The sequence below is a fragment of the Streptomyces sp. MI02-7b genome (assembly GCF_033793585.1).
Lineage (GTDB): Bacteria > Actinomycetota > Actinomycetes > Streptomycetales > Streptomycetaceae > Actinacidiphila.
This window is the reverse complement of the sequence record NZ_JARAWX010000006.1, coordinates 288,358-344,734: the sequence shown is the minus strand read 5'-3', so window position 1 is coordinate 344,734 and position 56,377 is coordinate 288,358. Positions and strand designations below refer to the sequence as shown.

The window sequence follows — 56,377 nt, the reverse complement described above, 5'->3', positions numbered from 1 at the left end:
GTTGACCTGCTCCTGGTCGCCGCCTGGCGCCGCATGCGCATCCTGCGCGCTGCTGACCGTCCGGCCCGCGCCGCCTGGACCTGGTTCGTCATCGCCCTGACAGCATCCCTCGGCGCGAACATCTCCACCGCGGGGCTTCTCGACATGAACGCCGTCCCGGCCTGGCTGCGCATCCTCGTCGCAGGCTGGCCCGCCCTGGCCTTCCTCGGCGGCACCCTCCTCGCCCACACCCCCACACCGGCACCCGAACCCGCCACCGACCCCGCCCCGGCGCCCGAAGCGGCCTCGGCCCCGATTGCGGAACCGGCCCCACAGGTCACGGTCGAACGCGCCCCCGACCCGGTGCCGGAACTCCCCGCGCCTACGCCGCCCGAGATTGCGCCGGCTGTCTCACCTTCGGTTCCGCCGGCGTTGCTGGCGCACGCCCGGAAGATCGCCGACACCCACCACGCCACCACCGGCCAACCGATCGACACCGCCACCCTGCGCACCCGCCTCGGCATCCCGCCGGCCCTGGCCGACGTCATCGCCGCCCAACTCACCTGACAGGAGGACACGCCCCGATGCGACCGCACATCCGCGCCGCCCTGGAACGCTCCGCCGAACTCACCCGCAGCAACCGCCTGGTCGACGGCATGCGCATGGGGGAGGCCGCGATCAACCAGGCCACCGACGACGAACACCCCGAGATCCAGCAGTGGCTCACCGACCACGCCGCCGACTTCACCGGACAGGGGGACTGACGATGCCGCGCCCGAACCGCTTCTACGACGTGATCCGTATCGGCCCCGTGAGGGTCGGCAGCTACCACGACGGCCGTGGACGCACCCGCCACTCCGCCGCCTGCACCGCACCCGGCTGCGGCTTCTCCACCGACTACCGCGACCGCTCCGGCGCCGAACTCGCCGCCCGCACCCACCGCTGCCAGCCCTGACCACCAGAGAGGAGAGGAACCGTCATGCGCTACCCCGACGCGCAACTGCGGGCCAACCATCGCCCGTCCGAGCTGATCCCGCCCGGCGTCCACCCCGGACAGGTCGTCGTCATCCAGGCCGCGCCGCCGTCCTACGCCGGGAAGATCCTGCTCACCCTCACGGTCAGCGCCGGTACCGCCCTGGTGATCGTTGTCCTGGCCTTCGCATTCCAGACGATCGCCGCCGCCGCTGCTGCGGCCATCCCCACCGTGGGCGGGGCTTCCGTCTCGCTCCACCTCGCGCGCAAGCGCTGAACGGCCCCCGGGGCGGCTTCCGTCGCCAAACATCCGCCGTCCCGGGGACCACTGCCCCTTCCTGATCCAACAGACCCGAAAGGGACCCTCATCATGCCCCAGCACGCTCTGAGCCGGCCGGTCTGCCGCGACTGCGACGGCTTCCCCGTCGTCGCCATCACCACCGGCACCCGCCTGACTGATGGTTCCCGCGCCACGCTCCGTGTCGCCTGCCCGTCTTGCCACGGCACCGGCCACACCCTCTCCGCCCGCGTTCTCGCCCGGGTGGGGAGGTGATCGTCTTGACCGACTCCGCCACCGTGGCGGGTCTGGACCCGGCTACCCTCGCAGACCTCCTGCGGGTGGCCGGGTCGGACGGCTTCGACCGCTGGCAGGACCAGATCCGCCGCACTGGCGGCTGCTCCGACCCGATCCACCTGACCGGCTACACCAAGACCCTCGACCGGGCCACCGGCACCGTTCTCCACTCGTATTCGACGGACACCGAGCCCGGTGGATGGCTCCGCGTCGCGTGTGGCAACCGTCGCGCCTCCCGCTGCCCGGCCTGTGCCTGGACCTACGCGGGCGACACCTACCACCTGATCCGGGCCGGCCTCGTCGGCGACCCGACCAAGGGCACCCCCGAGACTGTGCGGGTGCACCCGAAGGTGTTCGCCACCCTCACCGCCCCCTCCTTCGGCCCCGTCCACAACCGCCCTGGCACGGGCGCCTGCCGCTGCGGCACAGCTCACTGCGAGGACGACTACGCGTTAGGCACGCCCCTGGACCCCGAGTCCTACGACTATGCGGGGGCGGTGCTGTGGAACAACCACGCCTCCGACCTATGGCGGTACTTCACCATCTACCTCCGCCGCGAGATCGCCGCCCGCGCCGGCCTCACCCAACAAGCCGCCCGCGAACAATGCCGGGTGTCCTTCGGCAAGGTTGCCGAGTATCAGCGCCGGGGCGCCGTCCACTTCCATGCCGTTGTCCGCTTCGACGGCCCGGACGGACCCGACTCCCTGCCCCCGCCGTGGGCGACCCTCGACCTGCTCACCGACGCCATCCACGCCGCCGCACGCCGCGTCGCCGTCCCCGTCCCCGCGGCCGGCGACCAGCCTGCGCGCACCCTCGGCTGGGGCACCCAACTCGACGTCCAGCCCATCCGCTCTGCCGACGCCGGCACGGACGGGGAGCTGACCGAGCAGGCCGTGGCCTCCTACGTGTCCAAGTACGCCACCAAAGCCGCCGAGACGACCGGCACCGTGGACCGCCGGGTGGGCAACCGCGAAGCCCTTGAACTCCTCGGCGTCCCCCCGCACCCGCGGCGGCTGATCGAAGCCTGCTTCGACCTCCACCGCCTCTACCCCGACCGCAAGCTCCTCGACTGGGCACACATGCTCGGCTTCCGCGGCCACTTCTCCACCAAATCCCGCCGCTACTCCACCACCCTCGGCGCCCTGCGCCAGGTCCGCGCCGACTACCGCGCCGCCCAACAACGCCAATCCCTCGGCCTCCCCGACCCCGACGACTCCCCGGAAGCCACCACGCTCGTCCTCGCCCACTGGGCCTACGCCGGCCACGGCCACACCCCCGGCGAATCCTGGCTTGCCGCCACCATCCACCGCGACATCCAAACCAACCGAGAAACCGCCCGCGAAGCCCTGCAAGACCTCCGCGCACAGGAAGGAGACGCAGCGTGAAGGACGAACTGATGACCGTTCCGCAGATCCTTGCCGAGTTGGGAGGCGTCTCACGCCGCACCTTCTATCGCTGGCGCGAACTGGGGCAGGGGCCCGACGCCTTCAAGCTGCCCAATGGGGAGCTGCGGGTCTGGCGAAGTGACTTCATGGCGTGGCTGCGCCGGCTGGAGGGGACCGCCGCGTGAAGTCTCTCGACGTGAAGGTGTGGGCCGTTCGCAAGCGGAACACCAAGACGCCTTCCTACAACGTGCGCTGGTCAGTGGGTGGCCAGGTCTTCTCCGATACGTTTCGGACCAAAGGGCTCGCCGAGAATTTCCGCTCCAAGATCCTGCGGGCGGCCCACGATGGGGAAGAGTTCGACTCTGGCAGCGGTCTTCCCGAGTCCATGGCTGAGAAGAAGTCCACGCTGACCTGGTACGACTTCGCGCTCAGGTATCTGGCTATGAAGTGGCCTCACGCCGCGCCGAATACGCGGGTTGGGATCAATGAATCGCTGGCAGCGGTAACCGTGACTCTTCTGGACGATCGTCTCGGCCGGCCGCCGGAGGAACTGCTCCGGAAGGCTCTACGGAACTGGGCATTCGTTCTGCCGGGGCCGAATGATCGGGAACTGCCTGCGGAGATCGCCAATGCGCTGCACTGGGTGTCAAAGGCATCACGCCCGCTGGCCGATCTCGGGGACCCGGTGATCGGCCGCGCCGTACTCGACTCCCTCAAGCTCAAATTGGATGGCACTGCCGCGGCGGCCGAGACCGTGCGCCGGAAGCGACGGACGCTCGTCAACGCCATGCATTACGCGGTCGACCTGGGCGCGTTTCCGGAGAATCCGCTCTCGGGCGTCCGGTGGCAAAAGCCCAAGGTTTCCAGCGAGGTAGATCCCCGGGTCGTCGCCAACCCTCATCAGGCCCGCGCCCTGCTGTGTGCCGTGTCGTACCTCGGCGGCTACCGACGCGCCCGCGGCCGGCGCCTGGTCGGCCTGTTCGCCGCGATGTACTTCGGAGGTCTGCGTCCGGCCGAAGCGGTCGGCCTCGCCGATACGGACCTCACCCTGCCCGCGACCGGATGGGGCTCTGCCCTGCTCCACCGCACTCGTCCCAGCGTCGGCAAGCAATGGACGGATTCGGGCGAGAGCCACGACGACCGCGGGCTGAAGAACCGGCCGGCTGAGGACGTACGGCGGGTGCCGATTCCTCCGCAGCTCGTGGCCATCTTCCGGGAACACCTCGACACCTTCGGGACGGCCAGCGACGGGCGCCTGTTCTTCAGCGAGGGCGGGGGAGTGGTCTCCTCGTCCTCCTACTACCGGGCCTGGCAGGAAGCTCGGCTGCTGGCGCTGCCGCCGGCCGTGGCCGCATCGCCGCTCGCCCGGCGGCCGTACGACCTACGGCACTCGGCGCTGTCGACCTGGCTGAACGCCGGCGTGGACGCCACCGAAGTTGCTGAACGGGCGGGCAACAGTGTGGAGGTGCTGCTGAGCCGGTACGTCAAGTGCATCGACGGCCGGCAGGAGGTGGCGAACCGCCGGATTGAGGACCTGCTGCGCGAGTACGAGTGACGATCCGCGGACTTCTGCGATCCTGGCCCCTGGACCTTTCCGGGGGCCTTCGCCGTTTTCGGGGGCTGACCTGGGCTGATGGCCCAAGATCCTGTCCACGTACTGTCCACAGACCCCGTCCTACGGCCACTTTTGGCGGCACACGCCTGCGCATACGCAAAGACCCCGCACTCAGCGTCTTGGCTGGTGGCGGGGTCTTTTGGCACCTCGTGCGAGGTGCCCCCGGCAGGATTCGAACCTGCGCACACGGCTCCGGAGGCCGTTGCTCTATCCCCTGAGCTACGGGGGCGTGTCGTCCGCCGTGGCGGTGACGGGTGAAACCTTACCAGTACGCAGGGGGTGACCGTGTACAGGGTTTCCCGGGGCGTCGGGCACGCGTCGGGCCCGACGCCCCGCCCGCGTCGCACCCGCGTCCGGCCCCCGCCGAGGGGCCGTCAGGAGGACGCCGAGAGGACCCCGCCCCCGCCCGCCCCACGTCCCCCGGTCGGGGAAGAAGTGGGGAAAACGCGGACGCATCCCATGTCGCGCGCCTAGGCTTCGCAGTGTGCCGGGCGCGTCCGGCCGGGTGCTTGTGGTCGACGACAACAAGGTCATCCGGCAGTTGATCAGGGTCAATCTCGAGCTGGAGGGCTTCGAGGTCGTGACCGCGGCCGATGGTGTCGAGTGCCTGGACGTCGTGCAGCGCGTGCGGCCGGATGTGGTCACCCTGGACGTCGTCATGCCGCGCCTGGACGGGATACGGACGGCAGCCCGCCTGCGCGCCGATCCCCGTACCCGCGACGTCCGCATCGTCGTGATCAGTGCCTGCACCCAGGCGGAGGTCGAGAGCGGTGTCGCCGCCGGCGTGGACGCCTTCCTCAGCAAGCCCTTCGAGCCCGGTGACCTTGTCCGTGTCGTCCGCGCGCTCGCCGACGTACCGGACAGACACGGAACCGGGGATGAGGAAGGCGCTCCCGCCGCCAGTCCCGGCAGTGCGTGACCGGCAGTGCGTGACCGGCAGTGCGTGACCGGCAGTGCGTGACCGGCGGCGCCTCACCAACAGCAGCTGACCGCCGCGCGTGACCGCCCGTGCCCGAGGGGTGAAACCGGTTCGCGTGGCCACCCCCCTCCTCGCCTAGGCTTGACAGCGTGACCCCCGCCGAGCTCTCCCGCACCGTGCTGAGCGCGGTGCGCCGTGCCGTCGAGGCCGGCGAGCTCCAGCTGGCGGGGCCCGTCCCGGACCGGGTCGTCGTGCGCCGGCCGCCCCGCCCCGGCTGCGGGGACTACGCCACCAACGTGGCACTGCAACTGGCCCCCCTCACCGGCGCCCCGCCCCCCGCCGTCGCCGACGTCATCCGGGGCCACCTCACCGCCCTCCCCGGCATCGCACGCGTCGACGTCGCCCACCCCGGGTTCCTCAACATCACCCTTGCGAGCGAGTCGTACGGCGCCCTCGTCGACCTCGTCCGCGCGCAGGGCCCCCGTTACGGCATCGGCCGCCACACCGCGCCCGCCCCGACCGCCCCCACCGGCGACGCCCGCGCCGACACCCTCGCCGCCGCCCTCCACCGGCTCCGCACCGCCACCGGCCTCACCCCGCCCGCCCGCCGGCCGCACCCCGTCCGGGAGACCGCGGACGAACTGCTCCGCACCCTCGGCCCCGACGCCACCGCCTGGGCGCTGCTGCGCCCGCCCGCCGAGGACGCCCCCCGCACCGACCCCGCCGAGCACCTCGCGCAGCGCGAGAGCAACCCCCTGTTCCGGGTCCGGTACGCTCACGCCCGGGCCCGGGCCCTGCTGCGCAACGCCCATGATCTGGGCATCGGCCCCGGTGCGGCCGAGGACCTCCGCCACCCCGCGGAGGCCGAACTGCTCGGCCTGATCGCCGACTTCCCCCGCACCGTGGAGGCCGCCGCCCGGCACGGCGCGCCGGACCGGCTGGCCCGGCACCTGGAGCACACCGCGGACGCCTTCCTCCGCTTCCACGACACGTGCCCGGCGCTGCCCAAGGGCGACGAGAAACCCTCGGCCGTTCACGGGAACCGGCTGGCCCTCGCCGACGCCGCCGGGACCGTGCTCGCCAACGGCCTGACCCTGCTCGGCATCAGCGCCCCCCGACACCTGTGAGAGCGAAGAGCACCAGACGATGAGCCGATCCGCACACCCCGCCGGTCCCCGTTACGCCGACGTCCTCCCCGAGGGCCACTACGCCGCGCCGCCCGCCGACCTCAACGTCCTCGACCCCCGCGTGTGGGCCCGGACCGTCACCCGGGACGCCGACGGCGTCGCCACCGTGGGCGGTCTGGACGTCCGGCACCTCGCCGAGGAGTTCGGCACCCCCGCCTACATCCTGGACGAGTCCGACTTCCGGGCCCGCTGCCGTGCCTGGCGCGAGGCCTTCGGCGACGGCGCCGACGTCTTCTACGCCGGCAAGGCGTTCCTGTCCCGCGCCGTGGTGCGCTGGCTGCACGAGGAGGGCCTGAACCTCGACGTCTGCTCGGGCGGCGAACTGGCGGTGGCGCTCTCCGCGGGGATGCCCGCCGGGCGCATCGCGCTGCACGGCAACAACAAGAGCGGCGAGGAGATCCACCAGGCCGTCGAGGCCGGGGTGGGGCGCATCGTGCTGGACTCGTTCCAGGAGATCGTCCGGGTCGCGGACGCCGCGCAGCGCCTGGGCAGGCGGCAGCCGGTGCAGATCCGGGTGACCGTGGGCGTGGAGGCGCACACCCACGAGTTCATCGCCACCGCCCACGAGGACCAGAAGTTCGGCTTCTCCCTCACCGGCGGCGACGCCGCCGAGGCGGTGCGCCGCGTGCTGCGCCTGGAGTCGCTGGAACTGGTCGGCATCCACTCCCACATCGGTTCGCAGATCTTCGACACCTCGGGCTTCGAGGTGGCCGCGCACCGCGTCATCGGCCTGCTGAAGCAGATCCGCGACGAGCACGGCGTGGAGCTGCCCGAGATCGACCTCGGCGGCGGCCTGGGCATCGCGTACACCGCGGACGACGACCCGCGCGAGCCGCACGAGATCGCCAAGTCGCTGGGTGAGATCGTCGCCCGCGAGTGCCGGGCGGCGGACCTGGCCGCGCCGCGGCTGTCGGTCGAGCCGGGCCGGGCGATCGTCGGCCCGACCGCGTTCACCCTCTACGAGGTGGGAACGATCAAGCCGCTGGAAGGGCTGCGCACCTACGTCAGCGTGGACGGCGGCATGTCGGACAACATCCGCACGGCGCTGTACGACGCCGAGTACAGCGTCGCGCTCGTGTCGCGCAGCAGCGACGCGGAACCGATGCTCGCGCGCGTGGTCGGCAAGCACTGCGAGTCGGGCGACATCGTCGTGCGCGACGCCTTCCTCCCGGCCGACCTGGCGCCCGGCGACCTGCTGGCGGTGCCCGCGACGGGGGCGTACTGCCGCTCGATGGCGAGCAACTACAACCACGCGCTGCGGCCGCCGGTCGTCGCGGTCGGGGACGGCGCGGCGCGGGTGATCGTCCGGCGTGAGACGGAGGAGGATCTCCTCCGTCTCGACGTCGGCTGACGTGGAATCTCACGGAGAAGGGGACTGGTCTCGCGATCCGGACACGGCGTGGAATCTCCCGTCCGGTGCGTGAGACTGGGACCGTCCAAAGAGCTCGAAAGAGCCGAAAACGCGAAGCGAGGTCGGATGATGCGAACGCGTCCGCTGAAGGTGGCGCTGCTGGGCTGTGGTGTGGTCGGCTCAGAGGTGGCGCGCATCATGACGACGCACGCGGACGACCTCGCCGCGCGCATCGGGGCGCCCGTGGAGCTCGCGGGCATCGCGGTGCGCCGCCCGAACCGGGTGCGCGCGGGGGTGGCGCCGGAACTGCTGACCACGGACGCGACGGCCCTGGTCAAACGCGGGGACATCGACGTCGTCATCGAGGTCATCGGCGGCATCGAGCCCGCCCGCTCGCTGATCACCACCGCCTTCGAGCACGGCGCGAGCGTGGTCTCCGCCAACAAGGCGCTGCTGGCCGCCGACGGCACCGCGCTGCACGCGGCGGCCGTCGAGGCGGGCGTCGACCTCTATTACGAGGCCGCGGTCGCCGGCGCGATCCCGCTGATCCGCCCGCTGCGCGAGTCGCTGGCCGGCGACCGGGTCGACCGGGTGCTCGGCATCGTCAACGGCACGACCAACTTCATCCTCGACAAGATGGACTCCACGGGCGCCGGCTACTCCGAGGCGCTGGACGAGGCCACCGCGCTGGGTTACGCCGAGGCCGACCCGACCGCCGACGTCGAGGGCTTCGACGCGGCCGCCAAGGCCGCGATCCTGGCCGGTATCGCCTTCCACACCCGGGTGACCATCGGCGACGTGCACCGCGAGGGCATCACCGAGGTCACCGCGGGCGACATCGCCTCGGCCAAGGAGATGGGCTGCACGGTCAAGCTGCTGGCGATCTGCGAGCGCAGCGCCGACGGCAGCTCGGTGACCGCCCGCGTGCACCCGGCGATGATCCCGCTGACGCACCCGCTGGCGAATGTGCGCGGGGCCTACAACGCGGTCTTCGTCGAGGCCGCCGCCGCCGGCCGGCTGATGTTCTACGGTCCCGGCGCGGGCGGCTCGCCGACCGCCTCCGCGGTGCTGGGCGACCTGGTGGCCACCTGCCGCAACAGGCTGGCGAACACCACGGGACCGGGGGAGTCGGCCTACGCGCGGCTCACCGTGCGCCCGATGGACGACGTGGTCACCCGGTACCACATCAGCCTGGACGTGGCCGACAAACCGGGTGTTCTGGCCCAGGTGGCCACGGTCTTCGCCGAGCATCAGGTGTCCATCGACACGGTCCGCCAGCAGGGCCGGGAGCAGAGCGGCGGCGCCGACGACGGACGCCTGGCCGTCGACGGCGGCGAGGCGTCCCTCGTCGTCGTCACCCATCGCGCACCGGACGCCGCACTCGCGGCCACCGTCGAGGCCCTGCGCAAACTCGACACCGTACGGGGCGTCGCCAGCATCATGCGCGTCGAAGGGGAGTGATCCAGCGATGAACACAGTCTCCGCCGTCCGCGGCCCGGCCACCCACCAGTGGCGCGGCCTCATCGAGGAGTACCGGGAGCGGCTGCCGGTCACCTCGCGGACCCCGGTGGTCACGTTGCTGGAGGGCGGCACACCGCTGGTCCCCGCCCCGGTGCTGTCCGAGCGCACGGGCTGCGACGTGTACCTGAAGGTCGAGGGCGCCAACCCCACCGGTTCCTTCAAGGACCGCGGCATGACGATGGCGATCTCCAAGGCCAAGGAGGAGGGCGCGCAGGCCGTCATCTGCGCCTCCACGGGCAACACCTCCGCCTCGGCGGCCGCCTACGCGGTGCGCGCCGGCATGGTGTGCGCGGTGCTGGTGCCGCAGGGCAAGATCGCGCTCGGCAAGATGGGCCAGGCGCTGGTGCACGGCGCCCGCATCCTGCAGGTGGACGGCAACTTCGACGACTGCCTGGACCTCGCGCGCGGACTGTCGGACAAGTACCCGGTGGCGCTGGTCAATTCGGTGAACCCGGTGCGCATCGAGGGGCAGAAGACCGCCGCGTTCGAGATCGTCGACGCGCTCGGCGACGCCCCCGACATCCATGTGCTGCCGGTCGGCAACGCGGGCAACATCACGGCCTATTGGAAGGGGTACCGCGAGTACTCCGCGGACGGCGTCTCCACCCGCAACCCGCGTATGTGGGGCTTCCAGGCGCTGGGCGCGGCCCCGATCGTGCTCGGTCACCCGGTTCTGAAGCCGCAGACCATCGCCACCGCGATCCGGATCGGCAACCCGGCGTCGTGGCGGTACGCGGAGGAGGCGCGGGACGAATCCGGCGGCCTCATCGACTCGGTGACGGATCGTCAGATTCTCTCCGCCTACCGGCTGTTGGCCGCCCAGGAGGGCGTCTTCGTCGAGCCAGCCTCCGCCGCGAGCGTCGCGGGGCTGCTCAAGGCGGCCGAGGAGGGCAAGGTCGACCCGGGCCAGCGCATCGTCTGCACCGTCACCGGCAACGGCCTGAAGGACCCGGGCTGGGCGGTGGAGGGCGCCCCGCAGCCGATCGTCGTCCCCGTCGACGCCGACGCGGCGGCCGACCGGCTCGGGCTGCACTGACACGTCCGGCAGCAGGGGCGCACGGACCCGCTCGCGACACGCATCACGCGCTGTCCGTGCGCCCTATGTCGCGGCAGAACCTTCCTTCGATAGGCTGGCTTCACACCGGCGTCACCGAACGCCGTTCCGGCCCATGCCAATGGCACCGTCCCCCGCGGGGGACGGTCCTGGTACGGTCCCCCAAGTCCCCGCCCCCGTACGGCAACGATGCCCTCGTGCCGCGGGGCGGAACGCACTTGAAGCAAGGAGAGTCATCGAACGATGGCCGGACCCGCCTTCCGCGCCGCCGCCGTCCGAGTGCGCGTCCCCGCGACCAGCGCCAACCTCGGACCGGGCTTCGACGCCTTCGGCCTGGCCCTCGGGCTCTACGACGACGTCGTGGTCCGGGTGGCCGACTCCGGTCTGCACGTCGACATCGCCGGCGAGGGCGCGCAGACGCTCTCCCGCGACGAGAACCACCTGGTCGTACGGTCCCTGCGGACCGCCTTCGACCTGCTGGGCGGCCAGCCGCGCGGCCTGGAGGTCGTCTGCGCCAACCGCATCCCGCACGGCCGCGGCCTCGGCTCCTCCTCCGCCGCCATCTGCGCGGGCATCATGGCCGCCCGCGCGGTGACGATAGGCGGCCAGGACCGGCTCGACGAGGCCGCCGTACTGGAGCTGGCCAACGAGATCGAGGGCCACCCCGACAACGTCGCCGCCTGCCTGCTCGGCGGCTTCACCCTCGCCTGGACCGAGTCCGGCTCCGCGCACGCCGTGCGGATGGACCCGGTCGAGTCGGTCGTCCCTGTGGTCTTCGTGCCGTCGAGGCCGCTGCTGACCGAGACCGCCAGGGGACTGCTGCCGCGCACCGTTCCGCACGTGGACGCCGCGGCCAACGCGGGACGTGCCGCACTGCTCGTCGAGGCCCTGACCAGGCGCCCCGAGCTGCTGCTCCCCGCCACCGAGGACCGGCTGCACCAGGAGTACCGGGCTCCGGCCATGCCCGAGAGCGTGGCCCTGGTGAACCTGCTGCGCGCCGAGGGCGTCCCCGCCGTCATCTCCGGTGCGGGACCGACGGTGCTGGCGCTGGCGGCGGAGGACACCGCCGACAAGGTCTCCCTGCTCGCGGGGGAGGGGTGGGCGGCCAATCGCCTGACCCTCGACGCGGCAGGGGCGAGTGTGCTGCCACTTGCCGTGGGGCAGTGACACGATTGCCGGTCGAAGAGAGGGGGAATGTTTGGTGGATCGGGTAGTGTTAATCTCATTGCTGCACTCGCGGACTCAGGTACTCAACCACTGTTCCTGTTGTCCGGGTGCTCTGTGTCCCGCATCGGGACCGCCATTCTTCCGGGAGCCTCCCACACCGCATAGGCAGCCTGCCTGAGCAGTGCCGAGCACGCTCCGGAGTCGGCGCGGGTGACATTTCACCCGAGAGTGAACTCTCACCTCGCCGGAACTGTGTATTGAACTCGTTCCATCTCATTTCTCCGCCATCAGGCGGACCACCGCCCCGAATCCGGCAGTCATATGGACCGGATCCGGACAGCACAACCGGTCGCCGAGCCAGACAGGCCGACGTCCGCTCCAGGGAAGGACCCTTCGTGAGCGACACCACCGATCTGATGGGCGTACGCGCAGACAGCCCTGTCGCCGCGTCCGATGCTGCCGCGCCTGCCACCGGTGCTGCCACTGCCCCCGCCGCGCGGCGTCGCCGCGCGGGTACCGGTCTGGAGGGCATGGTTCTCGCCGAGCTGCAGCAGCTCGCCTCCGGTCTGGGCATCAAGGGCACCGCGCGGATGCGCAAGAGCCAGCTCATCGAGACCATCAAGGCCGCGCAGTCCGGCGGCGCCAAGGCCACTGCCGGCGAGAGCGCCGAGCCCGCCGCCGACAAGCCGAAGCGCCGCGCCACCTCGCGCACCCGTACGGGTGAATCCGGCGAGGCCCCGGCCGCCACGGGCGCCGAGCAGCAGCCGAAGCAGATCGAGATCCCCGGCCAGCCGGCCGGCGAGAAGGCCGCTCCGGCGGTCAAGGCGGAGCAGTCCGCCGACGGCCGGGGCGAGGGCCGGGCCGACGCCCGGGCCGAGGCCGCGGCCGACACGGCCGAGGGCCGTTCGGGCGGCGACGCCAGGGGCGGCGAGGACCGCCGCGAGAGCCGCCGCGACCGCCAGCGCGACCGTCAGCGCGACCGCCGCAAGGGCGGCGAGGACGGTGGCCCGCAGCGTCAGCAGCAGGGCGGCGGCGGCCAGCAGGGCCAGCAGCAGCACCAGCAGCAGGGGGGCGGCGGCCCGCAGGGCGGACCGCAGGACGACGACGAGTTCGACGGCAGCGGCCGTCGGCGCCGGGGCCGTTACCGCGACCGCCGCGGGCGCGGCAGCAACCGCCGCGAGGACTTCGCGAGCGAGCCGCAGGTCGCCGACGACGACGTCCTGATCCCGGTCGCGGGCATCCTGGACATCCTCGACAACTACGCGTTCATCCGGACCTCCGGCTACCTGCCCGGCCCGAACGACGTGTACGTCTCGCTCGCCCAGGTCCGCAAGAACGGACTGCGCAAGGGCGACCACGTCACCGGTGCCGTCCGGCAGCCGAAGGACGGCGAGCGCCGCGAGAAGTTCAACGCGCTGGTCCGCCTGGACTCGACCAACGGCATGGCCCCCGACTCCGGCCGCGGGCGGCCGGAGTTCAACAAGCTGACGCCGCTCTACCCCCAGGACCGGCTCCGCCTGGAGACCGACCCGGGCGTGCTGACGACCCGGATCATCGACCTCGTCGCGCCGATCGGCAAGGGCCAGCGCGGTCTGATCGTGGCCCCGCCGAAGACCGGCAAGACCATGATCATGCAGGCGATCGCCAACGCGATCACCCGCAACAACCCCGAGTGCCACCTGATGGTCGTCCTCGTCGACGAGCGTCCGGAAGAGGTCACCGACATGCAGCGGTCGGTGAAGGGCGAGGTCATCTCCTCGACCTTCGACCGTCCCGCCGAGGACCACACCACCGTCGCCGAGCTCGCCATCGAGCGCGCCAAGCGACTGGTGGAGCTGGGCCACGACGTCGTCGTCCTGCTGGACTCCATCACCCGTCTGGGCCGCGCGTACAACCTCGCGGCGCCCGCCTCCGGCCGCATCCTGTCCGGTGGTGTCGACTCGACCGCGCTGTACCCGCCGAAGCGCTTCTTCGGTGCCGCGCGCAACATCGAGGACGGCGGCTCGCTGACCATCCTGGCCACCGCGCTGGTCGAGACCGGCTCGCGCATGGACGAGGTGATCTTCGAGGAGTTCAAGGGCACCGGCAACATGGAGCTCAAGCTCGACCGGAAGCTCGCCGACAAGCGGATCTTCCCGGCGGTCGACGTCGACCCGTCCGGTACCCGCAAGGAGGAGATCCTGCTCGCTCCCGACGAACTGAGCATCGTCTGGAAGCTGCGCCGGGTGCTGCACGCGCTCGACTCGCAGCAGGCGATCGAGCTGCTGCTGGACAAGATGAAGCAGACCAAGTCCAACGCCGAGTTCCTGATGCAGATCGCGAAGACGACCCCGGGCACGAACAACGACTGACGCCCGGACGCAACGAAGGGGCGGGTCCCGGCACTTGGGTGCCGGGACCCGCCTCTTTTCCGGTGGCCGCCGGCGAGGCCGCACACGGCGCCCCGGGGCCCCGGCGGGGCCGGCCCGGCCGCCCGGTGGGGGCCGACCGTGTGGCTCTTGGACCACGGGTCCCGGCGCGTCCTGGGACAGGGCGCACCGGGACCCGCTGTCATGGCTGGTGTGCACGATCGCGAGGAACCCCGAGGCGTCCCCGGACGTCTCCCAAGAGGGGACATTTCGTCCCATGCCCGATGACCACGACCACGGGGGGCACCCGAAGCCACGACGAGCCGACGAGAACTGAGGACCTCATGGCCCACGAGGCGGACCACGGACGCAGGACGTCATCGCGGCGGCGCAGAAGCGCCCGCGGCCGCGCCCTGCGCATCACGGCCTGGGGCGTGGCGACCGTCCTGCTGCTCGCCACGGCGGCGGTGGGCTGCCTGTACCTCAAGCTCAACGGGAACATCCGCGGCATCGACATCAACGCCCTGCTGGGCCGGGACCGGCCCCGCGACGTCGACAACGGCTCGATGGACATCCTCGTCCTCGGCTCGGACTCCCGGTCCGGGGCGAACGCGAAGGCCGGCGGCGGCCAGGACGACGGCACGGCCCGTTCCGACACCGCGATGATCGTCCACGTCTACCCCGGCCACCGCAGGGCCTCGGTGGTCAGCATCCCCCGTGACACCCTCGTGGACCGGCCCTCCTGCGCCAAGCCCGGCGGTGGCACCGCGCCCGCCGTGTCGAACGAGATGTTCAACGAGGCGTACGCGGTCGGCGGCCCGGCATGCACGGTCAAGACCGTCGAGACGATGACCGGCATCCGCATGGACCACTACATCGAGATCGACTTCACCGGCTTCCAGCGGCTCATCGACGCCCTCGGCGGGGTCAGCGTCACCACCAGCCGCGCGATCAGCGACAACGAGAGCCATCTGCACCTGCCGGCCGGCACCCACCATCTGAACGGGAAGCAGGCCCTCGGCCTGGTCAGGACCCGGCACGGGGTCGGCGACGGCAGCGACCTGGGCCGGATAAGGCTGCAGCAGGCCTTCCTGAAGGCCCTGGTCGACCGGGTCGACAGCATCGGGGTGCTGGGCTCCCCGGCCCGGCTGTACAAGATCGCCAGCACCGCCACCGGCGCCATCACCACCGACTCCGAGCTGGCCTCGGTCAAGAAGCTGGTCAACCTGGGGGAGAGCCTGAAGGACCTGGGCTCCCGGCACATCTCCATGGTCACCATGCCCGTGCGCTACGACCCCGCCGACCCCAACCGGGTCGTGCCGCTGACCGCCCAGACCGAGCGGGTGTGGGCCGCGCTGCGGGCCGACCGCCCCATCCCGCGCTCGGCCACCAAGGGATCGGCCGGTGACGAGGTGGACACCGGCGGTGTCGTCCGCAGCACCCCGCAGGCCCGGGACGGCGGCGCGGAATAGTTCCGGGCCGTCCCCGGTTTGGGGAGATGCGGCCAGTCCTGGCAGACTGGTACGTCGGCCCCGGTTCACGTGACGCAAGCCCGTGCCACGACCCGGGACCCTCCCGATCACTAGGAGTTTCCCTTGAAGCGCGACATCCACCCGGAGTACGTCGAGACCCAGGTCAGCTGCACCTGTGGCAACTCGTTCACCACTCGTAGCACCGTGGGCGGCGGCGTCATCCGTGCCGACGTCTGCTCTGCGTGCCACCCGTTCTACACGGGCAAGCAGAAGATCCTCGACACCGGTGGCCGCGTGGCCCGCTTCGAGGCCCGCTTCGGCAAGGCGGCCGGGTCCGCCAAGAAGTAGCGACCCGAAAGCGCCGGTCCACGGCTGCCCGGATACCCTCCGGCGGCCGGACCGGCGCTTTGTCGTCCCAGGCTGGTTCACCGGCGTCCACCCATTCGCAGAGCAGGGATCCTGATGTTCGAGGCGGTCGAGGAACTGATCGGCGAGTACGCCGACCTCGAGAAGAAGCTTGCCGACCCCGGGGTCTTCTCGGACCAGGCCAACGCGCGCAGGCTCAACAAGCGCTACGCCGAGCTGACCCCCATCATCGGCACGTACCGGGGCTGGAAGCAGACCGGCGAGGACATCGAGACGGCCCGCGAACTCAGCGCCGACGACCCGGACTTCATCGCCGAGGTCAAGGAGCTGGAGAAGCAGCGCGAGGAGCAGACCGACCGGCTGCGCCTGCTGCTCGTGCCGCGCGACCCCAGTGACGACAAGGACGTGATCCTGGAGGTCAAGGCGGGCGAGGGCGGCGAGGAGTCCGCGCTGTTCGCCGGCGACCTGCTGCGCATGTACCTGCGCTACGCCGAGCGCGTCGGGTGGAAGACCGAGATCATCGACGCCAACGAGTCCGACCTCGGCGGCTACAAGGACGTCCAGGTCGCGGTGAAGACCAAGGGCGGCAACGGCGCCACCGAGCCCGGACAGGGCGTCTGGGCCCGGCTGAAGTACGAGGGCGGGGTGCACCGCGTGCAGCGGGTGCCCGCGACCGAGTCGCAGGGCCGCATCCACACCTCCGCCGCCGGCGTGCTGGTCACCCCGGAGGCCGAGGAGGTCGAGGTCGAGGTCAACGCGGGCGACCTGCGGATCGACGTCTACCGCTCCTCGGGACCCGGCGGCCAGTCGGTCAACACCACCGACTCCGCGGTGCGCATCACGCACCTGCCGACCGGCATCGTCGTCTCCTGCCAGAACGAGAAGAGCCAGCTCCAGAACAAGGAGCAGGCGATGCGCATCCTGCGCTCCCGGCTGCTGGCCGCCGCGCAGGAGGAGGCCGAGCGCGAGGCCTCCGACGCCCGCCGCAGCCAGGTGCGCACGGTCGACCGCAGCGAGCGCATCCGCACCTACAACTTCCCGGAGAACCGCATCTCCGACCACCGCGTCGGGTTCAAGGCGTACAACTTGGACCAGGTCCTCGACGGTGACCTCGACGCGGTCATCCAGGCGTGCGTCGACGCCGACTCGGCTGCCAAGCTGGCCGCCGCGGGCGACGGAAGCTGAACCGGAGGCGACAAGTGAACCTGCTGCTCGCCGAGGTCGCGCAGGCGACCCAGCGGCTGGCCGATGCCGGCGTGCCCTCGCCGCGCTTCGACGCCGAGGAACTGGCGTCGTACGTGCACGGCGTCAAGCGCGGCGCCCTGCACACGGTCGCCGACGGGGACTTCGACGCCCGCTACTGGGAGGCCGTCGCCCGCCGCGAGGCCCGCGAGCCGCTGCAGCACATCACCGGCCGGGCGTTCTTCCGCTACCTGGAACTCCAGGTGGGGCCGGGCGTCTTCGTCCCGCGCCCGGAGACCGAGTCCGTGGTGGGGTGGGCCATAGACGCCGTGCGCGCCATGGACGTCGCCGAGCCGCTCATCGTCGACCTGTGCACCGGATCGGGCGCCATCGCGCTCGCCCTGGCACAGGAGGTGCCGCGCAGCCGGGTGCACGCCGTGGAGCTGTCCGACGAGGCCCTGGTGTGGGCCCGCAAGAACGTCCAGGGCAGCAAGGTCGACCTGCGGCAGGGCAACGCCCTGGATGCCTTCCCCGACCTCAACGGCCAGGTGGACCTGGTGATCTCCAACCCGCCGTACATCCCGCTCACCGAGTGGGAGCACGTGGCGCCCGAGGCCCGTGACCACGATCCGGAGATGGCGTTGTTCTCCGGCGAGGACGGCCTCGACACCATCCGCGGCATCGAGCGCACCGCGCACCGGCTGCTGCGGCCCGGTGGCGTCGTCGTCATCGAGCATGCGGACACCCAGGGCGGCCAGGTGCCCTGGATCTTCACGGAGGAGGCCGGCTGGGCGGATGCCGCCGACCACCCCGACCTGAACAACCGCCCCAGGTTCACCACTGCCCGAAAGGCGACGCCGTGAGCACGGCGCCGCACGTCATGGAGGTCTGCTGATGGCACGGCGTTACGACTGCTCGGACGCGACGGACCGGGTGGCCGGACTGCGCGAGGCCGCGTCCGCCGTTCGTCGCGGCGAGCTCGTGGTGCTGCCCACGGACACCGTCTACGGCATCGGCGCGGACGCCTTCAACGCCGAGGCCGTCGGCGACCTGCTGGAGGCCAAGGGCCGGGGCCGCAACATGCCCTCGCCCGTCCTCGTCGGCTCCCCGAACACCCTGCACGGCCTGGTCACGGACTTCTCCGAGCAGGCCTGGGACCTCGTCGACGCGTTCTGGCCCGGCGCGCTGACCCTGGTCACCCGCCACCAGCCGTCCCTGCAGTGGGACCTGGGGGACACCCGTGGCACCGTGGCGGTGCGCATGCCGCTGCACCCCGTCGCGATCGAGCTGCTGAACGTGACCGGCCCGATGGCCGTCTCCAGCGCGAACCTCACCGGGCACCCCTCGCCGCAGGACTGCGACGCCGCCCAGGAGATGCTCGGCGACTCCGTGGCCATCTACCTCGACGGCGGGCCCACGCCGGCGGCCGTCCCGTCCTCCATCGTCGACGTCACCGGCAAGGTGCCGGTACTGCTGCGGGCCGGGGCCCTCAGCGCCGAGCAGCTGCGCGAGGTCGTACCCGACCTGGAGGTAGGCAATTGACGCCGCCCATACCCGGGCAGCGCGATGACTACTTCCGCATCCTTCACGTCTGCACCGGCAATGTCTGCCGCTCGCCGATGGCCGAGCGGCTGACCCGCCACGAGCTGACCCTGCGGCTCGGCGACGGGGCCTCCGGGATCATCGTGGAGAGCGCGGGCACCTGGGGCCACGAGGGGGCGCCGATGGAGGCGCACGCGGCCACGGTGCTGGCCGAGTACGCCGCCGACCCGAGCGGTTTCCTCGGGCGGGAACTCCTCGACGACCACGTCATCGACGCGGACCTGGTGCTCACCGCCACCCGCGACCACCGCGCCCAGGTCATCTCGATGGGGCACGCGGCGGGCCTGCGGACGTTCACGCTCAAGGAGTTCACCCGGCTCGTGAAGGCGATAGACCCCACGACGCTGCCGGAGGGCAGCGTGACCGAGCGCGCCCGCTCGCTGGTCCGTGCCGCGGCGGCGCTGCGCGGCTGGCTCCTGGCGCCGACGCCGGACGCGGACGAGGTCTACGACCCGTACGGGGCGCCGCTGACCTTCTTCCGGTCCATCGGCGAGGAGATCCACGGGGCGCTGGACCCGGTGCTGACCGCGCTGACGGGGGTGGCGGCACCCACCCGGTGAGGGTCTGCCGGAAGGTTTCCGCACTTTTCCGCACCCGCCGTCCCCCGGCGGAGCACAAGACGGCGCGAAACGGCCGGAACGGTGCAAGAGTGGCAGGTGAGTCCCTTCCAGCCGCCCGGAGCGCCCCATGCCTACCGCGGAAGCGTCGTCAGCCCACATAGCCGCCACCACCACGCTCCCGGCCGGGGACACCGGCTTCTCCCGGCTGCGCGACCAGGACCCCGAGCTGGCGGACATCCTGCTCGGGGAGACCCAGCGGCAGGCCTCCTGCCTCCAGCTGATCGCGGGGGAGAACTTCACCTCGCCGGCGGTGCTGGCCGCGCTCGGCTCCCCGCTGGCCAACAAGTATGCCGAGGGCTACCCCGGGCACCGCCACCACGCGGGCTGCGAGCTGGTCGACCTCGCCGAGCGGCTGGCCGTCGAAAGGGCCACACGGCTCTTCGGAGCCGCGCACGCGAACGTGCAGCCCTACTCCGGCTCCTCGGCCGTCCTGGCCGCCTACGCGGCCCTCCTGGTCCCCGGAGACACCATCCTGGCGATGTCCCTGGCGCACGGCGGGCACCTCACGCACGGATCGCAGTCCAACTTCTCGGGCCGCTGGTTCCGCTTCGCCGGGTACGGCGTGACCGAGGGCGCCACGTTCGAGGAGGGCGGCCGGATCGACTACGAGCGGCTGCGCGTCCTCGCCCACCAGCACCGCCCCAAGGCGATCGTGTGCGGCGGCATCGCCTACCCGCGCACCATCGACTACGCCGCGTTCCGCGAGATCGCCGACGACGTCGGCGCGTACCTGATCGTGGACGCCGCGCACACGCTGGGCCTGGTGGCCGGCGGCGCCTCGCCCAACCCCGTGCCGTACGCGGACGTGGTGTGCGCGACCACCCACAAGACGCTGCGCGGCCCGCGCGGCGGGTTGATCCTGTGCGGGGCCGACCTCGCCCAGCGGATCGACCGGGCGGTCTTCCCGTTCTCGCAGGGCGGCCCGCACATGCACGCGATCGCGGCCAAGGCGGCGGCCTTCGCGGAGGCGGCGCGGCCGGAGTTCGCGCTCTACGCGCACCAGGTGATCGCCAACGCCCGCGCGCTCGCCGACGCCATGGCAGGCCAGGGCATGCGGATCGCCACCGGCGGCACCGACACCCATCTGATCGCCGCCGACGTGTCGGCCTTCGGCGTCACGGGGATGCGGGCCCGCGGGCTGTGCGCGGGCGCCGGGATCGTGCTGGACAAGTACACGCTGCCCTACGACAAGGAGCCCTGCGCGGCCGGCTCCGGTATCCGCCTCGGCACCGCGGCGGTGACCACGCAGGGCATGGGCGAGCAGCAGATGCCGCAGGTCGCGGACGTGATCGCGCGGGCGCTGCGGGAGGAGCGCGGACTGGCGAACCGGGTCGCGGAGCTGGTGGGCGACTTCCCCCCGTACCCGGTCTGATCGGGGTACGCACGGGCGCCGGCCCCTACCCCGGGGGTGACATGTGCAACCCTGGGTACCCGCTGTGAGTCTCTGTCTGTGTTTACAGTCGGCACCCGGACGCGAATAGGGTGTGCCCGTGCGCGAGTACCTGTTGACCCTGTGCGTGGCCGCTGCCGTCACCTACCTCCTGACGGGGCCGGTGCGGAAGTTCGCCATCGCGGCAGGTGCCATGCCCGAGATCCGCGATCGTGACGTCCACCGAGAACCGACGCCGCGACTCGGCGGCATCGCCATGTTCGGCGGTCTGTGCGCCGGCCTGCTGGTGGCCGCGCACCTGACCAACCTCAAGAGCGTCTTCGAGCTCTCCAACGAGCCACGCGCGCTGCTGTCCGGCGCGGGACTGATCTGGCTGCTGGGCGTGCTCGACGACAAGTGGGGCGTGGACGCGCTGATCAAGCTGGGCGCGCAGATGATCGCGGCCGGCGTCATGGTCCTGCAGGGCCTGACCGTGCTGTGGCTGCCCATCCCGGGCAAGGGCATCGTCGCGCTCAGCCCCGTGCAGTCGACGCTGCTGACCGTGGCCCTGGTGGTGATCACCATCAACGCGGTGAACTTCGTCGACGGCCTGGACGGGCTCGCGTCCGGCATGGTGTGCATCGCCGCCGTCGCGTTCTTCATGTACGCCTACCGGATCTGGTACGGCTACGGCATCGAGGCCGCGGCGCCCGCGACGCTGTTCAGCGCGATCCTGATCGGCATGTGCCTGGGCTTCCTGCCGCACAACCTGCACCCCGCGCGGATCTTCATGGGCGACTCCGGCTCGATGCTGATCGGCCTGGTGCTGGCCTCCGGTGCGATCTCCATCACGGGCCAGACCGACCCCGACGCGATCACCAACCTCACCGGCTCCACCCGGGACACCACGCACTTCATGGTGCCGGTCTACATGCCGCTGCTGCTGCCGCTGACGTTGATCGCGATCCCCGCCGCGGACCTGGTGCTGGCCATCGTGCGCCGCACGTGGAACGGCCAGTCGCCGTTCGCCGCCGACCGCGGGCACCTGCACCACCGGCTGCTGGACATCGGGCACTCGCACAGCCGGGCCGTGCTCATCATGTACTTCTGGTCGGCGCTGATCGCCTTCGGCGCGGTGGCGTTCTCGGTGAACTCCTCCAGCCTGTGGATCGTGCTGGGCATCGTGATGCTGAGCGCGATCGGCCTGATCGCGCTGCTCATGCCCCGCTTCAACCCCAAGGCCCCGCGCTGGGCCGAGTCGTTCGTGCCGCCCCGCTACCGCCGTACCCGGATCGAGGCGCACGCCGCCGCGCACGCCGCCATCGCCGCCGGCGAGGCACCGGGCGTCAACGGGGCCACCGCGCTGAGCGAGATCGACCGGCAGCTGGTGGAGGCCGGCCGCACGGCCGGCAGCGGCAGCCGGTGACCCGATGACGCGATAGCACACAGACGCCCCGGCGTCAGCAGGACGCCGCGGGTTGTACTCCGGCCGTGTGACAGGTCACACACGAACCGGGTAAAGACCTCATCAAATAGTTTGTGATACCGTTCACGAAAGCCCGGAAGCAAGCCGAAAGACCGTAGTGCGATGGTCTTCCGGCGTGAGGCATGTCCCCGCCGCCGGGCTACGCTCGTCCTCGACGACCCCTGTACTCCCAACCTCGCCGGAGGAGCTGCCGCCATGCAGTCCAACGACGCCCGAACGCTCCTGAATTGCGCCGTACCCGCCGTAGCCGCGGGAGTGATCGCGGTCGCTGTCGCCGCCGTGCTCGCCGGCGGCAAGGGTGCGATCGGTGCCGGATTCGGCGCGGTGGTGGTGATCACTTTCATGGGAATCGGTCTGACGGTGCTTCAGCGCACCGCCCGTTCCTACCCCACGCTGTTCCAGGCGATGGGGCTGATGCTCTACACGGTGCAGCTGCTGCTCCTGGCCATCGTGCTGGCGGTGTTCAAGCACACATCGCTGTTCGACACCCAGGTGTTCGCGTTCACCCTGCTCGGCACGACCCTGGTGTGGATCGCCGCCCAGGCCCGTGCGCACATGAAGACCAAGATGCTGTACGTCGAGCCCGGATCCGCCGGAACGTCGTGATGAACCACAGGGCCGGTGCAAGAGGGCTGCCGCTCGTTTGCTATCGTCCGGTCTCAACTGCGGCAGAGCTGGCGCGGGCGGCAGTCATGCCTTCGCAACAGTCGTCCGGCTCAGCGCCCGACCGCCGCCCCCACATCTGCAAGACCAGTCCAGTGCCGTTCCGCGGGCTTACGCCGCGCCGACACAACGAGGTTGCCGTACCCATGCGCCACGCTGAAGGAGCTCGCGGTGAGTGATGTAAAGACGCTCGCCTTCGAGACGAACTGCCACATCTTCGACGGGTGCGGCTTCCCGGCCCCCGGCCTGCACTCCTTCCTCTTCAAGCCGTTGATCGGCGACGGGGACAGCAGCGTCTACTTCAACAAGACGATGCTGCTCGCGCTGCTCGGCAGCATCGTCATCGTCGGCTTCTTCTGGGCCGCCTTCGCCAAGCCGAAGGTCGTCCCCGGCAAGCTGCAGATGGTGGCCGAGGCGGGCTACGACTTCGTGCGCCGCGGCATCGTCTACGAGACGATCGGCAAGCGGGACGGCGAGAAGTACGTGCCGTTCATGGTCTCGCTGTTCTTCTTCGTGTGGATCCTGAACCTGTGGTCGATCATCCCGATCGCGCAGTTCCCGGTCACGGCGATCATCAGCTACCCGGCCGCGCTCGCCGCGGTGGTGTACATCACCTGGATGTCGCTGACCTTCAAGAAGCACGGCTTCGTGGGCGGCTGGAAGAACATCACCGGCTACGACAAGAACCTCGGCCCGGTCCTGCCGATGGTCGTCGGCCTGGAGTTCCTCTCCAACGTGATCGTCCGCCCGTTCACGCACGCGGTGCGACTGTTCGCCAACATGTTCGCCGGGCACGTCCTGCTGCTGCTGTTCACCATCGCCAGCTGGTACCTGCTCAACGGCATCGGCATCGCCTACGCGAGCGTCTCGTTCGTGATGGTCATCGTGATGACGGCCTTCGAGCTGTTCATCCAGGCCGTCCAGGCCTACGTCTTCGTCCTCCTGGCCTGCTCCTACATCCAGGGCGCGCTGGCCGAGCACCACTGAGCACCCGCCTACCGCTCAGTACTCCCCCCGATTGTCCGGTGGCCAACCCCCACCGGTCCGTGAAAGAGAAGGAAGAAACAGCATGTCCGCTGTGAACCTCGCCGCCACTCAGATCCTGGGCAACCTGGGCTCCATCGGCTACGGCCTCGCGGCCATCGGCCCCGGCGTCGGCATCGGCATCATCTTCGGCAACGGCACCCAGGCCCTCGCCCGCCAGCCCGAGGCGGCCGGCCTCATCCGTGCCAACCAGATCCTCGGCTTCGCCTTCTGTGAGGCGCTCGCCCTGATCGGTCTGGTCATGCCGTTCGTCTACCCGACCTCCTGATCCGGGCTGACGAGCCCAACCCCTTTCGACGGAAGGCACTGATGTGAACGCCCTGGCACAGCTGGCGGCCGAGGAGGCGGAGAACCCCCTCATCCCGCCGATCCCAGAGCTCGTCATCGGTCTCATCGCCTTCGCCATCGTCTTCTTCTTCCTCGCCAAGAAGCTCATCCCGAACATCAACAAGGTTCTGGACGAGCGGCGCGAGGCCATCGAGGGCGGCATGGAGAAGGCCGAGGCCACCCAGGCCGAGGCTCAGCGGACCCTCGAGGAGTACAAGCAGTCGCTCGCCGAGGCTCGTCACGAGGCCGCGCGTCTGCGCCAGGAGGCGCAGGAGCAGGGCGCCGCGCTCATCGCCGAGATGCGTGCGGAAGGCCAGCGGCAGCGCGAGGAGATCATCGCCGCGGGGCACGCGCAGATCGAGGCGGACCGCAAGTCCGCCGCGCACGCGCTGCGCCAGGACGTGGGCAGGATCGCCACCGACCTGGCCGGCAAGATCGTCGGTGAGTCCCTGGAGGACACCACCCGGCAGAGCCGTGTGATCGACCGCTTCCTCGACGAGCTCGAGGAGAAGGCCGAGGCCGCGCGATGAACGGAGCGAGCCGCGAGGCACTGGCCGCCGCACGCGAGCGTCTCGACGCGCTGGCGGACAACACGTCCGTCGACGCGGCGAAGCTCGCCGAGGAGCTGGCCGCCGTCACGGGGCTGCTCGACCGCGAGGGCGCCCTGCGCCGGGCGCTGACCGACCCGGCTCAGTCCGGCGAGGCCAAGGCCGGCCTGGCGCAGACGGTGCTCCGCGGTCAGGTCGGCGGGGAGGCCCTCGACCTGGTCTCGGGCATGATCCGCAGCCGGTGGTCGCAGTCGCGGGATCTCACCGACGCGCTGGAGGAACTCTCCTTCAGTGCCGACCTGATCGCCGCGGAGCGCTCCGGCCACCTCGACGACGTCGAGGACGAGCTGTTCCGCTTCGGCCGGATCGTCTCCGGCAGCAGCGATCTGCGGGCGGCGCTGACCGACCGCGCCGCGGGCGCCCAGGCCAAGGCCGGGCTGCTCCGTTCGCTGCTGGGAGGCCGGGCCAACCCGGTCACCGAGCGGCTCGTGGTCCGTCTTGTGACCCACCCGCGAGGCCGTAGCCTGGAGGCAGGGCTCGACGCCCTGTCCAAGCTGGCGGCGGCGCGCCGGGGCCGTACGGTCGCGGTCGTCGTCTCGGCGGTACCGCTGAGCGACCGGCAGAAGCAGCGCCTCGGCGCCGCGCTGGCCACGATCTACGGCCGGCAGGTGCACCTGAACCTCGACGTGGACCCCGAGGTCCTCGGCGGAATCCAGGTGCGGGTGGGCGACGAGGCCATCAACGGGACCATCGCGGAGCGCCTCGAAGAGGCGGCCCGGCGGATGGCCGGCTGAACCAGCCACCAACTCAAAGAGCAGTACCAGCGGCCCGAGTTGGGCCGTAGCGAATACTTCGGGCCCAACAAGGAGAGCAGGGAACCCAGATGGCGGAGCTCACGATCCGGCCGGAGGAGATCCGGGACGCGCTGGAGACCTTTGTCCAGTCGTACAAGCCGGACGCGGCCTCGCGCGAGGAGGTCGGCACGGTCAGCATGGCCGGCGACGGCATTGCCAAGGTCGAGGGTCTGCCCTCGGCCATGGCGAACGAGCTGCTGCGCTTCGAGGACGGCACCCTCGGTCTCGCCCTCAACCTCGAGGAGCGCGAGATCGGTGCGATCGTCCTCGGCGAGTTCAGCGGCATCGAGGAGGGCCAGCCGGTGCACCGCACCGGTGAGGTGCTCTCCGTCGCTGTCGGCGAGGGATACCTGGGTCGCGTCGTCGACCCGCTCGGCACCCCGATCGACGGCCTCGGCGAGATCGAGACCGACGGCCGCCGCGCGCTGGAGCTGCAGGCTCCCGGCGTCATGGCCCGCAAGTCCGTCCACGAGCCGATGCAGACCGGCCTCAAGGCCGTCGACGCGATGACCCCGATCGGCCGCGGTCAGCGTCAGCTGATCATCGGTGACCGCCAGACCGGCAAGACCGCCCTGGCGATCGACACGATCATCAACCAGCGCGACAACTGGCGTTCCGGCGACCCGAAGAAGCAGGTCCGCTGCATCTACGTCGCCATCGGCCAGAAGGGCTCCACCATCGCGGGCGTGCGCGCCTCGCTGGAGGAGGCCGGCGCCCTGGAGTACACGACCATCGTCGCGGCTCCGGCGTCCGACCCGGCCGGCTTCAAGTACCTCGCCCCGTACACCGGCTCGGCCATCGGCCAGCACTGGATGTACCAGGGCAAGCACGTCCTGATCGTCTTCGACGACCTGAGCAAGCAGGCCGACGCCTACCGCGCCGTCTCCCTGCTGCTGCGCCGCCCGCCGGGCCGTGAGGCCTACCCGGGTGACGTCTTCTACCTGCACTCCCGCCTGCTGGAGCGCTGCGCCAAGCTCTCCGACGAGCTGGGCGCCGGCTCGATGACCGGTCTGCCGATCGTCGAGACCAAGGCCAACGACGTCTCGGCGTTCATCCCGACCAACGTCATCTCGATCACCGACGGCCAGTGCTTCCTGGAGTCGGACCTGTTCAACGCGGGCCAGCGCCCGGCGCTGAACGTCGGTATCTCGGTCTCCCGAGTCGGTGGCTCGGCGCAGATCAAGGCCATGAAGTCGGTCGCCGGCCGCCTGCGTGTGGACCTCGCCCAGTACCGCGAGCTGGAGGCCTTCGCCGCCTTCGGTTCCGACCTGGACGCGGCCTCCAAGGCGCAGCTGGAGCGCGGCAAGCGCATGGTCGAGCTGCTGAAGCAGGGCCAGTACGCGCCCTTCCCGATCGAGGACCAGGTCGTCTCCATCTGGGCCGGCACCACCGGCAAGCTGGACGACGTACCGGTCGAGGACATCCGCCGCTTCGAGCGCGAGCTGCTGGACTACCTCCGCCGCGAGAAGAAGGACCTCCTGCAGGGCATCGTCGAGACCGGCAAGCTGGGCGACGACACCATCGAGGCCCTGACGGACGCGGTCGCGGAGTTCAAGAAGCAGTTCGAGACCTCGGACGGCAAGCTCCTGGGTGAGGGCTGAGCATGGGCGCCCAGCTTCGGGTATACAAGCGCCGCATCAAGACCGTCACCGCCACCAAGAAGATCACGAAGGCGATGGAGATGATCTCCGCGTCCCGGATCGTCAAGGCCCAGCGCCAGGTGGCGGCCTCGTCCCCGTACGCCGATGAGCTCACCCGCGCGGTGGCCGCGGTCGCGACCGGTTCCAACACGAACCACCCGCTGACCACGGAGGCCGAGAACCCGACCCGCGCCGCGGTGCTGCTCGTCACGAGCGACCGCGGTCTGGCCGGCGGCTACTCGTCCAACGCGATCAAGGCTGCCGACCGGCTCACCGAGCGGCTGCGCGCGGAGGGCAAGGAAGTCGAGCACTACATCGTCGGCCGCAAGGGTGTCGCGTACTACGGCTTCCGTGAGCGTCCCATCGCCGCCTCGTGGACGGGATTCACCGACAAGCCGGCCTACGCGGACGCCAAGGCGGTGGCCGACCCGCTGATCGACCAGGTCCTCAAGGACACGGCCGAGGGCGGCGTCGACGAGCTGCACATCGTCTTCACGGAGTTCGTGTCGATGCTGACGCAGTCCCCCGTCGAGCGGCGGCTGCTGCCGCTCTCCCTCGACGAGGCCACCGGCGGCCAGGCCCGCAAGGAGGGGGAGATCCTCCCCCTGTACGACTTCGAGCCGTCGGCCGAGGGCGTCCTCGACGCCCTGCTGCCGCGGTACGTCGAGAGCCGGATCTACAACGCGCTGCTGCAGGGTGCCGCTTCCGAGCACGCCGCCCGCCGCCGCGCGATGAAGGCCGCGACCGACAACGCCGAGGAGCTCATCAAGACGCTCACGCGGCTTGCCAACCAGGCCCGCCAGGCCGAAATCACCCAGGAAATCAGCGAGATCGTCGGTGGCTCCAGCGCCCTGGCCGACGCCTCTGCGGGGAGTGACTAAACATGACCACCACTGTTGAGACGGCCGCTGCCACGGGCCGCGTCGCCCGGGTCATCGGCCCGGTCGTCGACGTGGAGTTCCCCGTCGACGGCATGCCCGAGATCTACAACGCCCTCACCGTCCAGGTCGCCGACCCGGCCGAGGACGGCAAGCTGAAGACGCTGACCCTCGAGGTCGCCCAGCACCTGGGCGACGGCCTGGTCCGCGCCATCTCCATGCAGCCCACCGACGGTCTGGTCCGCCAGGCCGCCGTGACCGACACGGGCGCCGGCATCACGGTCCCGGTCGGCGACTTCACCAAGGGCAAGGTGTTCAACACCCTCGGTGAGGTGCTGAACCTCCCCGAGGAGAACGCCAACGTCGGTGAGCGCTGGACGATCCACCGCAAGGCGCCGAGGTTCGAGGACCTCGAGTCCAAGACCGAGATGTTCGAGACCGGCCTGAAGGTCGTCGACCTGCTGACCCCGTACGTCAAGGGCGGCAAGATCGGTCTGTTCGGCGGCGCCGGTGTCGGCAAGACCGTCCTCATCCAGGAAATGATCATGCGTGTGGCGAAGCTGCACGAGGGCGTTTCCGTGTTCGCCGGCGTCGGCGAGCGCACCCGTGAGGGCAACGACCTCATCCAGGAGATGGAGGAGTCCGGCGTCCTCGACAAGACCGCGCTGGTCTTCGGCCAGATGGACGAGCCCCCGGGCACCCGTCTGCGCGTCGCCCTGGCCGGTCTGACCATGGCGGAGTACTTCCGCGATGTGCAGAAGCAGGACGTGCTGTTCTTCATCGACAACATCTTCCGCTTCACCCAGGCCGGTTCCGAGGTCTCCACGCTGCTCGGCCGCATGCCGTCCGCGGTGGGTTACCAGCCGAACCTCGCCGACGAGATGGGCCTCCTCCAGGAGCGCATCACCTCGACCCGTGGTCACTCGATCACCTCCATGCAGGCGATCTACGTCCCCGCGGACGACCTGACCGACCCGGCGCCGGCGACGACCTTCGCGCACCTGGACGCGACGACCGTTCTGTCGCGCCCGATCTCGGAGAAGGGCATCTACCCGGCGGTGGACCCGCTGGACTCGACGTCCCGCATCCTGGACCCGCGCTACATCGCGCAGGACCACTACGAGTGCGCCATGCGTGTCAAGGGGATCCTGCAGAAGTACAAGGACCTCCAGGACATCATCGCCATCCTCGGTATCGACGAGCTGGGCGAGGAGGACAAGCTCACCGTCCACCGCGCCCGTCGCATCGAGCGATTCCTGTCGCAGAACACCCACGCGGCGAAGCAGTTCACCGGTGTGGACGGTTCCGACGTCCCGCTGGAGGAGTCGATCCACGCGTTCAACGCCATCGCCGACGGTAAGTACGACCACTTCCCTGAGCAGGCGTTCTTCATGTGCGGTGGCATCGAGGACCTCGAGCGCAACGCCAAGGAGCTCGGCGTCGGCTGACGCCCGTCACCCGACGCTCACCCGGCAGGGGGCGGACCCTGTGTCCGCCCCCTTGCCGCACCCCCGTTATCCTGTGTTTTATGCACCCGCCGGACGGCGGCGGGTGCCGACCCGAGGAGCCATCTTGGCTGAGCTGCACGTCGAGCTGGTCGCCGCGGACCGCAATGTCTGGTCCGGCGAGGCCACTCTTGTCGTCGCACGTACCGAGTCGGGCGACATCGGCGTCATGCCGAACCACGAGCCGCTGCTCGGTGTGCTGCAGTCCGGCCCGGTGACCATCCGCACCACCGACGGCGGCACCGTCGTCGCGGCGGTGCACGGCGGCTTCATCTCCTTCGCGGACAACAAGCTGTCGGTCCTCGCGGAGATCGCGGAGCTGGCCGACGAGATCGACGTCCAGCGCGCGGAGCGGGCCCTGGAGCGTGCCAAGGCCGACGCCGACGCGGTCGGCGAGCGGCGTGCCGAGGTCCGTCTCATCGCGGCGACCGGTTCACGCTGAGCATCCGGCCCGGTGGGGCCATGAGCCGCGGGAGGCCCAGGAGGGCTTCCCGCGGTTGCAGTATCCCTGTACGTGACGTTGAGCGAGGAGGTCGATGGGCGTGATCCTCGCTTTTCAGGTGTGCGGGGCCCTTGTCGCGGTGGCGTTGCTGGGGCTGTTCGTCTTCGGTCTGCGGCGGCGGCTGATCCAGCGTCCCGGCGGCACCTTCGACTGCAGCCTGCGCATGGCGCCCGGCGGCGTCGACGCGCCCTCGGGCAAGGGATGGGCGTACGGGGTCGCCCGCTACAGCGGCGACCGGATCGAGTGGTTCCGGGTCTTCTCCTACGCCCCCCGGCCGCGACGGTCGCTGGAACGCTCGGCCATCGAAGTGCTGCACCGGCGGCTGCCGCAGGGCCAAGAGGAGCTGGCGCTGCTCTCCGACGCCGTCGTCCTGGTCTGCGAGCACCGGGGCACCCGGCTCGAACTCGCGATGAGCGACGACGCCCTCACCGGCTTCCTCGCCTGGCTGGAGGCGGCACCGCCCGGCCAGCGGGTGAATGTGGCCTGAGCAGTGAGTGCCCCGCTGGTGGGGGTCCCCCCGGACGGAGTCCGGGGGAGGGTCAATGTGGCCTGAGCAGTGAGTGCCCCGCTGGTGGGGGTCCCCCCGGACGGAGTCCGGGGGAGGGTGAATGTGGCCTGAACAGTGAGTGCCCCGCTGGTGGGGGGAGGGTCCATGTGGCCTGAGCGGCCCGCGCCCCCGGCACCCTAGGGTTTCGCCGACAGCCCCAATTCCTGCGCCAGGACGGCCGCCTGCACGCGGCTGCGCAGTTCGAGCTTGGCGAGGCATCCGGCTGACGTGGGTCTTGGCCGTCGCCTCCGCCATGGCGAGACGGGCCGCGATCTCGGCGTTCGACAGTCCCTGGCCGACGCAGGCCAGCACTTCCCGCTCACGCCTGGTGAGGCCGTCGAGCACGCCGCGGTCCGCCGCCGGCGCCACCCGTGCCGGCCGGGCGAACTCCCCGATCAGGCGGCGGGTCACCGCCGGGGCGATCATTCCCTCGCCGGCCGCGACCAGGCGCACCCCCTCGATCAGCCGGTCGGCCTCGGTGTCCTTCAGCAGGAAGCCCGCGGCGCCCGCGCGCAGCGCCCCGAAGACGTACTCGTCCAGGTCGAAGGTGGTCAGCACCAGCACGTCCGCCAGGCCCTCGGCGACGATCTCGCGGGTGGCGGAGACACCGTCGAGGCGGGGCATCTGCACGTCCATCAGGATCACGTCGGGCCGCAGCTCACGTGCCGCGCGGACCGCGGCCTCACCGTCGGCGGCCTCGCCGACCACCTCGATGTCGGGCACCGAACCCAGGATCAGCACCAGTCCCGCGCGGACCGCCGACTGGTCCTCGGCGACGACGACCCGGATCACGCCTCCCCCTTCACGGGCAGCGCGGCCCGTACACGCCAGACGTCCCCGTCGTGGCCGGCCTCGAAGGTGCCGCCGAGCAGTTCGGTGCGCTCGCGCATGCCGACCAGGCCGCTGCCCGAGCCGGGGGCCCGCGGCCCCGGCCGGCCCTCCGCGCCCACCGGGGCCCAGGGGCTGGCCACGGTGACGGTGAGCACCCCGGCGTCCTGCTCCAGCACCACGGGCACCTCCCCGGGCGCGGCGTGCTTGAGGGCGTTGGTGAGCGACTCCTGCACGATCCGGTAGGCGGCCAGTTCCACCGGCGCCGGAGGCGGGGGAGCGCCGGCCGGCCGCTCGTCGCGCAGGACGAACCGCGCGTGCGGGGCCGCCGCCGCCATCTGAGCGAGCAGGACGTCCAGGCCGTGCAGCCGGGGCACCGCGGCGGGCCCCGAGTCCTCGCCGGACGCGTCGCGCAGCAGGCCGATGAGCCGTCGCATCTCCGACAGGCCCTGGACGCTGTTCTCCCGGATCACCGACAGCGCCTCCCGGGCCGGCCCCTCCCGCCGGTCCAGCGACAGCGCGGCGGTGGAGTGGATGGCGATCGCCGACAGATGGCCCGCGACCATGTCGTGCAGTTCCCGGGCCATGCGGGCGCGCTCGATGCCGACCGCCTCGCGGCGGTCCATCTCGGCCAGCAGCGCGGTCTGCTCGGCGCGCAGCCGTTCGGCCGCGGCCTCGTCGCGGTGCTGCCGCACGACGACGCCGGTGAAGGCCGGGGCGACAAAGACCAGGGCGCCCACGATGCCGATCAGCAGCGAGTCGGCGACCGGGCGCAGGGCGAGAGCGGTGGCGGTCACGGCCGCGGTGAACAGGACGCTCGCCACCGGCACGACGCGGATCAGCCGCTTCGGCCCGTACACGACGGCGGCGTAGACCAGGTCCGTGAACATCAGCACGGTCACCAGGAGCGAGCCGATCACGAAGTCCGCCGCCAGGACCAGCGTGCCGGCCACCACCGCGAACCGCGGCGCGGTGCGCCGCAGCGACGCGCAGCCGGCCATCGCGGTCAGCGGCAGCAGCGAGAGCCAGGCGTCCCCGCCGCGCGGCTGGTTGCCGGAGTAGGTGCACAGCCCGAGTGCCCACATCAGCAGGCCGCCGGCGAGGCCCGCGGCGCCGATCAGCACGTCGTCGCGGTGCGGACGCAGGGCGGCGGTGGTCGGCATTCCCCCATGACAGCACGCCGTGCGCCGCCGGCGCCTCGGCCCGTGGGTGGAACGTGCCCTGCACCGAAGGATGCAGACGCGGCTCATCAGCGGCGACGATGCGCCGCGGGCGACCGGTGGCGGAGGATCGAGGGCCGCTCGTCGCCTCGGCCGCCGGTGGTGGGACGGCCTTCAGGGTCCCGCCGGGCGCCGGACCGGGCGTGCATCACCCGCCGCGCGGGCCGCGCGCGGGGGCCGTGGTCCTGCTGTGCCTGCCGCCGGTGGACGGCGTACTGCTCGCGGCCGCCGTCGCCTACGGCCACTACGGCCGTGTGGCGTACCGCTTCGCCGGCAGCCGCGGAGGGCGTGGGTCACCGGGCTCAACGCCCTCGTCGCGGCGTCCTGTACGTCGTGGCCGCGGCGCGAGCCCGGCTCGGGCCCGCGCCGGTGACCGGTCGTCAGCCGTCCGGGCGCGCGGCCGCCGCGCCGTTCAGCGGTTCTCGCCGGGCACCCACAGCACGTCGCCGACCTCCTTGTTCGCCGTGCGGGCCAGGATGAACAGCAGGTCCGAGAGCCGGTTGAGGTAGGTCGCGGTGAGCGGGTTCATCGTCTCGCCGTGCTCGTCCAGCGCCGCCCACGTGGAGCGCTCCGCCCGGCGCACCACCGTGCAGGCCTGGTGGAGCAGCGCGGCACCCGGGGTGCCGCCGGGGAGGATGAAGCTGCGCAGCTTGTCCAGCTCCTCCAGGAAGCGGTCGCACTCCGCCTCCAGCCGGTCCACGTAGCCCTGTTCGACGCGCAGCGGTGGGTACTTGGGGTCGGGCACGACCGGGGTCGCGAGGTCCGCGCCGACGTCGAAGAGGTCGTTCTGGACCCGCACCAGCACGGTCGCGACCTCCGGCGGCAGCCCGCCGAGCGCGAGGGCGACACCGATCGCGGCGTTGGCCTCGTTCGCGTCCGCGTAGGCCGAGATGCGGCTGTCGGTCTTGGCGGTGCGGCTCATGTCGCCGAGGGCGGTGGTGCCGTCGTCCCCGGTCCGCGTGTAGATGCGCGTCAGATTGACCATGGGGCCGAGCGTAGTCCCCGGTCGTGCCCGGGGTCGCCGGCCGTGGTCGCTCCCCGATTGCGACGAAGGACACACGGTGACCCGGGTCTCCAACTGCTGCGCGGGGCTGCGGAGCACCGTTAAGGTCCCGGCAACAGCATCGAGAAGATAGGTGTGTGCCGTGGCGAAGAAGCTCGCCGTCGTCGGAGCCGGCCTGATGGGCTCCGGAATCGCGCAGGTGTCGGCCCAGGCGGGCTACGAGGTCGTGCTGCGCGACATCACCGACGAGGCGCTGGCCCGCGGCCTGAGCGGTATCGAGGCGTCGTACGAGCGGTTCGTCGCCAAGGGCAAGCTGTCCGCCGAGGACGCTGCCGCCTCGCTGGGCCGCATCACCACCACCACCGACCTCGACGCGGCAGCCGAGGCGGACATCGTCGTCGAGGCGGTCTTCGAGAAGATCGAGGTCAAGCAGGAGATCTTCCGGGCCCTGGACAAGATCGCGCACCAGGACGCGGTGCTGGCCTCCAACACCTCCGCCATCCCGATCACGAAGATCGCGGCCGTGACGGAGCGTCCGGAGCGCGTGGTCGGCACGCACTTCTTCTCCCCGGTCCCGATGATGCAGCTGTGCGAGCTCGTCCGCGGCTACAAGACCAGCGACGAGACCCTGGAGCGGGCCAAGGCCTTCGCCGAGGAGGTCGGCAAGACCACCATCGTGGTCAACCGCGACGTCGCCGGCTTTGTCACCACCCGCCTGATCTCCGCGCTGGTCGTCGAGGCCGCCAAGCTCTTCGAGTCCGGCGTCGCCTCCGCCGAGGACATCGACACCGCCTGCCGGCTCGGCTTCGGCCACGCCATGGGCCCGCTGGCCACCGCCGACCTGACGGGCGTCGACATCCTGCTGCACGCCACCGGCAACATCTACACCGAGTCGCAGGACGAGAAGTTCGCGCCGCCGGAGCTCATGCGGCGCATGGTCGACGCGGGGGCGCTCGGCCGCAAGAGCGGCGAGGGCTTCTACCGCTACTGACGGGCGGTCAGCCGGCGGGCGGGCACAGGGGTCCCGCCCGCGCCCCCACCATGGGGAGGCTGGGCCCGGCGGGCGCATCCCGTCACTCTCCAGAGTGAATTCGGTATCGGTTCGCTCACAGACGGCAACCTCTTCGTACGACGGACCGTCAGTTACGTAGAACCAACGCACTTTCCACCCATTCACTCCACGGGGAGGCTTCATGCACATCAGGGGCGACCACGCCGAGCTGGTCGTCGGGGGCCGCCTCGACGTCCGTACCGCGGCGGACGCCCGCAAGGTCCTGCACTCCGCGGTGGACGGGGGCCAGGGCGACCTGGTGCTCGACCTGACCGAGCTCGACTCGTGGGACGCCACCGGGCTGGGCGTGATCATGGGGGCGCACCGCCGCTGCGGACGGGCCGACCGCAGGCTCGTGCTGCGGGGCGTCCCGGCGCAGATGCAGCGGCTGCTGGTCGCCACGCGACTGCACCGCATTCTGGTCATCGAGGGGGGCATCGCGGCAGAAGCACTGCCGCGTACCTAGCGGGGCGTGCCGCAACGGAACTGGCAAGCCCGGACAGATTCGGACGCAAGGGCGGCATGGCGGCCCTGAGGTTCGCACATACTGTGGGAAGGTTTAAGGTTCGGTTCCGGCGTGCCACACCCCGTACGCCGAGGAGGGGAGCCGGACCGGTCCAGCTGCGGACGTGCGGGCCCGGGTACGGCCCCGCTGCGACGCGAATGGGGGGCGGAGACTAATGGACCCACACATCGGACCCGACATGTCAGGCGACGAGTACGGCGCCGGGCAGGACTCCACGAGCTTTCCCGACCGCCCGGCCCCGGCCGGACCGGAGGACGGCACACAGCCCGTGCCGCGCGTGACGCGGCCCGTGCGCGACCCGCTGACCCCCGAGGTCGGCTCGGGCACGGCGGACGGCGACGCACCTCGCGTCGTCCAGCTCGTCGTGGGCGACTGCCTGCTGACCCTCAATCCCGTCGACGGCAGCGAGGTGAGCTCCCTGCCGGCCGCGGGGCTGCCCACCCCGGTGCGCCGCGACGCGGAGGCGCGGGCCGCGCGCACCGCCGGCACGCACCCTGCCGTGCCGCCGGGCCCCCGCGGGCCCGAACTGCCCCTGCTGGAGCGGGAGGAGGAGCGCGAACGGCTCTCCCGGCTGCTGTCCCGCGGACGTTCGGTCCGGGTCACCGGCCCGTCCGGCGCCGGCCGCAGCGCGCTGCTCGACGCCGTGGCCGCGGCGTCCGCGGATCTCGCCCCCGACGGCGTGATCCGGCTCTCCGGCTACCGCCGCACGCCCAGCGACCTGCTGCAGGAGATCTTCAGCACGGTCTACGACGCCGAGGGCGAACCGTCGCCGGGGGGCGCGGCCACGGCCTACCGCCCCGACCGCGGCCGGCTCACGGAACTGCTGCGCGACGTCGGCGCGGTCGTCGTCCTGGACGACCTGGAGTTCGGCGGCGCGGCCCTGGAGGAACTGCTCGCGGCCGCGCCCGAGTGCGCCTTCGTGATGGCCGCGACGCCCGACATCGCCGCCCCCTCCTCCGACTCCGCGGTCGAGGAGGTCTTCCTCCCCGGGCTGACCCGGGTCGCCTGCCTCGAACTGCTGGAACTGGCCGCGGGGCGGCCGTTGCAGGAGGAGGAGACCGCCTGGGCGGCGGACCTGTGGTTCGAGTCCGAGGGGCTGCCGCTGCGCTTCGTCCAGGCCGGCGCGCTGCTGCGGCAGCGCGACGCGCTCGCGGCCGAGATCCTCGCCGCCGACGAGTCCGTCTGGGGCGACGCGGAGCCGGACGACGAACTGCCGGTGGACGCGCCCTTCGACGCGAGCGAGGCGTCGGCAGTGGCTCCGGGGTCCTCCTCGCACGTGCCGCTGCCCTCGCTCGCCGAGAGCGCCGCCCCGGCCGCGCTGCTGGCCTCCCGGCTGACCGGGTCGGCCCAGGAGACACTGCGCTTCGCGGTGGCCCTGGACGGCGAGTGCCCGCACCAGTCGCACTTGCCCGCCCTCGTCGGCGAGACGCACGGGGACGCCGCGCTCGGTGAACTGGTCGCCGTGGGGCTCGTCGCGCCCGTCGACCGGCACCACCGCCTCGCGGCGGGCGTGCGCACGCAGCTCGCGGCCCCCGGCGAACTCGCCGAGGAGGCCGCCGCGGAGGGCGCGCCGCAGGCCCTCACGGCCGCCCAGCACTACACCTGGTGGGTCGGTCACCCCTCCGTCACGCCCGAGCGCGTCGCCGCCGAGGCGGAGGCGATTCTCGCCGCCCTGGGCGCCTGCCGGGACGGCGGCCATGCCAGCGCGGCGGTCCTCCTCGCGCGCACGGCGGCGCCGGTGTTCGCGGCGTCGCTCCACTGGAGCGCGTGGGAACGCGCCCTGCGTTCCGGCCAGGAGGCCGCGCGGCAGTCCGGTGAGGTCGCGGAGGAGGCGTACTTCCTGCACGAACTCGGCGTCCTCGCGCTCTGCCTGGGCAGCTACGACCGCGCGCGCAGCGAGCTGGAGGCCTCCATAGCCCTGCGCGGTGCCCTCGCGGACCGCCACGGCACGACGGTCGGCCGCCGTACCCTCGCCCTGGTCCTCGACCGCGTGGGCGTCACCGCGCCGCTCACCACCCCGGAGGGCGCCGGGACGACCACCACGGCCCTGGAACTCCCCGATTCCCCCGCGACCGTCATCAGCAAGCGCCTGGCCGTCTCCACGCCGCCCCGCCGCGGTCTCACCCGCTCCCGCCGCAACCTCGTCGCCGCCGGCGCGGGAGCGCTGCTCGCGGCCGTCCTCGGCACCATCGTCACGCTCGGCACGACGGCCTCCGGCGGTGACCAGAACACCCCGATGAACGTCAAGCCCCTGGAGACCGCCCAGCCCGACGAGGCCGACGACGGCCTCCCGGCGGACGGTACGTCGCCGACCCCGGGCTCCACGCAGCACGCGCCCGCGCCCTCGGCCAGCGGCAGCGGTGCCGTCGCGAATCCCAGCGCGTCCGGTGCCGCGGGTGGCGGTGGTGGCGGCGGCGCCGACCCGGGCACGGGCGGTGGGAGCACGACGGGGGAGCAGGGCGGCACAACGCCGTCGAGCACCACGACGCCGCCGAAGGGCGGTTCCAAGCCGCCGACCCTGAAGCCCCCGACACAGTCGACGTCGCCGTCGACGTCGAAGCCGCCGAACTCGCCGCCGCCGAGCGAGACGCCGACTGATCCGGCCACGTCCCCCACCACGAGTGAGCCGCCGACGGATCCGGAGGGCAGCATGAGCGCCAGCGGACCGTCCACCGACACCCCGGTGACGGCGACGGAGAGCGTCACCGGCAGCAGCACCGAGGCGCCCGTCGTCTGACGCCGGCCCGAACGGCAGCGTGGCCCCGTAGTCAGCCGACCACGGGGCCACGACGCTGTGGGGCCGGCGCACGGCCCCCGGGCTCAGAAGAGGCGCAGCTTGTCGTCCTCGATGCCGCGCAGCGCGTCGTAGTCGAGCACGACGCAGCCGATGCCGCGGTCCGTGGCGAGCACGCGAGCCTGCGGCTTGATCTCCTGGGCGGCGAACACGCCCTTGACGGGCGCCAGCAGCGGGTCGCGGTTCAGCAGTTCGAGGTACCGGGTCAGCTGCTCGACGCCGTCGATCTCACCGCGCCGCTTGATCTCGACCGCGACGGTCGTGCCGTCGGAGTCCCGGCCGAGGATGTCGACGGGCCCGATGGCGGTCGGGTACTCGCGGCGGATGAGGGTCCAGCCGTCCCCGAGCACCTCCATGCGGTCGGCGAGCAGTTCCTGCAGGTGCGCCTCGACGCCGTCCTTGATCAGACCGGGGTCGACGCCGAGTTCGTGGCTGGAGTCGTGGAGGACGTCCTCGATCGTGATGATCAGTTGCTCGCCGGCCTTGTTGGTGACCGTCCAGACCCCGTCGTCGCCCTCCTTGAGCGTGCAGGGCGGCGACATCCAGTTGAGCGGCTTGTAGGCGCGGTCGTCGGCGTGCACGGACACACTGCCGTCGGCCTTCACCAGGAGCAGCCGGGTCGCCGAGGGGAGATGGGCGGAGAGCCTGCCCGCGTAGTCCACGGAGCAGCGGGCAATGACGAGACGCATGGTCGGCAACGCTACTCGCTACCGGGCGCGGTTGGAAAATGGCCAGTTGTGAGCGCTCCCACCTAGTGTCGTGGGACCTCTCCGCCTACGGTTGTGAGTGGAGGCCGTCGTGCGGGAGAACACTGGACGGCTTCTCTCCGTAGTCCGTCTGACTCCTCGGACAGGGGGGTCACGAGAGGAGTACTCATGTCGCTCGACGTCTCACCGGCCCTCCTCGAACAGGCCGAGCGAGGCGAGGTCGACGAACGGGAATTCGTCGACTGCGTCCGGACTTCCCTGCCTTACGCATGGGACATGATCAGCTCTCTGGCGGCGCAGCTCAAGGTGGACGGCGGAGAGTTCGCCGACAACCAGGTGCCGCCGCCGGACGAGCACGCGCGGGGGCAACTGCTCCGCGCTCTGGCGAGTGACGCGATCCGGGGGGCACTTCAACGGCATTTCGGGGTGCGACTGGCATTCCAGAACTGCCACCGGGTCGCGGTGTTCCCGCTGGACCCGGCGGTCGATGAGCGTTACGCGAAGTTCACCTCCGTACGCGCACAGTTGCTGAACCAGTCCCCGGAGCTTCGGGACTGCTGAGACCGGCCACAGTGCTCCCGTCGTTGGCCGACACTTTGCCCCTTGATGTTTCAATCAGGCCAATTGCGGGAGCACTTCCGCTCCGAGCCGCGCCACGTTCTCCTCCGTGGCGGCGAGGTCGCCCGAGCCCTCGACAAGCAGGGCGAAGCGGCGGATACCGGTGCGTTCCGCGGTGGCGGCGAGACGGTCGGCGCACAGCGACGGCGGCCCCACCGGGTGCAGGTCGCAGAGGAGTTCGGTGTAGGCGAGGGGGTCGCGCATCGAGCGCGCCCGGCCGTCGACCGTACGGTGGGCGGCCAGTCCCTGCTGCAGCCAGCCGGGCATCGCCTTGGTCAGCGCCTCGACGGCGTCCGCGCGGCGGTCCGCGATCTGCGTCACACCCGCGGACACATGCTCGGCGGCCGCCACCATTTCGGGTGAAAGCCCCGCATCGCGCGCCTCGGCCTGCCACATTGCGACCATGGCCGCCTTGTCCTCGTCCCCGCAGTGCATGCCGAGCAGCATCGGCAGACCGCGCCGTGCCGCCAGCCGCACGCTGGACGGCGAGGTGCAGGCGACCACGACCGGCGGGCCGCCGGGCGCGTCGAACTCGTCGGCGCGGGGGACGACATCCACCTCGCGGAAGGCGAATCGTTCTCCCGCGGCCCCGACCCGGGGGTCGCGCAGCCAGCGCAGCAGCAGGTCGAGCGACTCGGGGAAGCCGCTCTCGAAGGCGGCCAGGCCGGCCCCGAAGACCTCCAGGTCCACCCAGGGGCCGCCGCGGCCCACGCCGAGCGTGAAACGGCCGCCGGACGTGATGTGCAGCAGCGCCGCCTGCTCGCCCAGGGACACCGGATGGGCGGTCGGCAGCACGCTCACCGCGGTGCCCACCCCGATCCGCCGCGTCCGCCCGAGCAGCAGCGCGGCCAGCGTCACCGCCGAAGGGCAGACCCCGTACGGCACGAAGTGGTGTTCCGCGAGCCACACGGAGTCCAGCCCGGCCGCTTCCGCCGCCTCGGCGGAGCGTACCGCCCGGTGCAGCGCCTCCCCGGCTCCCTGTCCGGGGAACTGGGCGGCGAGAACGAAAGTACCGACGCGCATCGTGCTTCACACCTTTCTCGGTGGCCGACGCGACTCCCCTAACCGTCATTAACGTCTGACACGTGCCAAGGGCACGGGCCAACCTCCGCGATTTCATGATTTTCAAGGGGATGGCGGACATGGGGGGTTGTGGGGCGCGTACCCGCACCGCCCCGGGCTACGCGTACGCTGAAAGCAGGTCCGATGTCCCCGACCCGCATGAGGTGTGTGCTTGTGTCCCCGCGCCGAAACCGCCCGCGAGGCACCGCCGGCAGTCCGCAGGAGACGGACGGGCCCGGCTGGGGCCGCGGCGGGGAGCGCACCGAGAGCTGGCAGGGCGAGGAGTGGACGGTCCGTCCGCTCGCGGGGAGTTCCGGCGGCAAGCGCTACCGCTGCCCCGGCTGCGACCAGGAAATCCCGCCGGGCGTCGGGCACTTGGTGGTCTGGCCGCAGTACGGCGGCGTGGACGACCGGCGGCACTGGCACACCGCCTGCTGGAACGCCAGGGACCGCCGGGGCGTGCGGCCCCAGCGGTCCCGGAACGCCCCGCGGTACTGAGCCGCGGGAGCGGAGGTCAGACGTCGCGCTTGGCGAGCACCGCGTACGCGCCGCACAGGGCGACGGCCGTGACGACCGCCAGCGCGAGCAGCTGGGGCAGCCCGTCGGCGTGGTCGCCGCCGAGCATCGGCATCCGGTAGAGCGACGCGAGGGCGTTGGGTGACGAGTACTCGATCAGCTTGTCCCGGAGCGTCCGCATGCTGTCGGCCTGCATGAAGATCGCCATGATCAAGGGCAGCAGGACCACGCCCAGCATGGTCGTGATCGCGCCCGCGGAGTGCCGCAGCAAGGTCCCCACCGCGAGGGACAGCAGCCCGAGCAGGGCGACGTACAGGCCCACGCCGACCGTGGCGCCGAGCCACTGCGCGCCACTGGCGGAGCTGACACCGCCCACCACCACGAGCTGCGAGTCGCTGTACAGGGAGAAACCCGGGTCCACCGGCTTGCCGGCGAACGTGGCGTAGTTCATCAGCGCGGTCAGCAGACAGGCCACCGTGGTGACCGTGAAGGTCAGCGCGAAGAAGACGATCCCCTTGGCGACGAGCACCCGGCCTCGCTGAGGGCAGGCGGTCAGGGTGGTGCGGATCATGCCCGTGCCGTACTCGGAGCTGATCACCAGCACGCCCAGGGTGATGACGCACAACTGCCCCAGCAGCACGCCGAACAGGCCGAAGGCCAGCACCGGGTCGGAGACGTGATCGGTCGAGGAGGCCGCGTCGACCAGCAGGTTGATGCCGAGGATCAGCACGAGCATCACGCCGAGCGTCCACATCGTGGAGCGGACGGTCCGGATCTTGGTCCACTCGGACGCCAGCGCATGGCCGAGGTGCGTCTTCTGCACGGGGATCGCCGAGGAGAACCGCGGCGCCGGGATCTGGACGGGGGCGGTCATCGGGCGTCCTCGGCGGGCTGGATGGGCTGGGTCGGCTGGGTCGGCTGCGCGTACGGGTTCGGCTGCGGCGGGCCGTAGCCGTCCGGGTGGGGCTGGGGCTGCTGCGGGAACGGCTGCGGGGCTCCCCAGCCGCCCGGCACCGGCGCATCCGGCTGCTGCTGCAGGCCCTGCCGCGGGTCCGAGGTGGAGCGGTAGTCCACCGCGCCGTTCGTGAGCTGCATGTACGCCTCCTCCAGCGAGGCCTGGTGCGGCGACAGCTCCCACAGCCGCACGTCGGCGTCGTGCGCGAGGTCGCTGATCCGCGGCAGTTCGAGGCCGGTCACGCGCAGCGCCCCGTCCTGCTCCTCCTGCACCTCGGCGCCGGCCCCGGTCAGCGCCTTGCCCAGCTTCTCGCGGTCGGCGGCCACGTCGGGGGTGCGGACCAGCGCGAAGCCCGTGGAGTTGCGGGCGATGAACTCCTTCACGCCCATGTCGGCGAGCAACTGGCCGCGGCCGATGACGATCAGGTGGTCGGCGGTCAGCGCCATCTCGCTCATCAGGTGCGAGGAGACGAAGACCGTACGGCCCTCCGAGGCGAGCCGGCGCATCAGATGGCGCACCCAGTGGATGCCCTCGGGGTCCAGTCCGTTGACCGGCTCGTCGAAGAGCAGCACCTCGGGGTCGCCGAGCAGCGCGGCCGCGATGCCCAGGCGCTGCCCCATGCCGAGGGAGAAGCCCTTGGAGCGCTTGCCCGCGACCTCCTGAAGGCCCACGACCCCCAGCACTTCGTCGACACGACGGGCCGGGATGCCGGACAGCTGGGCCAGGCTGAGCAGATGATGACGGGCGCTGCGCCCGCCGTGCACGGCCTTGGCGTCCAGCAGGGCGCCCACCCGGCGCGGGGCGTTCGGCAGCAGGCGGTACGGCTGACCGCCGATGGTGACCCGTCCGGAGGTCGGGCTGTCCAGGCCCAGGATCATCCGCATCGTGGTGGACTTCCCGGAGCCGTTCGGTCCCAGGAAGCCCGTCACCATGCCGGGCCGTACCGTGAACGACAGGTTGTACACGGCCGTTTTGCTGCCGTAGGTCTTGGTGAGGCCCACTGCCTCGATCATGCTCCGCCCCTCGATGACCAGCCCTCGGGGCGGTGCCCGCCCCCGTGAGGATGAGGAGGCGGGCGGGGCGAAATTGGTTCCCGCCCCCGGGGAACCGAAACCTCCTGCGGTCCCTCGGGGCCGGGAGCCGGTCAGGCGTCGCGCTTCTTCAGGACCAGGTACCCGCCGACGAGCGAGGCGATCACCCACAGGGCCATGATGCCCAGACCGCCCCAGGGCCCGTACGGGCGCGCGTCGCCGGTCGAGACCACCTGCAGGACCTTGGAGCCGGCCTGGTCGGGGAAGTACTGGGCCACGGTCTTGGCCTTGGGGACGTTCGCGAGGATCGCCGAGACCAGGAAGAAGAAGGGCATCAGGATGCCCAGCGACAGCATGGGGCTGCGCAGCATCATCGCGACGCCCACCGAGAACAGCACCATCAGCGTCATGTAGAGACCGCCGCCGACGACCGCGCGCAGCACGCCGTCCTCCGAGATGGAGGTGCTGTGCGAGCCGAGCAGGGCCTGGCCGACGAAGAAGGTCAGGAAGCTGGTGGCCATCCCCACGACGAGGGCCAGGGCGCCGGTGACCGCGACCTTCGACAGGTAGAACGTGGCGCGCTGCGGGACCGCGGCGAGCGAGGTGCGGATCATGCCGGTGCTGTACTCACCGGTGACGACCAGGACGCCGAAGACGATCAGGGCCAGCTGGCCGAGGATCAGCCCGGCGAAGCTCGTGTTCGTCGCGTCGAAGCTCCGCAGATCCTGCTCGGAGGCGTGCTCCCACTGGGAGGCGATCAGCAGGCAGATCAGTCCGCTGATGACGACGGTGACGAGGAGTGCGGACGCCAGCGTCCACACCGTCGAGCGGACCGACTTGACCTTGGTCCACTCGGACTGCAGAACCGCGCTCGGTGCCGCCATGTCAGGACTTCTCCTTCTTCTTCTGCCATTCGGCGCCCCAGGCAGGCGCGGGCGTCGTCGCGGCTGTCGCGGCGGGAACGGCGCCGGCCGCCGCCGCCACGGACCCGTCCACCGGTTGTCCGGGGATGCCCGCCTGGTACTCGACCGACTCGGCGGTCAGGCGCATGAAGGCCTCTTCCAGGGAGGCGCGCTGCGGGCTCAGCTCGTGCAGCACCAACTGGTGCCGCGCGGCGAGCTCACCGATCTTCGCGGTCTCCGCGCCCTCGATCTCGAAGGCGCCGTCGTCGGTGATCAGGGGCGTGATCGACGCGCCGGTCAGCACGTCCTTGAGCTTCTCCGGCTCGGGCGTGCGGACCCGCACATAGGAGCGGGAGTTCTCGGCGATGAAGTCGGCCATCGTCGTGTCCGCCATCAGCTTGCCGCGGCCGATCACGATCAGGTGCTCGGCGGTCAGCGCCATCTCGCTCATGAGGTGGCTGGAGACGAAGATGGTCCGGCCCTGGGCCGCCAGGCTCTTCATCAGATTGCGGATCCAGTGGATGCCCTCGGGGTCGAGTCCGTTGACCGGCTCGTCGAACATCAGGATCTCGGGGTCGCCGAGCAGTGCCGCGGCGATGCCGAGGCGCTGGCCCATGCCGAGGGAGAAGCCCTTGGAGCGCTTCTTGGCGACCGAGGAGAGACCGACGATCTCCAGCACCTCGTCCACCCTGCGGGCCGGGATGCGGTTGGACTGGGCGAGGCACAGCAGGTGGTTGTGCGCCGTGCGGCCCCCGTGGATGGCCTTGGCCTCCAGCAGCGCACCGATGTGCTGCAGAGGTTCGTTCAGCTCGCGGTAGTGCTTGCCGTCGATGCGGATGCTTCCGCTGGTCGGATTGTCCAGGTCCAGCATCATGCGCATCGTGGTCGACTTCCCGGCGCCGTTGGGACCGAGGAAACCGGTCACCACGCCGGGCCGCACCGTGAAGGTGAGGTCGTCCACGGCGGTCTTGTCACCGTACCGTTTCGTCAGCCCCTGCAGCTCGATCATGCCGCATAGGGTACTGGTGCCACCGCGGCCGGTGCACCCGGAATGCGGGCCCCCGATAGTGCCCGAGCCCCCTGCCGAAAGGCAGGGGGCTCAGTCGGTCCGGACGCGGGGCGCGTTCAGCGCTGGGCCGGGACGCCGCGCGAGACGGGCTCGTCGTCGGCGGGGGCGCCGGCCGCGGCGACGGCCGCACCGGTCAGCGTGGCCAGCATCTCGCGGACGTTGGTCAGCTGGGCGTTGATGCTGTCGCGGCGGTTGGTGAGGGCCGCCAGCTCGCGCTCGGACTCGCTGCGGATGCGGTCCGCCTTGGCGTTCGCGTCGGCGACGATGTCCTCGGCCTGGCGCTGCGCGGTCTCGACCGTCTGACGGGCACGGCGCTCGGCGTCGGTGCGCAGCTTCTCGGCCTCGATGCGGAGCTGCTCGGCGCGGTGCTCGATCTCGGCGAGGCGCTTCTCGGCCTTGGCCTGACGGGACGCCAGGTCGCGCTCGGACTGCTCACGGCGCTTGGCGAGGTTGGTCTCGAAGTCGGCCGCGGCCTGGGCCGCCTTGGCGCGGGTCTCCTCGAAGAGGGCGTCCGCCTCCTCGCGCTTGGCCTGAGCGTCCTTCTGCGCGTCGGCGCGCATCTGGCCGGCCTCACCCTTGGCCTTCTCGACGATGCGCTCGCCCTCGTCCTCGGCCTTGGCCTTGCGGTCGGTGGCGTAGGACTCCGCGTCGTTGCGCACCTGGGCGGCGGCGGACTCGGCCAGCTCGCGGTGCTGCTCGGCGGCGCGGCGCGCCTCCTCGCGCAGATCCTTCGCCTCTTCCTCGGCGAGACGGAGGATCTTCTCGACGCGTGCACCGAGACCGGCGTAGGACGGCTCGGCGTCATTGACCTGCGCCTGAGCGTTCTGGGTCTCGAGGTGCAGTTCCTCGATGCGCTTCTCCAGCGCGTTGATCCTGGCCAGTGCGCTGTCACGGTCGGCGACCAGCTTGGTGATGCGGTCGTCCACCTGCCCGCGGTCGTATCCGCGCCGCACGAGCTCGAAGCCGAAGGGGGAGGAAGTGTCGCTCATGGGGTTCCTGTCAATTCAGACCGGGTGGGGTGTTAGAGGGAATCCTAGGGGCCGGGGCGGCGTGTCATCGAGTCACTGTCCAGTAACTGTGCACAATGACCGCTCAATCGAGTGGTGCATCGTCGGACCGCTTGCCCCCTGTTCGGGTGGTTCCGGACGCCGCCCCGGCGGCGACCGTGTTCTTACCGTTCTGTGTGCCGTTCTGACTGTTGCTCTTTCCCCCGTCGAGCGGCGTCTGGAATGACTCCAGTGCCTCAAGGACATCCTGCACGCGGGTGATCTCCGCGTTGATGTCCTGGCGACGCCGGGCCAGCACCTCCAGCTCGCGCTTACCCTCCGTGACGATCCTCTCGGCCTCGGTGCGCGCCTCGGCACGCAGCCGCTCCGCGTCCCGCTCGGTGTCGACCTTCTTCTGCTCGGCGCCCTTGAGGAGTTCCTCGGCCTTCTTCACCGCCGCGATGCGGACCTTGCTGGCCTCCGCGCTCGCGGTCGACCGGGTCTCCTCGGCCTGCGCCTCGGCGTCGGAGACCAGCTCGCGCGCCTTCGCCTCGGCCTTGGACAGCTGCTCGGTGGCGGCCTCCACCAGCTTGTCCACACGCTCGCCCGCCGACTTCATCGTGGCGGCGGCCTCCGCGCGGGCCCGCTCGTGCAGCTCCTCGACCTCCGCCTCGACGCGCTGGCGCAGTTCCTGCGACCGCTCCCTTATGGCGGTGGCGTCCCGGCGGGCCTCCTCCAGCATGGTGTCGGAGTCGGTACGGGCCCGCTCCACCAGGCCGTTGCCCTCGTTGGTGGCCTCGCTGACGATCCGGTCGGCCTCCTTGCGGGCGGCGCCCACCATGGTGTCGGCCTGCTCCTCGGCCGCGGCGCCGATCTTCCGGGCCTCGGCCTGGGCGCCGGAGATCAGCTCGTCCGCCTGGGCGGCGGCCTCGCCGCGGCGCTTGTTGGCGTCCTCGCGGGCCTCGTCGCGCATCCGGTCGGACTCCGCACGGGCCGCCTCCGCGTCCCGTTCCGCCGACTCCAGGGCGTCCTTGGCGAGGATGCCGAGCCGCTCGGCCTCCGTCCGCGCCTTGCCGATGAGCTGGTCGGCCTGCTGGGCGGCCTCCGTCCGGCGCTTGTTGGCCTCGTTCCTGGCCTCGTCCAGCAGGCGGCGGGACTCCGCCTCCGCGGTGCCCAGCGCCTCCTCGGCGGCCCGGCGGCGCTCCACGGCGTCCCGCTCGGCGCTCTCCAGGGCGTCCTTGGCCAGGATGCCGAGGCGCTCCGCGTCGCGCTGCGCCTTGCCGAGCATCTCCTCGGCCTGAGTGCCGGCCTCGGCACGCAGCCGGTCGGCCTCCTCGACCGCCTCCGACAGCAGCCGGTCCACCTGCTCGGCGGCGTCCACGCGAAGGCGGTTGGCCTCCTCGCGGGTCTCCGCCCGCAGCGCGTCGGCCTCCTCGATCGCCTCGGTGACGGTGCGATCGGCCAGCTGGCGGGCGGACTCGGCCTCCTCCTGCGCCTCCCGGCGCATCCGGGACGCGTCCTCGCCGGCCCGCTCCCGCTCGGCGTTGGCCTCCGCGTGCAGCCGGTCGGCGCCCTCCTGCGCCTCGCTCCGCAGGCGCTCCGCCGCGTGCTCCGCGGCCGAGCGCAGCCCGGCGATCTCCTCCTCGGCCTGCTCGTGGAGCCCGTTGACCGAGTCCCGCACCTGCTGGGCGGTCGTCTCGGCCGCGCCGATCAGCTCCGCGGCGTGCCGCTCGGCCTCGGCGACCAGCCTGGCGGCCTCGGCACCGGCCTCCTCCACCCGCTTGCGGGCGCTGGCCAGCAGCTCGTCGCTCTCCTGGCGGGCTTGCGCGCGCTCCTGCTCGGCCTCGCCGCGCGCCGCGCCCAGCAGTTCCTCGGCCTCGCGGCGGCGCCGGCCGGCCTCCTCCTGGGCGGCGGACAGCGCCTCGGCGGCCTCGGCACGCAGCCGGCCCGCGGTCTCCTGGGCCTCGGCCCGCACCCGGTCGGCGGTCTCCTGCGCCTCGGTGCGCAGCTGTTCGGCCTCGGCAGCGGCCTCGCCGCGCAGCCGAACGGCGGCCTGCTCGGCCTCGGCACGGCTCTGCGAGGCATCGGCGGCCGCCTCGTCACGCAGCCGCAGGGTGTCCTGCTCGGCCTGCTCCTGCAGGGTGCGCACCCGCTCTGCCGCCTCCGCGCGCAGCGCGGCGACCTCCTCGGCGGCCTCGCGGCGCAGCCGGTCGGCCTCGGTGCGGGCCTCGCGCAGCGCGTCCTCGGCGGCGGTGATGCGCCGCTCGGCCTCCTCGCGCTGCCGGACCAGATCGGCCTCGGCCTCGTCGCGCAGCCGCTCGGCGCCGCGTTCGGCCTCCTCGCGCAGCGCGGCGCCGGCCGCCTCGGCGTCCGCCCGCACCTGGTCGGCCTGCTGCTGCGCCTCCTCGCGCAGCTGCCCGGCCTCGCCGTGGGCGCGCTCCAGCAGCTCGTCGGCCTGGCGGCGCAGCCCCGCGGCCCGCTCGATGGCCTCGGTGCGGACCCGGTCGGACTCGGCGTTGGCGGTCTGCCGGTGCGCGGCCGCGTCGGCCTTGGCCTTGGTCAGCAGCTCCTCGGCGGAGCGGGCCGCCTCCTCGATCTGCTGGACGGCCTCGCGCCGGGCCTCGCCGCGGATGCGCTCGCCCTCGGCGACCGCCTCGGCGCGCAGCTGCTCGGCCTCGCCGCGCAGCCGGCGCGCCTCCTCCTGCAGCTCGACCGTCTTGGCCCGGTACTCCTTGGTGTCGTCCTTGGCCGTGCCGAGCAGTTGCTCGGCCGACTCCTCGGCCTGGCCGCGCAGCCGCTCCGCCTCGGACTCCGCCTCGCGGCGGATGCGCTCGGCCTCCTCGCTCGCCGCACGGGTGGTGGCGCGGGCGTCCTCGGTGGCCTTGGTGAGGACTTCCTCGGCGGTGCGGGCCGCCTTGGCCAGCGCGGCCGCGGCGTCCTCGGCCGCCTCGGACTTGGCGGTCTCCTGGGCGTTGGCGAGCACGCGATCGGCCTCGGCCTTGGCGTCCGCGACGACCTGCTCGGCCTCGGCCTTGGCGGCCTCCGCCTCCTTGGTCGCCTCCGCGACCAGGCGGGCGACCTCGGCCTTGGCGGTGCGGGTGCGCTGCTCGTTGTCGGCGTCCACGACGGACAGCCGCTTGGCGGCGTTGCTCGCCGCCTCCTCACGGAGCCGTTCGGACTCGCTCTGCGCCTCGCGGAGCTTCTCCTCGGCCTCGCGCAGCTTCTCCTCGGCGGCCCGGGTGAGTTCGGCCGCGTGGCTGCGGGCGTTCTCGGTGTCGCTGCGGGTGGACGTGCGCAGCTGCTCGGCCTGGGAGGTGGCCTCCTGGGCCTGGTTGGCGGCGGCGTTGAGCAGGCGCTCGGCGTCCGCGCGGGCCCGGCGCAGCAACTGCTCCGCCTCGGCGCGGGCCGCCGAGCCCTCGGACTCCAGCCGGTCGCGGGCACCCTCGGCGATCCGCTGGGCCTCGGCGCGGGCGGCGGCCAGCGCCGCCTCCGACTCGGCCCGGGTCTCCTCCATGAGCCGCCGGGCCTGGGACTCGGCGCGGGCGCGCAGCTGTTCCGCCCAGGCGACGTTCTCGTTGACGTGGCTCTCGACGTTGGTCCGGCGCTCGGCCAGCTCCTCGTCCAGGCGGCGGCGCCGGGCGACGGCCTCGGCGTGCCACTCGGCCTCCACGCGCGACTGGTGCTCGGCCTGCTCCTGGAGCAGCCGCTGGGTGGCGGCGCGGGCCTCGCGCAACTCCCGTTCGGCGTCGGCGCGCAGCTGGTCGGCCTGGATCTGGGCGTTGCGCAGCAGTTGGTCCGCCTGCAGACCCATGTTGTCGTAGGCAGGACGGGTCGCGAGGTTGCGTCGCGCCTCGTGCAGCTTGGCGCGCAACACCTCGACCTGGTATCCGAGGTCGTCGGCATGCTGGACGACCTTGTCCCGCTCTTTCCGAAGCCGCTCCATCTCGGCCTCGAACTGCGAGAGGTGGTCTTCCTCAACCTCGTAGCGGTCGTAGCCCCGCACTCCGCGGTCCCATCCGTCTCCTGGTGTACCCACCCGCCAACCGAGTGAGATTCCCCGGGGCCCCGTTCACCGCGGAGCCTTACGGAGAATTGTGTCCGATCCCACGCCGAGGCGCGGGCAGGTACCCCAGCCCACCCCGGGGTCGCCCCGCCACTCTACCGGGGCGAGTCGGCTCCGGTCAGTGCTCCTTGGACGAGGTGACGAGCTCGGTGAGAACCCCGTGGCAGTCCTTGGGGTGCAGGAAGGTGATCCGGGACCCCATCGTGCCGGTGCGCGGGCTGTCGTACAGCACCCGCACGCCCTTGTCCCGCACGGCCGCGGCGTCCCCGTCCACGTCCTCGGTGCCGAAGGCGATGTGGTGGACGCCCTCACCGTTCTTGGCCAGCCACTTCGCGACCGTGGAGTCCTCGCGGGTCGGTTCCAGCAGCTGCAGGTAGGACGCGCCGCCGTCCGAGGTCTCGTTGATCTTCAGCATGGCCTCGCGGACGCCCTGCTCCTCGTTGACCTCGGTGTGGAACACCTCGAAGCCGTACGTGGCACGGTAGAACTCGACGGTCGTGTCGAGGTCGAAACATGCGATACCGATGTGATCGATTCGAGTCAGCATGACTCCAGTGGACCGCCGGTGCGCATGGTCACGCAACGTGCCCGCGATCACACCGTCCGCCTCGTGACCGCCGCCGTACCGCTCAGTACATTGACACCACCCTCGTGAAACCATCGTTAACCCACCCTCCGTGCAAAGGGGCCGCGTCATGACCAGCCAGGCACGTACGTCCGTGATCGTCGCGGGCGCCCGCACTCCGATGGGCCGCCTGCTCGGCTCGCTCCGCAGCTTCTCCGGCGCCGAGCTCGGCGCCCTCGCCATCAACGCGGCCCTGGACCGGGCGGGCATCGCCGGCGACCAGGTCGAGTACGTGATCATGGGCCAGGTGCTGCAGGCCGGCGCCGGGCAGATTCCCGCCCGCCAGGCCGCGGTCAAGGCCGGCATCCCGATGAGCGTTCCGGCGCTCACCATCAACAAGGTCTGCCTGTCGGGACTGGACGCGATCGCGCTGGCGGACCAGTTGATCCGCGCGGGTGAGTTCGACGTCGTGGTGGCCGGCGGCCAGGAGTCGATGACCAACGCGCCGCACCTGCTGCCGAAGTCCCGCGAGGGCTTCAAGTACGGCGCCGTGCAGATGCTGGACGCGATGGCCCACGACGGCCTGACCGACTCCTTCGAGAACATCGCCATGGGCGAGTCGACGGAGAAGCACAACACCCGCCTGGGCATCGCCCGCGCCGAGCAGGACGAGATCGCGGCCCTGTCCCACCAGCGTGCGGCGGCCGCCCAGAAGAACGGCCTGTTCGACGCCGAGATCACCCCGGTGGAGGTCCCGCAGCGCAAGGGCGACCCGGTGGTCTTCAGCAAGGACGAGGGCATCCGGGCCGAGACCACGGTCGAGTCCCTGGGCAAGCTGCGCCCCGCGTTCAGCAAGGAGGGCACCATCACGGCCGGCTCCTCCTCGCAGATCTCCGACGGCGCCGCCGCGGTGGTCGTGATGAGCAAGGAGAAGGCCGAGGAACTGGGTCTGGAGTGGCTTGCCGAGATCGGCGCCCACGGCAACGTGGCCGGACCGGACAATTCGCTCCAGTCGCAGCCGTCGAACGCCATCGCGCACGCGCTGAAGAAGGGCGGCCTCACCGTGGCCGACCTGGACCTCATCGAGATCAACGAGGCGTTCGCCGCGGTGGCCGTGCAGTCCATGAAGGACCTGGGCGTGACACCTGAAAAGGTGAACGTCAACGGTGGCGCCATCGCCCTCGGCCACCCGATCGGCATGTCCGGCGCCCGCCTGGTGCTCCACCTGGCGCTGGAGCTCAAGCGCCGCGGCGGCGGCGTCGGCGCGGCGGCGCTGTGCGGTGGCGGCGGTCAGGGCGACGCGCTGATCATCCGCGTCCCGGCCAACTGACACCCGGCACACCCTGTGGGCAAGTGAGCCGAAGGGGCGCGGCGCCCGCCGAGGAGGAGAACACGCGCAGGCCCCGGGGAACGGGGGGCCGAGCATGATCGACTGCCGGCAGGCGCTCCGAGCGCCTCGGAGGCGAACCGAGCCCTCGACAAGGAGGAGCACGCAGTGATGGACGTCCCCACCCTGGTGGAGCAGGCGCGGCAGGGCCGCCCGAGGGCGGTCGCCCGGCTGATCTCGCTGGTGGAGGGGGCGTCCCCGCAGCTGCGTGAGGTGATGGCGGCCCTCGCGCCGCTGGCCGGCGGCGCGTACGTGGTCGGGCTGACCGGTTCGCCCGGTGTCGGCAAGTCGACCTCGACCTCGGCGCTGGTCTCGGCCTACCGCCGGGCCGGGAAGCGGGTCGGGGTGCTCGCGGTGGACCCCTCGTCGCCGTTCAGCGGGGGCGCCCTGCTGGGCGACCGGGTCCGGATGAGCGACCACGCCTCCGACCCGGGGGTCTACATCCGTTCCATGGCCACCCGCGGCCATCTGGGCGGCCTCGCGTGGGCCGCGCCGCAGGCGATCCGGGTGCTGGACGCGGCGGGCTGCGAGGTGATCCTCGTGGAGACGGTCGGCGTCGGGCAGTCGGAGGTGGAGATCGCGGCCCAGGCGGACACCGCGGTGGTGCTGCTCGCGCCGGGGATGGGTGACGGCATCCAGGCCGCGAAGGCCGGGATCCTGGAGATCGGCGACGTCTACGTGGTCAACAAGGCCGACCGGGACGGCGCCGATGCCACCGCCCGCGAGCTCAACCACATGCTGGGCCTGGGCGAGGCACGGCAGGCGGGCGACTGGCGGCCGCCGATCGTCAAGACGGTCGCCGCCCGCGGCGAGGGGATCGACGAGGTCGTCGAGGCCCTGGAGAAGCACCGGGCCTGGATGGAGGAGCACGGCGTGCTGGCGGAGCGGCGGATGCGCCGGGCCGCCCTGGAGGTCGAGCACATCGCCGTGACGGCGTTGCGCGAGCGGATCGGCGACCTGCACGGCGACCGCCGGCTGGGCGCCCTGGCCGAGCGCATCGTCGCCGGCGAGCTGGATCCGTACGCGGCGGCGGACGAGTTGGTCGCGGGTCTGACCGAGCGGGCCTGACCGGCCGGACGTGACCGGGCGGACCTGACGCCGGCCCTGAGCGGCCGGGCGGAGACGGGAGCGGCCCGGGCCCGAGCGGCCCGTCCGGGCCGGCGCGCGCGGCGCCGCCCGGCGGGCCGGTGGGTCAGACGCGTCCGCGCACCGCGCGCAGGTGCTCCGCGACCGGGGCCAGCGCCTTGCGCAGCGCCACCAGGTCCTCCGCCGGGAGCAGGTCGATGAAGTGCTCCCGCACGGCCGCCACGTGGTGCGGGGCGACCTTGCGCATGGTCTCCCAGCCCTCCTCGGTGAGGACGGCGAACAGCCCGCGCCGGTCGGACTCGCAGTTCTCCCGGCGGACCAGGCCCGCGGTCTCCATCCGGCTGATCTGGTGGGACAGCCGGCTCTTGGACTGCAGCGTCGCGCGGGCGAGGTCGCTCATCCGCATACGGCGCTCGGGGGACTCGGAGAGGTTGACCAGGATCTCGTAGTCGTTGTAGGTCAGACCGAACGGCTGCAGGTCCCGTTCGAGCTGGTGGGTCAGCAGTTTGCTGACCTCCAGGTGGGTGCGCCAGGTGCGCTGCTCGTCGCCGGTCAGCCAGATGGTGCCGCTCTCAGTCTCCATGCTGGAATTATACCCAGAATGTTGAAATCCGTATTATTCGGGGTCCTGTTGCGTGTCCGCGCGGTCACAGTCCGAAACGGCGTTGCAGGTCGCCCAGTTGACCCGGCAGCCGCGGCGCGCCCGCCCCGCCAGGGGCGCCGGTCCCCGCGCCCGGGACGCCGGCCTCGTGCGGGACCGCGCCGGTCGCCTGCTCGGGCATCAGCACCTCCGTGGACTGCAGCAGCACCTGGCCCGCGCCCACGAACTCGAACTGGTGCTCCTCGCCCGAGGTGCCGCCGATGCCGGTCAGCGCCCGCAGTCCGCCCAGCACGCCGCGCATGTACCCGTGGTCGTAGTGGTGGCAGGGCGACGGGCAGTCCGCCCAGCCCACCAGGGCCTGCGGGTCCACCCGGACCGGGGGCTCGACGAAGTGCACCGCGCCGTTGGAGGCGGCGACGAACTTCCCCGTCCCGATGAGGGTCAGGAAGCCCGGGATGATCGACTGCTTGAGCGCCAGCCCCGGCTGGAAGGCGAGCAGGTTCCCCGACCGGATGGTGAGGTTGCCGTCCTCCAGGTCGTAGGAGTTCACGTCGAAGGCCCGGTCGGCGAGGATCATCTTGCCCTGGCCCTCGGCGACCACCCAGTCCGAAGCGTGCAGCGGGGAGTGGAAGTTGGCGCGGATGAGGCCGTCGAGGGCGCCGTGGCCGATGCCGTGGAAGGAGATCTGCCCGTAGTAGGCGATCATCTTCCCCTTCTGCAGGAACCACTGGCCCTTGAGGTCCACGCTGAAGGCGTACGGGTTGACGTTGTCGTCGACCGGCAGGGTGTACGGGTCGTGGACGACCGGTCCGGTGCTCACAGTTTCTCCTCGCTCGCCTGTACGTAGACCGTGCCCTGCCCCGACAGCTCCAGCTGGAACGCCTCGCCGGAGCCGCGGCCCACCATGTCCCGCCAGCCGAGCGCGGCGGACAGCTTGTTGCGGACGTCGCCGCGGTGGGCCACGTACGCCTGCGGGTCGACGTGCACCGGGCGCTGCGGGGAGATCGGCAGCTCGATGACGCCGCCGTGCGCCATCACCGCGACCGCGCCCTGGCCCTGCAACGTCGTGGTGAACAGGCCCTGGCCGGTCACCTGGCCGCGGATGACGCCCATGACACCGCCCTGCGAGCCCATGAACATGGTGCCCTGGCGCAGGGTGCCGTCGAAGGCCAGCAGGCGGTCCGCCTCGACGTAGAGGGTGTCGCCGGTCAGGTCGATGCAGTGCACATGGTGGCCGCCGTGCCCGAACATCACCGAGCCATGGCCCTCGACGGTCATCAGCGGTGTCGCCTCGCCCGCCATCCGGCGGCCGATCATCGAGCCGATGCCGCCCTGCCCGCCCTGGATGTTGGGGGTGAAGGAGACGTTCCCCCGGTACGCGAGCATCGCGCCCCGCTGGCTGAACAGCCGCTGGCCGGGGAGCACCTGGGCCTCGACCATCTTGGAGTTGATCCGTGTGAACGGCATCAGATCTGCCCCCCGACCGTGTTGCGCTCGCTGGGCTGGACGTACACCAGGCCGTCGCCCTCGAAGCGGATCTGGAAGGACTCGCCGCCGGACTCGCCGATCATGGCGCGCCAGCCGATGCCGGCCTGGAAGTGCTGCTGCAGGTTGCCGGTGTGCGCCACATAGGCGCCCGGGTCGACCTGCAGCGGCATGCCGGGGGCCACGCGCAGCACCACGGCGGGCCCGTCGGACATGATCGCCGCCTGGCCCATGCCCTCCACCGTTGTGGTGAACAGGCCGTTGCCCTGGGAGGCGCCGCGCAGCCCGGTGAAGGTGGTGCCGGTGCGCAGCGTCGCCTCGGTCGCCAGCAGGTTGCTGGCCTCGACGTACAGTTTCTCGCCGTTCAGGCGGACGAGGTTGATCTCGCTCGCGCGGTCGGCGAAGTAGCAGGTGCCCTGCCCCCGTACCTCCATGACCTCCATCGACTCGCCGGTGAGGCGCCGGGTCACCATGCCGCGCAGACCCTCGCCACCACCGGACATCTTCTTGAACTGCATCTGGCCGTCGTAGGCGACCATCGAGCCGTTCTTCGCCTTCACGGCGTCGCCGGCCATGTCCACGGCGAGCACCTTGCTGCCCTGCAATCGAAACTGAGCCACGGGTCAGACCGTATCCGTCCGGGAGGAACCCGTCACCAGGGTCCTCGTCACAGGGGATTCACCGGATGTGTCGGGCGCGTCGGGTGTGCCGGGTGCGTCGGACGCGCCGGACGGGCCGGCGGCGCCCGCCGCCTCCTCGACCTCCAGCAGTGAGGCGCCGCGCCGCTCGGCCTCGAAGGCGGCGTGACCGCCGCGCAGCCCGAACAGCCGCTTGGACAGCAGGATGTAGAGGACGGCGAGAATGTTGAGCAGCAGCGTGCCGATCTTGAGGTAGCTGACCTTCTCGGTCAGCTCCCAGATCTCCAGCGGCAGGAAGGCGGCAGTCGCCACGACGGTCAGGTACTCCGCCCACCGCTTCGCCGCCCACAGACCGACCGCCTCGACGATCTCGATCAGCGCGTACAGCAGCAGCGCCCCGGCCACGATCAGCAGCGTCGAGTGCCGGTACTCGAAGGTTCTGCGGATGGTGTCGACCACGGGGGAGTGGTCGAGGTCGTAGTGGAAGTGCTCGAAGACCGGGCGGAGGACCGTCAGGTTCTCCTCGAAGAAGCGGCGCACCGCGTCCTGCGAGTTGCTGAAGCGCCACACCGCCCAGGCCGCGAGCACGATGAACAGGCCGCGCAGC

The 56,377-nt window shown here is 71.6% G+C and carries 55 protein-coding genes, 1 tRNA gene and 2 pseudogenes (2 of these 58 running past the window's edge); 40 read left to right on the top strand and 18 right to left on the bottom strand.

The features are described from left to right. The 8 genes from PV364_RS12680 to PV364_RS12645 all read left to right on the top strand — a co-directional run. Positions 1-546, top strand: partial view of a DUF2637 domain-containing protein gene (locus PV364_RS12680; RefSeq protein ID WP_319659981.1) — the 3' portion only. Its footprint begins 135 nt before the window's first position; the window shows 546 of its 681 coding nt (coding positions 136-681); its start codon lies beyond the left edge, outside the window; the stop codon is at positions 544-546. Between the two features lie 17 nt (positions 547-563). Beyond that, positions 564-743, top strand: a complete 180-nt coding sequence (locus PV364_RS12675; protein WP_319659980.1) for a hypothetical protein — start codon at positions 564-566, stop codon at positions 741-743. A 2-nt stretch (positions 744-745) separates the two neighbouring features. Beyond that, positions 746-934: a mobile element transfer protein gene (locus PV364_RS12670; RefSeq protein ID WP_089225140.1), complete on the top strand. Its 189-nt coding sequence runs from the start codon at positions 746-748 to the stop codon at positions 932-934. A gap of 24 nt (positions 935-958) precedes the next feature. Continuing rightward, on the top strand, positions 959-1,228 hold the full coding sequence (locus PV364_RS12665; protein WP_319659979.1) for a hypothetical protein: 270 nt from the start codon (positions 959-961) through the stop codon (positions 1,226-1,228). Between the two features lie 93 nt (positions 1,229-1,321). Beyond that, positions 1,322-1,504, top strand: a complete 183-nt coding sequence (locus tag PV364_RS12660) for a hypothetical protein (protein WP_319659978.1) — start codon at positions 1,322-1,324, stop codon at positions 1,502-1,504. A gap of 5 nt (positions 1,505-1,509) precedes the next feature. Next, positions 1,510-2,910: a replication initiator protein RepSA gene (repSA, locus tag PV364_RS12655; RefSeq protein ID WP_319659977.1), complete on the top strand. Its 1,401-nt coding sequence runs from the start codon at positions 1,510-1,512 to the stop codon at positions 2,908-2,910. An 11-nt stretch (positions 2,911-2,921) separates the two neighbouring features. Next, complete coding sequence (locus tag PV364_RS12650) at positions 2,922-3,095, top strand: helix-turn-helix transcriptional regulator (RefSeq protein WP_179279879.1); 174 nt, start codon at positions 2,922-2,924, stop codon at positions 3,093-3,095. Then, on the top strand, positions 3,092-4,465 hold the full coding sequence (locus tag PV364_RS12645; RefSeq protein ID WP_319659976.1) for a site-specific integrase: 1,374 nt from the start codon (positions 3,092-3,094) through the stop codon (positions 4,463-4,465). Before PV364_RS12650 ends, PV364_RS12645 begins: the two co-directional genes overlap by 4 nt. A 217-nt stretch (positions 4,466-4,682) precedes the next feature. Here the strand turns inward: PV364_RS12645 and PV364_RS12640 are convergent. Further along, positions 4,683-4,754, bottom strand: a tRNA-Arg gene (locus tag PV364_RS12640). Positions 4,755-4,984: 230 nt separating this feature from the next. Here PV364_RS12640 and PV364_RS12635 point away from each other — a divergent pair. The 25 genes and pseudogenes from PV364_RS12635 (at position 4,985) to PV364_RS12515 (ending at position 30,617) form a co-directional block, all read left to right on the top strand. After that, a pseudogene (locus PV364_RS12635) lies at positions 4,985-5,444 on the top strand (response regulator). Positions 5,445-5,593: 149 nt separating this feature from the next. Then, positions 5,594-6,571: an ArgS-related anticodon-binding protein NrtL gene (nrtL, locus tag PV364_RS12630; RefSeq protein WP_319659974.1), complete on the top strand. Its 978-nt coding sequence runs from the start codon at positions 5,594-5,596 to the stop codon at positions 6,569-6,571. 19 nt (positions 6,572-6,590) lie between these two features. Then, the gene (gene lysA, locus PV364_RS12625; RefSeq protein WP_319659973.1) at positions 6,591-7,982 is read left to right on the top strand and encodes a diaminopimelate decarboxylase; all 1,392 of its coding nucleotides are present in this window, start codon (positions 6,591-6,593) and stop codon (positions 7,980-7,982) included. Between the two features lie 126 nt (positions 7,983-8,108). Beyond that, positions 8,109-9,443 carry a homoserine dehydrogenase gene (locus PV364_RS12620; protein ID WP_319659972.1) on the top strand — a complete coding sequence of 445 codons (1,335 nt, stop codon included), beginning with the start codon at positions 8,109-8,111 and terminating at the stop codon, positions 9,441-9,443. Between the two features lie 7 nt (positions 9,444-9,450). Further along, the gene (gene thrC, locus PV364_RS12615; protein WP_319659971.1) at positions 9,451-10,539 is read left to right on the top strand and encodes a threonine synthase; all 1,089 of its coding nucleotides are present in this window, start codon (positions 9,451-9,453) and stop codon (positions 10,537-10,539) included. Between the two features lie 261 nt (positions 10,540-10,800). Next, positions 10,801-11,724, top strand: coding sequence for a homoserine kinase (gene thrB / locus PV364_RS12610; protein ID WP_319659970.1), 924 nt, complete (start codon positions 10,801-10,803; stop codon positions 11,722-11,724). Positions 11,725-12,119: 395 nt separating this feature from the next. Beyond that, positions 12,120-14,075, top strand: coding sequence for a transcription termination factor Rho (rho, locus tag PV364_RS12605; protein WP_319659969.1), 1,956 nt, complete (start codon positions 12,120-12,122; stop codon positions 14,073-14,075). Positions 14,076-14,416: 341 nt separating this feature from the next. After that, a complete protein-coding gene (locus PV364_RS12600; RefSeq protein ID WP_319660057.1) occupies positions 14,417-15,544 on the top strand; it encodes an LCP family protein in 1,128 nt (375 codons plus the stop codon). A 123-nt stretch (positions 15,545-15,667) separates the two neighbouring features. After that, on the top strand, positions 15,668-15,892 hold the full coding sequence (gene rpmE, locus PV364_RS12595; RefSeq protein ID WP_319659968.1) for a 50S ribosomal protein L31: 225 nt from the start codon (positions 15,668-15,670) through the stop codon (positions 15,890-15,892). 114 nt (positions 15,893-16,006) lie between these two features. Then, positions 16,007-17,095, top strand: a complete 1,089-nt coding sequence (prfA, locus tag PV364_RS12590) for a peptide chain release factor 1 (RefSeq protein WP_319659967.1) — start codon at positions 16,007-16,009, stop codon at positions 17,093-17,095. 14 nt (positions 17,096-17,109) lie between these two features. After that, complete coding sequence (prmC, locus tag PV364_RS12585; RefSeq protein ID WP_319659966.1) at positions 17,110-17,955, top strand: peptide chain release factor N(5)-glutamine methyltransferase; 846 nt, start codon at positions 17,110-17,112, stop codon at positions 17,953-17,955. Between the two features lie 31 nt (positions 17,956-17,986). Next, positions 17,987-18,634: an L-threonylcarbamoyladenylate synthase gene (locus PV364_RS12580; protein ID WP_319659965.1), complete on the top strand. Its 648-nt coding sequence runs from the start codon at positions 17,987-17,989 to the stop codon at positions 18,632-18,634. Then, positions 18,631-19,254, top strand: a complete 624-nt coding sequence (locus tag PV364_RS12575; RefSeq protein ID WP_319659964.1) for a protein-tyrosine-phosphatase — start codon at positions 18,631-18,633, stop codon at positions 19,252-19,254. The genes PV364_RS12580 and PV364_RS12575 overlap by 4 nt, the downstream gene beginning before the upstream one ends. A gap of 127 nt (positions 19,255-19,381) precedes the next feature. Continuing rightward, positions 19,382-20,686, top strand: coding sequence for a serine hydroxymethyltransferase (glyA, locus tag PV364_RS12570; protein WP_319659963.1), 1,305 nt, complete (start codon positions 19,382-19,384; stop codon positions 20,684-20,686). 118 nt (positions 20,687-20,804) lie between these two features. Continuing rightward, positions 20,805-22,109: an MraY family glycosyltransferase gene (locus tag PV364_RS12565; protein WP_319659962.1), complete on the top strand. Its 1,305-nt coding sequence runs from the start codon at positions 20,805-20,807 to the stop codon at positions 22,107-22,109. 255 nt (positions 22,110-22,364) lie between these two features. Continuing rightward, on the top strand, positions 22,365-22,775 hold the full coding sequence (locus PV364_RS12560) for a hypothetical protein (RefSeq protein WP_319659961.1): 411 nt from the start codon (positions 22,365-22,367) through the stop codon (positions 22,773-22,775). Positions 22,776-22,988: 213 nt separating this feature from the next. Beyond that, positions 22,989-23,819, top strand: a complete 831-nt coding sequence (gene atpB / locus PV364_RS12555) for a F0F1 ATP synthase subunit A (RefSeq protein WP_319660056.1) — start codon at positions 22,989-22,991, stop codon at positions 23,817-23,819. Positions 23,820-23,901: 82 nt separating this feature from the next. Then, entirely contained in the window at positions 23,902-24,144 is a 243-nt protein-coding gene (gene atpE, locus PV364_RS12550; RefSeq protein WP_018563527.1) for an ATP synthase F0 subunit C, read from the top strand. A gap of 43 nt (positions 24,145-24,187) precedes the next feature. Continuing rightward, entirely contained in the window at positions 24,188-24,733 is a 546-nt protein-coding gene (locus PV364_RS12545; protein WP_319659959.1) for a F0F1 ATP synthase subunit B, read from the top strand. Then, positions 24,730-25,545, top strand: coding sequence for a F0F1 ATP synthase subunit delta (locus PV364_RS12540; RefSeq protein WP_319659958.1), 816 nt, complete (start codon positions 24,730-24,732; stop codon positions 25,543-25,545). The genes PV364_RS12545 and PV364_RS12540 overlap by 4 nt, the downstream gene beginning before the upstream one ends. A gap of 89 nt (positions 25,546-25,634) precedes the next feature. Continuing rightward, positions 25,635-27,206: a F0F1 ATP synthase subunit alpha gene (gene atpA, locus PV364_RS12535; RefSeq protein WP_319659957.1), complete on the top strand. Its 1,572-nt coding sequence runs from the start codon at positions 25,635-25,637 to the stop codon at positions 27,204-27,206. A 2-nt stretch (positions 27,207-27,208) separates the two neighbouring features. After that, on the top strand, positions 27,209-28,126 hold the full coding sequence (locus PV364_RS12530) for a F0F1 ATP synthase subunit gamma (protein WP_319659956.1): 918 nt from the start codon (positions 27,209-27,211) through the stop codon (positions 28,124-28,126). Positions 28,127-28,128: 2 nt separating this feature from the next. After that, a complete protein-coding gene (gene atpD, locus PV364_RS12525; protein WP_319659955.1) occupies positions 28,129-29,571 on the top strand; it encodes a F0F1 ATP synthase subunit beta in 1,443 nt (480 codons plus the stop codon). A 121-nt stretch (positions 29,572-29,692) separates the two neighbouring features. Beyond that, entirely contained in the window at positions 29,693-30,070 is a 378-nt protein-coding gene (locus PV364_RS12520) for a F0F1 ATP synthase subunit epsilon (RefSeq protein WP_319660055.1), read from the top strand. A gap of 100 nt (positions 30,071-30,170) precedes the next feature. Further along, on the top strand, positions 30,171-30,617 hold the full coding sequence (locus tag PV364_RS12515) for a DUF2550 domain-containing protein (protein ID WP_319659954.1): 447 nt from the start codon (positions 30,171-30,173) through the stop codon (positions 30,615-30,617). A 197-nt stretch (positions 30,618-30,814) separates the two neighbouring features. Here PV364_RS12515 and PV364_RS12510 read toward each other — a convergent pair. The 3 genes and pseudogenes from PV364_RS12510 to PV364_RS12500 all read right to left on the bottom strand — a co-directional run bounded on the left by PV364_RS12510 (position 30,815) and on the right by PV364_RS12500 (position 33,710). Next, a pseudogene (locus tag PV364_RS12510) lies at positions 30,815-31,469 on the bottom strand (response regulator). Beyond that, complete coding sequence (locus tag PV364_RS12505) at positions 31,466-32,668, bottom strand: sensor histidine kinase (protein WP_319659953.1); 1,203 nt, start codon at positions 32,666-32,668, stop codon at positions 31,466-31,468. Before PV364_RS12505 ends, PV364_RS12510 begins: the two are co-directional and overlap by 4 nt. Before the next feature lie 469 nt (positions 32,669-33,137). Next, on the bottom strand, positions 33,138-33,710 hold the full coding sequence (locus tag PV364_RS12500) for a cob(I)yrinic acid a,c-diamide adenosyltransferase (protein WP_319659952.1): 573 nt from the start codon (positions 33,708-33,710) through the stop codon (positions 33,138-33,140). Between the two features lie 160 nt (positions 33,711-33,870). On the opposite strand from PV364_RS12500, the gene PV364_RS12495 reads away from it, so the two are divergent. The 3 genes from PV364_RS12495 (at position 33,871) to PV364_RS12485 (ending at position 38,042) form a co-directional block, all read left to right on the top strand. Beyond that, positions 33,871-34,719 carry a 3-hydroxyacyl-CoA dehydrogenase family protein gene (locus tag PV364_RS12495; protein ID WP_319659951.1) on the top strand — a complete coding sequence of 283 codons (849 nt, stop codon included), beginning with the start codon at positions 33,871-33,873 and terminating at the stop codon, positions 34,717-34,719. Between the two features lie 202 nt (positions 34,720-34,921). Next, positions 34,922-35,245 (top strand): STAS domain-containing protein, encoded by a 324-nt coding sequence (locus tag PV364_RS12490; RefSeq protein ID WP_319659950.1) that lies wholly within the window; start codon positions 34,922-34,924, stop codon positions 35,243-35,245. Positions 35,246-35,459: 214 nt separating this feature from the next. Continuing rightward, a complete protein-coding gene (locus PV364_RS12485; RefSeq protein ID WP_415924544.1) occupies positions 35,460-38,042 on the top strand; it encodes an ATP-binding protein in 2,583 nt (860 codons plus the stop codon). Positions 38,043-38,125: 83 nt separating this feature from the next. Here PV364_RS12485 and nucS read toward each other — a convergent pair whose 3' ends face one another. Beyond that, on the bottom strand, positions 38,126-38,788 hold the full coding sequence (gene nucS / locus PV364_RS12480) for an endonuclease NucS (protein WP_319659948.1): 663 nt from the start codon (positions 38,786-38,788) through the stop codon (positions 38,126-38,128). Positions 38,789-38,974: 186 nt separating this feature from the next. On the opposite strand from nucS, the gene PV364_RS12475 reads away from it, so the two are divergent. Beyond that, positions 38,975-39,367 carry an SCO5389 family protein gene (locus PV364_RS12475; protein ID WP_319659947.1) on the top strand — a complete coding sequence of 131 codons (393 nt, stop codon included), beginning with the start codon at positions 38,975-38,977 and terminating at the stop codon, positions 39,365-39,367. A gap of 54 nt (positions 39,368-39,421) precedes the next feature. Here the strand turns inward: PV364_RS12475 and PV364_RS12470 are convergent, their stop codons facing one another. Beyond that, positions 39,422-40,447: an LLM class flavin-dependent oxidoreductase gene (locus tag PV364_RS12470; RefSeq protein ID WP_319659946.1), complete on the bottom strand. Its 1,026-nt coding sequence runs from the start codon at positions 40,445-40,447 to the stop codon at positions 39,422-39,424. Positions 40,448-40,660: 213 nt separating this feature from the next. Between PV364_RS12470 and PV364_RS12465 the strand changes: the two genes are divergently transcribed. Continuing rightward, positions 40,661-40,984 (top strand): ATP/GTP-binding protein, encoded by a 324-nt coding sequence (locus tag PV364_RS12465; protein WP_319659945.1) that lies wholly within the window; start codon positions 40,661-40,663, stop codon positions 40,982-40,984. A gap of 16 nt (positions 40,985-41,000) precedes the next feature. On the opposite strand, the gene PV364_RS12460 is transcribed toward PV364_RS12465, so the two are convergent. The 7 genes from PV364_RS12460 to mce all read right to left on the bottom strand — a co-directional run bounded on the left by PV364_RS12460 (position 41,001) and on the right by mce (position 50,555). Next, a complete protein-coding gene (locus PV364_RS12460; RefSeq protein ID WP_319659944.1) occupies positions 41,001-41,876 on the bottom strand; it encodes an ABC transporter permease subunit in 876 nt (291 codons plus the stop codon). Further along, on the bottom strand, positions 41,873-42,970 hold the full coding sequence (locus PV364_RS12455) for an ABC transporter ATP-binding protein (protein WP_319659943.1): 1,098 nt from the start codon (positions 42,968-42,970) through the stop codon (positions 41,873-41,875). Before PV364_RS12455 ends, PV364_RS12460 begins: the two co-directional genes overlap by 4 nt. A gap of 131 nt (positions 42,971-43,101) precedes the next feature. Next, the gene (locus PV364_RS12450) at positions 43,102-43,872 is read right to left on the bottom strand and encodes an ABC transporter permease (RefSeq protein ID WP_319659942.1); all 771 of its coding nucleotides are present in this window, start codon (positions 43,870-43,872) and stop codon (positions 43,102-43,104) included. A gap of 1 nt (position 43,873) precedes the next feature. Beyond that, positions 43,874-44,899, bottom strand: a complete 1,026-nt coding sequence (locus PV364_RS12445; RefSeq protein ID WP_319659941.1) for an ABC transporter ATP-binding protein — start codon at positions 44,897-44,899, stop codon at positions 43,874-43,876. A gap of 116 nt (positions 44,900-45,015) precedes the next feature. Continuing rightward, a complete protein-coding gene (locus PV364_RS12440) occupies positions 45,016-45,948 on the bottom strand; it encodes a cellulose-binding protein (RefSeq protein WP_319659940.1) in 933 nt (310 codons plus the stop codon). A 103-nt stretch (positions 45,949-46,051) separates the two neighbouring features. Then, positions 46,052-49,948, bottom strand: a complete 3,897-nt coding sequence (scy, locus tag PV364_RS12435) for a polarized growth protein Scy (protein ID WP_319660054.1) — start codon at positions 49,946-49,948, stop codon at positions 46,052-46,054. A 178-nt stretch (positions 49,949-50,126) separates the two neighbouring features. Beyond that, complete coding sequence (gene mce / locus PV364_RS12430; protein WP_319659939.1) at positions 50,127-50,555, bottom strand: methylmalonyl-CoA epimerase; 429 nt, start codon at positions 50,553-50,555, stop codon at positions 50,127-50,129. A gap of 148 nt (positions 50,556-50,703) precedes the next feature. Between mce and PV364_RS12425 the strand changes: the two genes are divergently transcribed. Together PV364_RS12425 and meaB are read left to right on the top strand one after the other, a co-directional pair. Then, positions 50,704-51,903 (top strand): acetyl-CoA C-acetyltransferase, encoded by a 1,200-nt coding sequence (locus PV364_RS12425; protein ID WP_319659938.1) that lies wholly within the window; start codon positions 50,704-50,706, stop codon positions 51,901-51,903. Between the two features lie 168 nt (positions 51,904-52,071). Next, on the top strand, positions 52,072-53,028 hold the full coding sequence (gene meaB / locus PV364_RS12420) for a methylmalonyl Co-A mutase-associated GTPase MeaB (protein WP_319659937.1): 957 nt from the start codon (positions 52,072-52,074) through the stop codon (positions 53,026-53,028). A 124-nt stretch (positions 53,029-53,152) separates the two neighbouring features. On the opposite strand, the gene PV364_RS12415 is transcribed toward meaB, so the two are convergent. The 5 genes from PV364_RS12415 to PV364_RS12395 all read right to left on the bottom strand — a co-directional run. Beyond that, complete coding sequence (locus PV364_RS12415; RefSeq protein WP_319659936.1) at positions 53,153-53,629, bottom strand: MarR family winged helix-turn-helix transcriptional regulator; 477 nt, start codon at positions 53,627-53,629, stop codon at positions 53,153-53,155. Positions 53,630-53,693: 64 nt separating this feature from the next. After that, a complete protein-coding gene (locus PV364_RS12410) occupies positions 53,694-54,467 on the bottom strand; it encodes an AIM24 family protein (protein WP_319659935.1) in 774 nt (257 codons plus the stop codon). Continuing rightward, positions 54,464-55,114, bottom strand: a complete 651-nt coding sequence (locus tag PV364_RS12405) for an AIM24 family protein (RefSeq protein ID WP_319659934.1) — start codon at positions 55,112-55,114, stop codon at positions 54,464-54,466. Before PV364_RS12405 ends, PV364_RS12410 begins: the two co-directional genes overlap by 4 nt. After that, positions 55,114-55,752 carry an AIM24 family protein gene (locus PV364_RS12400; protein WP_319659933.1) on the bottom strand — a complete coding sequence of 213 codons (639 nt, stop codon included), beginning with the start codon at positions 55,750-55,752 and terminating at the stop codon, positions 55,114-55,116. Before PV364_RS12400 ends, PV364_RS12405 begins: the two co-directional genes overlap by 1 nt. A gap of 3 nt (positions 55,753-55,755) precedes the next feature. Next, on the bottom strand, positions 55,756-56,377 hold the 3' portion of the coding sequence (locus tag PV364_RS12395) for a DUF2127 domain-containing protein (RefSeq protein WP_319660053.1). 251 nt of this gene lie beyond the right edge of the window; only the last 622 of its 873 coding nucleotides appear in the window; its start codon lies beyond the right edge, outside the window — the gene reads right to left on this strand; the stop codon is at positions 55,756-55,758.

Coding starts and splice junctions, on each gene's coding strand:
- PV364_RS12675 (WP_319659980.1), top strand. CDS start 564: ATGCGACCGCACATCCGCGCCGCCCTGGAACGCTCCGCCGAACTCACC.
- PV364_RS12670 (WP_089225140.1), top strand. CDS start 746: ATGCCGCGCCCGAACCGCTTCTACGACGTGATCCGTATCGGCCCCGTG.
- PV364_RS12665 (WP_319659979.1), top strand. CDS start 959: ATGCGCTACCCCGACGCGCAACTGCGGGCCAACCATCGCCCGTCCGAG.
- PV364_RS12660 (WP_319659978.1), top strand. CDS start 1,322: ATGCCCCAGCACGCTCTGAGCCGGCCGGTCTGCCGCGACTGCGACGGC.
- PV364_RS12650 (WP_179279879.1), top strand. CDS start 2,922: ATGACCGTTCCGCAGATCCTTGCCGAGTTGGGAGGCGTCTCACGCCGC.
- lysA (WP_319659973.1), top strand. CDS start 6,591: ATGAGCCGATCCGCACACCCCGCCGGTCCCCGTTACGCCGACGTCCTC.
- PV364_RS12620 (WP_319659972.1), top strand. CDS start 8,109: ATGATGCGAACGCGTCCGCTGAAGGTGGCGCTGCTGGGCTGTGGTGTG.
- thrC (WP_319659971.1), top strand. CDS start 9,451: ATGAACACAGTCTCCGCCGTCCGCGGCCCGGCCACCCACCAGTGGCGC.
- thrB (WP_319659970.1), top strand. CDS start 10,801: ATGGCCGGACCCGCCTTCCGCGCCGCCGCCGTCCGAGTGCGCGTCCCC.
- PV364_RS12600 (WP_319660057.1), top strand. CDS start 14,417: ATGGCCCACGAGGCGGACCACGGACGCAGGACGTCATCGCGGCGGCGC.
- prfA (WP_319659967.1), top strand. CDS start 16,007: ATGTTCGAGGCGGTCGAGGAACTGATCGGCGAGTACGCCGACCTCGAG.
- PV364_RS12580 (WP_319659965.1), top strand. CDS start 17,987: ATGGCACGGCGTTACGACTGCTCGGACGCGACGGACCGGGTGGCCGGA.
- glyA (WP_319659963.1), top strand. CDS start 19,382: ATGCCTACCGCGGAAGCGTCGTCAGCCCACATAGCCGCCACCACCACG.
- PV364_RS12560 (WP_319659961.1), top strand. CDS start 22,365: ATGCAGTCCAACGACGCCCGAACGCTCCTGAATTGCGCCGTACCCGCC.
- atpE (WP_018563527.1), top strand. CDS start 23,902: ATGTCCGCTGTGAACCTCGCCGCCACTCAGATCCTGGGCAACCTGGGC.
- PV364_RS12540 (WP_319659958.1), top strand. CDS start 24,730: ATGAACGGAGCGAGCCGCGAGGCACTGGCCGCCGCACGCGAGCGTCTC.
- atpA (WP_319659957.1), top strand. CDS start 25,635: ATGGCGGAGCTCACGATCCGGCCGGAGGAGATCCGGGACGCGCTGGAG.
- PV364_RS12530 (WP_319659956.1), top strand. CDS start 27,209: ATGGGCGCCCAGCTTCGGGTATACAAGCGCCGCATCAAGACCGTCACC.
- atpD (WP_319659955.1), top strand. CDS start 28,129: ATGACCACCACTGTTGAGACGGCCGCTGCCACGGGCCGCGTCGCCCGG.
- PV364_RS12505 (WP_319659953.1), bottom strand. CDS start 32,668: ATGCCGACCACCGCCGCCCTGCGTCCGCACCGCGACGACGTGCTGATC.
- PV364_RS12500 (WP_319659952.1), bottom strand. CDS start 33,710: ATGGTCAATCTGACGCGCATCTACACGCGGACCGGGGACGACGGCACC.
- PV364_RS12490 (WP_319659950.1), top strand. CDS start 34,922: ATGCACATCAGGGGCGACCACGCCGAGCTGGTCGTCGGGGGCCGCCTC.
- PV364_RS12485 (WP_415924544.1), top strand. CDS start 35,460: ATGGACCCACACATCGGACCCGACATGTCAGGCGACGAGTACGGCGCC.
- nucS (WP_319659948.1), bottom strand. CDS start 38,788: ATGCGTCTCGTCATTGCCCGCTGCTCCGTGGACTACGCGGGCAGGCTC.
- PV364_RS12475 (WP_319659947.1), top strand. CDS start 38,975: ATGTCGCTCGACGTCTCACCGGCCCTCCTCGAACAGGCCGAGCGAGGC.
- PV364_RS12470 (WP_319659946.1), bottom strand. CDS start 40,447: ATGCGCGTCGGTACTTTCGTTCTCGCCGCCCAGTTCCCCGGACAGGGA.
- PV364_RS12460 (WP_319659944.1), bottom strand. CDS start 41,876: ATGACCGCCCCCGTCCAGATCCCGGCGCCGCGGTTCTCCTCGGCGATC.
- PV364_RS12455 (WP_319659943.1), bottom strand. CDS start 42,970: ATGATCGAGGCAGTGGGCCTCACCAAGACCTACGGCAGCAAAACGGCC.
- PV364_RS12450 (WP_319659942.1), bottom strand. CDS start 43,872: ATGGCGGCACCGAGCGCGGTTCTGCAGTCCGAGTGGACCAAGGTCAAG.
- PV364_RS12445 (WP_319659941.1), bottom strand. CDS start 44,899: ATGATCGAGCTGCAGGGGCTGACGAAACGGTACGGTGACAAGACCGCC.
- PV364_RS12440 (WP_319659940.1), bottom strand. CDS start 45,948: ATGAGCGACACTTCCTCCCCCTTCGGCTTCGAGCTCGTGCGGCGCGGA.
- mce (WP_319659939.1), bottom strand. CDS start 50,555: ATGCTGACTCGAATCGATCACATCGGTATCGCATGTTTCGACCTCGAC.
- PV364_RS12425 (WP_319659938.1), top strand. CDS start 50,704: ATGACCAGCCAGGCACGTACGTCCGTGATCGTCGCGGGCGCCCGCACT.
- meaB (WP_319659937.1), top strand. CDS start 52,072: ATGGACGTCCCCACCCTGGTGGAGCAGGCGCGGCAGGGCCGCCCGAGG.
- PV364_RS12415 (WP_319659936.1), bottom strand. CDS start 53,629: ATGGAGACTGAGAGCGGCACCATCTGGCTGACCGGCGACGAGCAGCGC.
- PV364_RS12405 (WP_319659934.1), bottom strand. CDS start 55,114: ATGCCGTTCACACGGATCAACTCCAAGATGGTCGAGGCCCAGGTGCTC.